Source organism: uncultured Pseudoteredinibacter sp. (assembly GCF_947500695.1).
GTDB lineage: Bacteria > Pseudomonadota > Gammaproteobacteria > Pseudomonadales > Cellvibrionaceae > Pseudoteredinibacter.
The window spans coordinates 230112-287782 of sequence record NZ_CANMSS010000004.1 but is presented as its reverse complement, the minus strand read 5'-3'; the positions used below and the strand labels follow the sequence as shown (position 1 = coordinate 287782).

General features: G+C 46.9%; 52 protein-coding genes and 3 tRNA genes (1 of these 55 only partly in view). 15 read left to right on the top strand and 40 right to left on the bottom strand.

What is annotated here, in order from left to right:
* Nucleotides 1-21: 21 nt before the first annotated feature.
* The 13 genes from Q1A08_RS10015 to Q1A08_RS09955 form a co-directional block, all read right to left on the bottom strand.
* The gene (locus tag Q1A08_RS10015; RefSeq protein WP_299772397.1) at nt 22-201 is read right to left on the bottom strand and encodes an AlpA family phage regulatory protein; all 180 of its coding nucleotides are present in this window, start codon (nt 199-201) and stop codon (nt 22-24) included.
* A 128-nt stretch (nt 202-329) separates the two neighbouring features.
* On the bottom strand, nt 330-1526 hold the full coding sequence (locus Q1A08_RS10010) for a tyrosine-type recombinase/integrase (protein WP_299772395.1): 1197 nt from the start codon (nt 1524-1526) through the stop codon (nt 330-332).
* 171 nt (nt 1527-1697) lie between these two features.
* Nucleotides 1698-1784 (bottom strand) — tRNA-Leu (locus tag Q1A08_RS10005).
* Nucleotides 1785-1887: 103 nt separating this feature from the next.
* Nucleotides 1888-1961, bottom strand: a tRNA-Cys gene (locus tag Q1A08_RS10000).
* A gap of 292 nt (nt 1962-2253) precedes the next feature.
* Entirely contained in the window at nt 2254-2823 is a 570-nt protein-coding gene (pgsA, locus tag Q1A08_RS09995) for a CDP-diacylglycerol--glycerol-3-phosphate 3-phosphatidyltransferase (protein WP_299772393.1), read from the bottom strand.
* 203 nt (nt 2824-3026) lie between these two features.
* Nucleotides 3027-4970 (bottom strand): excinuclease ABC subunit UvrC, encoded by a 1944-nt coding sequence (gene uvrC, locus Q1A08_RS09990; protein ID WP_299772391.1) that lies wholly within the window; start codon nt 4968-4970, stop codon nt 3027-3029.
* Between the two features lie 33 nt (nt 4971-5003).
* Nucleotides 5004-6083, bottom strand: coding sequence for a UDP-N-acetylmuramate dehydrogenase (gene murB, locus Q1A08_RS09985; protein ID WP_299772389.1), 1080 nt, complete (start codon nt 6081-6083; stop codon nt 5004-5006).
* A gap of 27 nt (nt 6084-6110) precedes the next feature.
* Nucleotides 6111-6644 carry a low molecular weight protein-tyrosine-phosphatase gene (locus Q1A08_RS09980; RefSeq protein ID WP_299772387.1) on the bottom strand — a complete coding sequence of 178 codons (534 nt, stop codon included), beginning with the start codon at nt 6642-6644 and terminating at the stop codon, nt 6111-6113.
* Nucleotides 6645-6682: 38 nt separating this feature from the next.
* Nucleotides 6683-7444: a 3-deoxy-manno-octulosonate cytidylyltransferase gene (kdsB, locus tag Q1A08_RS09975; protein ID WP_299772385.1), complete on the bottom strand. Its 762-nt coding sequence runs from the start codon at nt 7442-7444 to the stop codon at nt 6683-6685.
* Between the two features lie 57 nt (nt 7445-7501).
* A complete protein-coding gene (gene lpxK / locus Q1A08_RS09970; protein WP_299772383.1) occupies nt 7502-8566 on the bottom strand; it encodes a tetraacyldisaccharide 4'-kinase in 1065 nt (354 codons plus the stop codon).
* Nucleotides 8566-8985, bottom strand: coding sequence for a biopolymer transporter ExbD (locus Q1A08_RS09965; protein WP_299772381.1), 420 nt, complete (start codon nt 8983-8985; stop codon nt 8566-8568). The genes lpxK and Q1A08_RS09965 overlap by 1 nt, the downstream gene beginning before the upstream one ends.
* A complete protein-coding gene (locus Q1A08_RS09960; protein WP_299772379.1) occupies nt 8985-9614 on the bottom strand; it encodes a MotA/TolQ/ExbB proton channel family protein in 630 nt (209 codons plus the stop codon). Before Q1A08_RS09960 ends, Q1A08_RS09965 begins: the two co-directional genes overlap by 1 nt.
* Nucleotides 9615-10104: 490 nt before the next feature.
* Complete coding sequence (locus Q1A08_RS09955) at nt 10105-12696, bottom strand: DNA internalization-related competence protein ComEC/Rec2 (protein WP_299772378.1); 2592 nt, start codon at nt 12694-12696, stop codon at nt 10105-10107.
* Nucleotides 12697-12830: 134 nt separating this feature from the next.
* Here Q1A08_RS09955 and Q1A08_RS09950 point away from each other — a divergent pair, with 134 nt between their 5' ends.
* Both Q1A08_RS09950 and Q1A08_RS09945 read left to right on the top strand, forming a co-directional pair.
* Nucleotides 12831-13292, top strand: a complete 462-nt coding sequence (locus Q1A08_RS09950) for a flavodoxin family protein (RefSeq protein WP_299772376.1) — start codon at nt 12831-12833, stop codon at nt 13290-13292.
* Nucleotides 13293-14152: 860 nt separating this feature from the next.
* Nucleotides 14153-14464: a hypothetical protein gene (locus tag Q1A08_RS09945; RefSeq protein ID WP_299772375.1), complete on the top strand. Its 312-nt coding sequence runs from the start codon at nt 14153-14155 to the stop codon at nt 14462-14464.
* A 249-nt stretch (nt 14465-14713) separates the two neighbouring features.
* On the opposite strand, the gene Q1A08_RS09940 is transcribed toward Q1A08_RS09945, so the two are convergent.
* Entirely contained in the window at nt 14714-16024 is a 1311-nt protein-coding gene (locus Q1A08_RS09940) for an FAD-binding oxidoreductase (RefSeq protein WP_299772373.1), read from the bottom strand.
* A gap of 254 nt (nt 16025-16278) precedes the next feature.
* Here Q1A08_RS09940 and Q1A08_RS09935 point away from each other — a divergent pair, with 254 nt between their 5' ends.
* Entirely contained in the window at nt 16279-17616 is a 1338-nt protein-coding gene (locus Q1A08_RS09935) for a glutamine synthetase family protein (RefSeq protein WP_299772371.1), read from the top strand.
* A 116-nt stretch (nt 17617-17732) separates the two neighbouring features.
* On the top strand, nt 17733-18593 hold the full coding sequence (locus Q1A08_RS09930; protein WP_299772369.1) for a hypothetical protein: 861 nt from the start codon (nt 17733-17735) through the stop codon (nt 18591-18593).
* A 770-nt stretch (nt 18594-19363) separates the two neighbouring features.
* Here Q1A08_RS09930 and yajC read toward each other — a convergent pair.
* The 5 genes from yajC to Q1A08_RS09905 all read right to left on the bottom strand — a co-directional run bounded on the left by yajC (nt 19364) and on the right by Q1A08_RS09905 (nt 23968).
* The gene (yajC, locus tag Q1A08_RS09925) at nt 19364-19699 is read right to left on the bottom strand and encodes a preprotein translocase subunit YajC (protein WP_299772367.1); all 336 of its coding nucleotides are present in this window, start codon (nt 19697-19699) and stop codon (nt 19364-19366) included.
* A gap of 132 nt (nt 19700-19831) precedes the next feature.
* Entirely contained in the window at nt 19832-21043 is a 1212-nt protein-coding gene (locus tag Q1A08_RS09920) for an AraC family transcriptional regulator (protein WP_299772365.1), read from the bottom strand.
* 296 nt (nt 21044-21339) lie between these two features.
* A complete protein-coding gene (gene bcp / locus Q1A08_RS09915; RefSeq protein ID WP_299772363.1) occupies nt 21340-21810 on the bottom strand; it encodes a thioredoxin-dependent thiol peroxidase in 471 nt (156 codons plus the stop codon).
* 188 nt (nt 21811-21998) lie between these two features.
* Nucleotides 21999-22982 (bottom strand): malate dehydrogenase, encoded by a 984-nt coding sequence (locus Q1A08_RS09910; RefSeq protein WP_299772361.1) that lies wholly within the window; start codon nt 22980-22982, stop codon nt 21999-22001.
* Between the two features lie 359 nt (nt 22983-23341).
* A complete protein-coding gene (locus Q1A08_RS09905; RefSeq protein ID WP_299772359.1) occupies nt 23342-23968 on the bottom strand; it encodes a dUTP diphosphatase in 627 nt (208 codons plus the stop codon).
* Nucleotides 23969-24424: 456 nt separating this feature from the next.
* On the opposite strand from Q1A08_RS09905, the gene Q1A08_RS09900 reads away from it, so the two are divergent.
* Entirely contained in the window at nt 24425-24961 is a 537-nt protein-coding gene (locus Q1A08_RS09900) for a phosphatase PAP2 family protein (RefSeq protein WP_299772357.1), read from the top strand.
* A 12-nt stretch (nt 24962-24973) separates the two neighbouring features.
* Nucleotides 24974-26032 (top strand): MJ1255/VC2487 family glycosyltransferase, encoded by a 1059-nt coding sequence (locus Q1A08_RS09895; protein WP_299772356.1) that lies wholly within the window; start codon nt 24974-24976, stop codon nt 26030-26032.
* An 85-nt stretch (nt 26033-26117) separates the two neighbouring features.
* On the opposite strand, the gene Q1A08_RS09890 is transcribed toward Q1A08_RS09895, so the two are convergent.
* The 3 genes from Q1A08_RS09890 to Q1A08_RS09880 all read right to left on the bottom strand — a co-directional run bounded on the left by Q1A08_RS09890 (nt 26118) and on the right by Q1A08_RS09880 (nt 28576).
* Nucleotides 26118-26891, bottom strand: coding sequence for a TatD family hydrolase (locus Q1A08_RS09890; RefSeq protein ID WP_299772354.1), 774 nt, complete (start codon nt 26889-26891; stop codon nt 26118-26120).
* Nucleotides 26892-27029: 138 nt separating this feature from the next.
* Nucleotides 27030-27383, bottom strand: coding sequence for a PilZ domain-containing protein (locus Q1A08_RS09885; protein WP_299772352.1), 354 nt, complete (start codon nt 27381-27383; stop codon nt 27030-27032).
* A 185-nt stretch (nt 27384-27568) separates the two neighbouring features.
* Nucleotides 27569-28576 (bottom strand): DNA polymerase III subunit delta', encoded by a 1008-nt coding sequence (locus Q1A08_RS09880; RefSeq protein WP_299772350.1) that lies wholly within the window; start codon nt 28574-28576, stop codon nt 27569-27571.
* Nucleotides 28577-28809: 233 nt separating this feature from the next.
* Between Q1A08_RS09880 and Q1A08_RS09875 the strand changes: the two genes are divergently transcribed.
* The 3 genes from Q1A08_RS09875 to Q1A08_RS09865 all read left to right on the top strand — a co-directional run bounded on the left by Q1A08_RS09875 (nt 28810) and on the right by Q1A08_RS09865 (nt 31538).
* On the top strand, nt 28810-30075 hold the full coding sequence (locus Q1A08_RS09875) for an autotransporter outer membrane beta-barrel domain-containing protein (protein WP_299772348.1): 1266 nt from the start codon (nt 28810-28812) through the stop codon (nt 30073-30075).
* A 90-nt stretch (nt 30076-30165) separates the two neighbouring features.
* Nucleotides 30166-30840: an RluA family pseudouridine synthase gene (locus Q1A08_RS09870; protein ID WP_299772608.1), complete on the top strand. Its 675-nt coding sequence runs from the start codon at nt 30166-30168 to the stop codon at nt 30838-30840.
* Nucleotides 30841-30980: 140 nt separating this feature from the next.
* Nucleotides 30981-31538 (top strand): hypothetical protein, encoded by a 558-nt coding sequence (locus tag Q1A08_RS09865; RefSeq protein WP_299772346.1) that lies wholly within the window; start codon nt 30981-30983, stop codon nt 31536-31538.
* 23 nt (nt 31539-31561) lie between these two features.
* Here Q1A08_RS09865 and tmk read toward each other — a convergent pair whose 3' ends face one another.
* From tmk to Q1A08_RS09815, 10 genes are all read right to left on the bottom strand, one after another.
* On the bottom strand, nt 31562-32194 hold the full coding sequence (gene tmk / locus Q1A08_RS09860) for a dTMP kinase (RefSeq protein ID WP_299772344.1): 633 nt from the start codon (nt 32192-32194) through the stop codon (nt 31562-31564).
* 20 nt (nt 32195-32214) lie between these two features.
* Nucleotides 32215-33270: an endolytic transglycosylase MltG gene (mltG, locus tag Q1A08_RS09855; RefSeq protein WP_299772342.1), complete on the bottom strand. Its 1056-nt coding sequence runs from the start codon at nt 33268-33270 to the stop codon at nt 32215-32217.
* Between the two features lie 14 nt (nt 33271-33284).
* On the bottom strand, nt 33285-34166 hold the full coding sequence (gene pabC / locus Q1A08_RS09850; RefSeq protein ID WP_299772340.1) for an aminodeoxychorismate lyase: 882 nt from the start codon (nt 34164-34166) through the stop codon (nt 33285-33287).
* 17 nt (nt 34167-34183) lie between these two features.
* The gene (gene fabF, locus Q1A08_RS09845; RefSeq protein WP_299772338.1) at nt 34184-35422 is read right to left on the bottom strand and encodes a beta-ketoacyl-ACP synthase II; all 1239 of its coding nucleotides are present in this window, start codon (nt 35420-35422) and stop codon (nt 34184-34186) included.
* A 178-nt stretch (nt 35423-35600) separates the two neighbouring features.
* Nucleotides 35601-35837 carry an acyl carrier protein gene (gene acpP, locus Q1A08_RS09840; protein WP_166847095.1) on the bottom strand — a complete coding sequence of 79 codons (237 nt, stop codon included), beginning with the start codon at nt 35835-35837 and terminating at the stop codon, nt 35601-35603.
* A gap of 318 nt (nt 35838-36155) precedes the next feature.
* Nucleotides 36156-36899: a 3-oxoacyl-ACP reductase FabG gene (gene fabG, locus Q1A08_RS09835; protein WP_299772331.1), complete on the bottom strand. Its 744-nt coding sequence runs from the start codon at nt 36897-36899 to the stop codon at nt 36156-36158.
* A gap of 78 nt (nt 36900-36977) precedes the next feature.
* Complete coding sequence (gene fabD / locus Q1A08_RS09830; protein WP_299772329.1) at nt 36978-37910, bottom strand: ACP S-malonyltransferase; 933 nt, start codon at nt 37908-37910, stop codon at nt 36978-36980.
* 85 nt (nt 37911-37995) lie between these two features.
* Nucleotides 37996-39039: a phosphate acyltransferase PlsX gene (gene plsX / locus Q1A08_RS09825; protein WP_299772327.1), complete on the bottom strand. Its 1044-nt coding sequence runs from the start codon at nt 39037-39039 to the stop codon at nt 37996-37998.
* An 89-nt stretch (nt 39040-39128) separates the two neighbouring features.
* On the bottom strand, nt 39129-39311 hold the full coding sequence (gene rpmF / locus Q1A08_RS09820; protein WP_299772325.1) for a 50S ribosomal protein L32: 183 nt from the start codon (nt 39309-39311) through the stop codon (nt 39129-39131).
* 39 nt (nt 39312-39350) lie between these two features.
* Complete coding sequence (locus Q1A08_RS09815; RefSeq protein WP_299772323.1) at nt 39351-39905, bottom strand: YceD family protein; 555 nt, start codon at nt 39903-39905, stop codon at nt 39351-39353.
* A 154-nt stretch (nt 39906-40059) separates the two neighbouring features.
* Here Q1A08_RS09815 and Q1A08_RS09810 point away from each other — a divergent pair, with 154 nt between their 5' ends.
* A complete protein-coding gene (locus Q1A08_RS09810) occupies nt 40060-40647 on the top strand; it encodes a nucleoside triphosphate pyrophosphatase (RefSeq protein ID WP_299772321.1) in 588 nt (195 codons plus the stop codon).
* Between the two features lie 5 nt (nt 40648-40652).
* Here the strand turns inward: Q1A08_RS09810 and Q1A08_RS09805 are convergent, their stop codons facing one another.
* On the bottom strand, nt 40653-42767 hold the full coding sequence (locus Q1A08_RS09805) for a winged helix-turn-helix domain-containing protein (protein ID WP_299772319.1): 2115 nt from the start codon (nt 42765-42767) through the stop codon (nt 40653-40655).
* Nucleotides 42768-42930: 163 nt separating this feature from the next.
* On the opposite strand from Q1A08_RS09805, the gene Q1A08_RS09800 reads away from it, so the two are divergent.
* Nucleotides 42931-44076: an efflux RND transporter periplasmic adaptor subunit gene (locus Q1A08_RS09800; RefSeq protein WP_299772317.1), complete on the top strand. Its 1146-nt coding sequence runs from the start codon at nt 42931-42933 to the stop codon at nt 44074-44076.
* Nucleotides 44073-47219, top strand: coding sequence for an efflux RND transporter permease subunit (locus Q1A08_RS09795; RefSeq protein ID WP_299772315.1), 3147 nt, complete (start codon nt 44073-44075; stop codon nt 47217-47219). The genes Q1A08_RS09800 and Q1A08_RS09795 overlap by 4 nt, the downstream gene beginning before the upstream one ends.
* A 111-nt stretch (nt 47220-47330) precedes the next feature.
* On the opposite strand, the gene Q1A08_RS09790 is transcribed toward Q1A08_RS09795, so the two are convergent.
* The 3 genes from Q1A08_RS09790 to rluC all read right to left on the bottom strand — a co-directional run bounded on the left by Q1A08_RS09790 (nt 47331) and on the right by rluC (nt 49443).
* The gene (locus Q1A08_RS09790) at nt 47331-47657 is read right to left on the bottom strand and encodes a hypothetical protein (RefSeq protein WP_299772313.1); all 327 of its coding nucleotides are present in this window, start codon (nt 47655-47657) and stop codon (nt 47331-47333) included.
* Between the two features lie 78 nt (nt 47658-47735).
* Nucleotides 47736-48383 (bottom strand): HAD-IA family hydrolase, encoded by a 648-nt coding sequence (locus Q1A08_RS09785; protein ID WP_299772312.1) that lies wholly within the window; start codon nt 48381-48383, stop codon nt 47736-47738.
* A gap of 97 nt (nt 48384-48480) precedes the next feature.
* A complete protein-coding gene (gene rluC, locus Q1A08_RS09780) occupies nt 48481-49443 on the bottom strand; it encodes a 23S rRNA pseudouridine(955/2504/2580) synthase RluC (RefSeq protein ID WP_299772310.1) in 963 nt (320 codons plus the stop codon).
* 894 nt (nt 49444-50337) lie between these two features.
* Between rluC and rne the strand changes: the two genes are divergently transcribed.
* The 3 genes from rne (at nt 50338) to Q1A08_RS09765 (ending at nt 55032) form a co-directional block, all read left to right on the top strand.
* Nucleotides 50338-53403 (top strand): ribonuclease E, encoded by a 3066-nt coding sequence (gene rne / locus Q1A08_RS09775; RefSeq protein ID WP_299772308.1) that lies wholly within the window; start codon nt 50338-50340, stop codon nt 53401-53403.
* Between the two features lie 129 nt (nt 53404-53532).
* Nucleotides 53533-53620, top strand: a tRNA-Ser gene (locus Q1A08_RS09770).
* 164 nt (nt 53621-53784) lie between these two features.
* Nucleotides 53785-55032, top strand: coding sequence for an integrase domain-containing protein (locus Q1A08_RS09765; protein ID WP_299772306.1), 1248 nt, complete (start codon nt 53785-53787; stop codon nt 55030-55032).
* Here the strand turns inward: Q1A08_RS09765 and Q1A08_RS09760 are convergent, their stop codons facing one another.
* From Q1A08_RS09760 to Q1A08_RS09745, 4 genes are all read right to left on the bottom strand, one after another.
* Nucleotides 55033-56037 carry a tyrosine-type recombinase/integrase gene (locus tag Q1A08_RS09760; RefSeq protein ID WP_299772304.1) on the bottom strand — a complete coding sequence of 335 codons (1005 nt, stop codon included), beginning with the start codon at nt 56035-56037 and terminating at the stop codon, nt 55033-55035.
* A gap of 171 nt (nt 56038-56208) precedes the next feature.
* The gene (locus Q1A08_RS09755; protein ID WP_299772302.1) at nt 56209-56655 is read right to left on the bottom strand and encodes a helix-turn-helix domain-containing protein; all 447 of its coding nucleotides are present in this window, start codon (nt 56653-56655) and stop codon (nt 56209-56211) included.
* Nucleotides 56603-56803, bottom strand: a complete 201-nt coding sequence (locus Q1A08_RS09750) for an AlpA family transcriptional regulator (protein ID WP_299772300.1) — start codon at nt 56801-56803, stop codon at nt 56603-56605. The genes Q1A08_RS09755 and Q1A08_RS09750 overlap by 53 nt, the downstream gene beginning before the upstream one ends.
* A gap of 94 nt (nt 56804-56897) precedes the next feature.
* Nucleotides 56898-57671: the 3' portion of a hypothetical protein gene (locus tag Q1A08_RS09745; protein ID WP_299772298.1), read on the bottom strand. Its footprint extends 186 nt past the window's final position; 774 of the gene's 960 nt are visible here — the last part of the coding sequence; its start codon lies off the right edge, out of view; its stop codon occupies nt 56898-56900.

The window sequence follows — 57671 nt, the reverse complement described above, 5'->3', positions numbered from 1 at the left end:
GGATACTAAACAGCAATTCAGTTATTTAGAACGAGTATCGACCCACTTTGCAATATCACTCTGATACCAGCCTACCGAACGCCTCCCTGTCAAACTTACCTGCTTAGGGAACTTACCCTTAGAGATTTCAGCATATATTGTTGATCTAGATAGCCCAGTGATTTCTTTTACTTTATCTAATCTTAAGATTCGTTCAGACACACCCTAACTCCTATTGTGAATAGTGTACCCACACTACCAACACAAAATAAAAGAATCATTCTATAAAGTGCAAACAGCCAAGAAATTTAAACGTTGAGTTAGAAAGATACTTGCCATCTCTTACGAGCTCAGCTCAACCTAGCCTTATCCAAATAGTCCGACCACCACTGCATCATATCTACCCGTTCACTCAAATATCTTGCGTGATGTGTATACGCGGAGCGAACACTATTTGTTTCCTTATGGGCCAGCTGCCGTTCAATTGCATCAGGGTTAAAGCCAGATTCATTTAGAATGGAAGAAGCCGTAGCTCGAAAACCATGCGGTACAGCCTTACTTTTTCCAGGTGTCTCACCATCATATCCAAGCTTAAAAATAGCCCGACGCATAGTATTGTCAGACATTTCTCTTCGGCGATCCCTCTCAGAAGGAAAGAGCAAATCATACGCACCAGAAATGTTTTTTATGGACTGGATGATAACAATGGACTGCTCAGATAGCGGAACAATATGTTCATTTTTCATTTTCATTCTAGCCGACGGGATCCTCCACACTTTACTGTCGAGATCAAACTCATCCCACTTCGCCCCACGCAACTCACCAGAACGAACAAAAGTAGACACCAAAAGCTTTATTGCAAGTTGAGTTAATTGACGCCCCCTAACATCGTAGCTATCAAGGGCTTTTAGAAATCCCGGCAACTCATCTCTCGGCAGAGATGGCCGATGTTTGACCGTACGCTGTTTTACAATACCTTGCAGATCCCCAGCAGGATTACGCGTAGCTATTCCCTGCTGCACTGCAAATCTGCAGGTAGCGTTTACTGCTTGTTTTACTCTGTTAGCCACATCCAGCGCACCTCGAGATTCAACTTTTCTGATGGTAGCGATAACTTGTTGCGGTGTAATGTCATCTATTTTGTAACTACCTAAATCAGAAAACACATTATCTTCTAAACGTTTTAATACACGTTTCGCATGATTTTCAGTCCACAAGCCTTTTTGGTGCAACCACCATTGACGAGCAACATCTTCAAAACAATCTAATTGCCGTGAGAATTTCTCTTGACGTTTAACAGCGCTAGGATCTTTATGACCGTCAAGTAATAGCTTTGCTTCTTGACGTTTTTCTCGTGCAGATTTTAACGAGGTCCTAGGATAAACCCCTAAAGCCAAGGTTTTTCTTTTACCATGAAACCGATAGTCCAAACGCCAATACTTTTGCCCACCCTTTTTAACGAGTAAGTACATGCCCTCGCCATCAGCCAGCTTGTAATCTTTTTCCCGAGATCTTGCCTCCCGAACCTGAACATCGACCAATGGCATGACGGCACCTCTGTATTAATTGAACCGAGATACCGAAAAAAGTACCGACATTTTTTGCGGATGTCCAAGCATATCTTGGAATGAAAAAAGACTTTGAAATTACCTAAACTGTTGTTTTTTGGGGGATTGTTGGCGTTATCGGCTGTTAATGGAAGCCTTAAGATAGTCAAATGGTGCCCGGGGCCGGACTTGAACCGGCACGCTATTGCTAGCGGGAGATTTTAAGTCTCCTGTGTCTACCAATTCCACCACCCGGGCATCGAGAGGTATTTTTTATAGTAGGTATGGCGGCCCTACTTTGATCAGCTTGGCTGATCTTGCCTTGCGGCGCTTAAGCTGAAGGGTTCAACTTAAGGAAAAGTGGAGGCGCGATCCGGAATCGAACCGGAGTAAACGGAGTTGCAGTCCGTGACATAACCACTCTGACATCGCGCCATCAAGGGCGGCAATTCTAATGCATTCACTTAAAAATTCCTAGTACTTTCTAGGACTTAGCGAATATTGCCTTCCCTCTTGTCTAGGCCTTTTGGGGCTTTGATTTCAAGAGAGCGGCTATTCTATGGATTCGGGGCTCTGTGTCAAGTAATGGCTTCTTTTCTCACACCTTGAGCTATCACTTGACCAAGTTGCAAACAAGCTGAACGCTTATCGAACAACAAAACCCGCTTTGGCCAACCATTAGAGGATTTCACATTGGATAGAAAAATGGGGCCTTTTGGCCCCATTTTTATTCGTCTTTACTTCTATCCTGCCCCATTAGGGATGGCCAAGCCGCTTTTATATACAAAATCATCGAATACAAGGTTAAGCCGGCAGCGATATAAAGCAGCACATACCCTACATCTAATACCCAGTAGCGATCATCAACTGGGAAAGCCAGTAGAACTGTAATGGATGCCATTTGCGCAGCGGTTTTTACTTTACCAATAAAAGATACCGCCACATTTGAGCGTTCACCCAGCTCGGCCATCCATTCGCGTAATGCCGAAATAACAATTTCACGGCCAATAATAACGACTGCCGGAACGGTTAACCAAAGTGTGGCATGGGCTTGCACCAATAACACCAAGGCCGAGGCCACCATAAGCTTATCGGCTACCGGGTCTAGGAAGGCACCAAAGGCGGTTGATTGATTGTAACGGCGGGCGATATAACCATCTAGCCAATCAGTTACACCGGCCAATGCAAAAATAAAGGCGGCAACCGGGTAGCTCCAGCCGAAGGGCAGAAAAAACACCAGTACGATTACCGGTATTAAAATCACGCGCAATAATGTCAGTTGGTTCGCTAGAGTCATACTAATGCTGCTTGCAGTGCCTTTTTAATATATCTATTTAAGATGCTTTTCCTAACATCTTATTTGCGATTTTAGTGCAAAAAACAGACACTTAGGCCAAATAATTCGAGTTCTATAATAATGGGCGCCAGCCTACCCGATCTGGCTCGGCTTGGCCAGCCAAGCAAGGTAAAGCTTACTTGCTATGGCCAAAATGACCGGGGCTATTCAGCATGAAAATGGGCATAGATCTCGGCAGCAAGCTTCTTACTGATGCCCTCAACCTTAGCCATATCATCGGCGCTGGCGCCTTTAATTTGCGCTAGGCCACCAAAATGACGCAGTAGCTCGCGGCGGCGCTTGGCCCCTACACCTGGGATATCCTCTAGGCTGGAACTACGACGCTTTTTATCACGACGGGCCTTGTGACCTGTTACGGCAAAACGGTGGGCTTCATCGCGCACCTGCTGGATTAGGTGCAATTCTGGGGAGGTAGAATCTAACACCCATTCTTCACCTGTATCGGCCATATGCAGCACTTCAAAACCGGCTTTGCGGGTAGTGCCTTTGGCCACGCCGATCATGGTGACATCTTGCACACCCAGCTCGCCCAATACTGCCTTGGCTTGGCTAAGCTGGCCTTTACCACCATCTATCAAGAGAATGTCAGGCAGTACACCCTCGCCTGCTTGAATGCGGCTATAGCGCCGATTTAGGGCTTGTTCCATTGCGGCGTAATCATCACCGCCAGTAATGCCTTCGATATTAAAACGGCGGTAATCGGATTTGATGGCGCCTTCTGGGCCAAATACCACACAAGAAGCTACGGTAAGCTCACCGCTGCTGTGGCTAATATCAAAACACTCGATACGCTGTGGAATAGATTCCAAGCCCAAACGCTCTTGCAGTAGCTCGAAGCGCTGCTGCAAGTTTTGTTTGCGAGCCAATTGGGATTTTAAGTTTTGCTCAGCGGCGCTCATGGCCAGCTGCAACCAATTTTGACGCTCGCTGCGTACGTTGTGGCGCAAGGCAATGGTTTTACCTAAGGCTTCTTTTATGGCATCGCTTAGCAGTTCGGCATCGGCTAATGGATGGCTTAGGATGACATCACGAGGCACATCACGGCCTTTATTACCTAAATAATACTGCCCTACAAAATCATTTAACATGACCTCAGGGCCAGCGGCTAGGTTGTCTTTTGGGTAGTAACTTTTACTGCCCAAAATACGCCCCTGGCGAATATAAAGCAGATGGATACAGCAAGCATTGCGCTCCGTAGCAATGGCTATCACATCTACATTGGCATTGCCGGATTCTACTACCCGCTGACTTTGCAAGCTGCGCAAGGCGCTGATTTGATCACGATAGGTCGCGGCCTGTTCGAATTCTAGATTCATCGAGGCCTTTTCCATGCGATCGGCCAACTCCTCGAGAATCTCGTCGCTCTCGCCTTGTAAGAACATTTTGGTATGGCGAACTTCTTCGGCGTAATCTTCTTTATTGATGGCCTCTACACAAGGGCCATCGCAGCGTTTAATTTGGTATTGCAAACAAGGGCGCGAGCGGTTTTTAAAAACCGAATCTTCACATTGGCGCACCTTGAAGGTTTTTTGCAAAAAGCTCAGGCTTTCTTTTACCGCCATCACATTGGGGAAAGGCCCAAAATACTCTCCCTTTTTACGCTTGGCACCACGGTGCATAGCCACGCGAGGGTAGTCTTCATTGCTGGATAAAAACACATAGGGGTAAGATTTATCATCACGCAACAAAATATTAAAAGGCGGGCGCTGCGCCTTAATCAGATTTTGCTCCAGAATCAGCGCTTCAACTTCGGTATGGGTAACCGTAACATCTACCCGAGCGATACGAGCCACTAGCGCCATGGTTTTATTATTTAAGCCGCTAGAGCGAAAGTAGCTGGAAACTCGATTCTTTAAGTTCTTTGCCTTGCCCACGTATAAAATTTTACCGTCAGCATCATACATCTGGTAGATACCCGGGCGCTGCGTAAGCTGCTTTAAAAAGCTCTTGTGATCAAACTGGCAGCCGCCCTCTGGCGCTGGGGCGATACCGTCGGCGCTGGCGCGAGCTTCTACTTTGCGAGCCGTTATTTCTTCGGCACGCTGCTTAGAAAGCTCTTGTGGGGTTGGGCTGCGTTTATCACTCATGTTTCGTGTTTTAGTTCTTTAAGCTCTATTATTTTAGTTCTGGGCAAGCATGCCATTGGCCATAATGTGGCGAGGCTCAATTTCCAATGTTACTTGATAGAGCTGCCATATATCGTCTTGTATCTTTTTTGCCAAGGCCAGCACATCGCTTGCACTGCCCTGCTGAAAATTCACTAAAACAAGTGCTTGGCGATCATGCACCGCCACCTTTTCATCGCGATGTCCTTTCCAGCCCGCCTGGTCTATTAGCCAGCCCGCAGCGAGTTTATACTGCTCGCCATGTGGATAGGCGACCAAGTCGGCAAACTCTGCTTTTAATGCTTGATAGTGCTCGGCGCTAACGATGGGGTTTTTAAAAAAGCTGCCTACATTGGGTAATTCACTTGGATCAGGCAATTTTTCGCGGCGTAAATTACATACGGCTTGCAAGACATCTTCCGGGCGCGCTTGTTCTGGCTCCACCCCCAATGCCCTTAAGCTTTGTTGAATACCAGGGTATTGAATGTTTAAACTGGCGCTGCGCTTTAAGCGAAGTCGGATGCTAGTGATTATACGACGAGGCTCGCTTGGATTTTTAAATATGCTATCGCGATAAGCAAACTGGCATTGCTGATTGTTTAGCTCGTGGTTGCTTTTCCCGATATCATCACAATCAAAGCCATCTACCTCAACACAGCGCAAACTCTCTAGTACTTGGCAAAGCTCCACACCATAGGCTCCAATATTCTGGATCGGGGCAGCACCTGCGGCACCTGGTATTAAGGCGAGGTTTTCCAAGCCATACCAGCCTTGCTCTGTGCAATAGCAAACCAGATCATGCCAGTTTTCACCTGCCGCCACTTCGATTAAAACGCTTTCATTGTTTTCTTCTAGCAGCTCTATTCCCTGGCTTTGCATATGCAGCACTAAACCTGGAAAAGATTCAGATAAAATTAAATTGCTACCGCCGCCTAATACCAAAAGCGGTAAGTCATTGCCTTGCTGTTTATACCAAGCTAAAGCACTCACTAAATCGGCTTCGCTTTTTACAGCCCAATAGAATTTGGCACCAGCGTTTACGGCCAGGGTATTGAATGAACTAAGATCTTGGTTTTCTACTAAGCCTGTTGGCATATATTGGGTTCCTAAGCTAACCAAGCCTTATGCTTGTAGCCTGCTTTGAATATCGGTCAGTAATTCATCACTGGCCGCTTCAATCAAATCTAACACCAGCTCAAAGCCATCTTCGCCACCATAATAGGGATCGGGCACTTCGCTCATTGGCGTTGGGAAATCCGCTGGCAAGTAATCAAGCATAAGCTCTACACGTTCTTGAAACTCTGGCGGGCATAGGGCTTGTAAATCGTGCAGATTGTTTTTATCCATTGCCAGCACATAATCAAAGTGCTCAAAATCACTTTGTGCGACTTGGCGTGCGCGCAAGCTACTCATATCGTAGCCACGCTCGGCGGCGTGTTCGGAAGCACGCGGGTCGGCAGGGTTTCCAATATGCCAGCCGCCTGTGCCAGCCGAATCAATCTCTATTAACTTATCTAAACCTGCTGCTTTGGCTTTATGCTGAAACACTCCGTCAGCTGTCGGCGAACGACAGATATTACCAAGGCAAACAAACAGTACCTTTACCGGTGGGTGCAGCTTTCTTTCCAGTTTTCGTTTTGGCTGAGTTTTTGCCATGTTTTGCGCCCTATTTTGTTTTGCGTATTGATACGGTTTTATTGGCTATTAATAAAATCGATCACGCGCTGTAGATCTTCTGGGGTATCAACACCACCAGGAACTTCTGCGCAGGCCTCGGCTAGGTGAATTTTTTCGCCATGCCAAAGAACCCGTAATTGTTCTAAAGATTCTGTTGCTTCAATGGGTGCCATATCCCAGGTAACAAAACGATTTAGCAAGGCTACACGATAAGCGTAGATGCCTATATGGCGCTGAGGTACAAAACCTTCTGGTAAGGCATCTTGGTTTTTCGCAAAAGCATCACGGGGCCAAGGAATCGGCGCGCGACTAAAGGTCATCGCAATGCCCTGCTCGTCACTGAGCGCTTTTACAATATTGGGATTACAGAAATCTTCTACGCTGTGAATTGGCTCGCTCAAAGTGGCGACGCTCGCTTCTTTGGCGCGATCAAGATTATTGGCCACTTGATTGATTACTTCTGGTGGTATTAGTGGCTCATCACCTTGCACATTAACGACGATAGCATCTGGAGCCATACCGTATTTCTCTGCCACTTCTTGCAAGCGATCAGTGCCTGATTGATGATCGGTGCGTGTCATGATCACTTCACCACCAAAGGCTTTTACGGCGGCCTCGATACGCTCATCATCTGTCGCCACAATGACTTGTTTAGCATCGCTCAATCGAGCACGTTCAACCACCCACTGAATCATTGGCTTGCCAGCAATATCTGCCAGCGGTTTGGCCGGTAAGCGGCTAGAGGCATAACGGGCCGGGATAACAACAAAAAATTCCATAATGATGGGGCTCTTAATAAATTCGCTATTGGTTTTGGTGGTATGTTTCAGCTGTACTTAAACGCGCTGCAGTTGCCTTAGGCGAGAAAAGAAAGCCTGCCAAAAGTCTTCCGGTAATTGCGCTTGCACCTCAAGCTGCCACCAATCATTACAAGCGGCCTGCTGGGCCAATATTTGGCATTTTACCCCATCTTTGGCGGTCATTAGCAGTGGCTTGTTGAAGGCAAAACTTAGATTTTGCACGCTGTACTGTTGATGATCATCAAAAGGGTGTGCCTCGACCGTTAAGCCATAGCTACGCAAGCTGTCGAAAAAGCGCCCTGGATTACCAATACCTGCAATGGCTTGTATAGAACCGGTTTTGCCAGCAATCGCTTGCAGCTCTTGGGCATTGCATTGGCGCTGCTCGCCACTGTGTAGATTCCTTAGCCCCGTTGGCGCCAAAGCCATCTTATGGTTTTCGAGCGTCATGGTTTGTAAAGTGGGATGCAATGATTGACGTGGGCTTTCATTGATAATGCGAAAATCCACATCTTCTAGGCGCTCAGGGGGCTCGCGTAATGGGCCCGCTGGTAAGCACCAACCATTGCCCAGCCCCCGGCTACCATCAAGCACAGCCATTTCGATATGCCTAGCCAGGCGGTAATGCTGTAGGCCGTCATCGCTCAGCACGATATCGACATCGTGATTTTGCTGTAATTGCTGCAAGGCTTGGTTTCTATCAGCATCGATCACCAAAGGGCAATCGCATAGACTGGCAATCAATAGCGGCTCATCACCACAGTGCTCTACTGGGCTACTAGCCGTTACTTCATAGGGGTAAACCGGTGCTTTACTGCCATAGCCACGAGAAATCACGCCGGGCTTATAGCCCTGCTCTCGCAGCTTTTCCACCAAGGCAATAATCAAAGGTGTTTTGCCAGTGCCGCCTACGGCGATATTGCCAACTACTACGACGATGGGTTGATTGGAGTTTGGCTCGCGGCTGTCTTTAAGGCGCCGCTTTTTGGCGATATGGGTAAAGAGTTTCGATAAGGGGCGAAGCAGCTTTAATACGCCATCATCGCCACTGTCTTGATACCATGCCTCGCTAATGCGCTGGGCCAAACTGGCCTTCGCCATTAGGACTCTCCCGGCGCTTGGGTAGTAATGCTCAGGTTAACAAAGCCCAGCTGGCCAGCCACATCCATGGCGGTAACTACCGATTGATGGGGTGTTTTGGCATCAGCGGTAATGATTAATGCCTGCTGGCGGTTACCACCGGCAATTTCTTCTAGGGCAAGGCGCAAGGTGCTGGCTTTGCTGTTCACTAGGCCTTTGCCATTAATGCCATAGCGACCATCGGCGCCAATCACGACAATTAGCGGCTCTTGCACTTGCGGCTGCAATTCGCCGCTGGATTCTGGCAAGGTTACTGTTAAGTGAGTTTCTTTGGTAAAGGTGGTGGACACCATAAAGAAGATCAGCAGTAAGAACACCACATCAATCAGGGGCGTTAAGTTTACGCTGTCTTCATCGGTGCGCTGACGGCGAAACTTCATTAGCTGGCCTCGCGCACATCTACGCGGCGTTCGCTGTGCAGTGCATCAACCAGTTTTACGGCTTCTTGCTCCATGGTTACCACTAGGGTATCCACACGGCGAGTATAAAAACGGTGCAGCATCATGGCGGGGATTGCCACACATAGGCCGGCTGCGGTGGTAATCAGGGCTTCACTAATACCACCAGCTAGGGCTGCGGTGTTGCCACTGCCTTCAAGAACGATGGCGGTAAATACTTTGATCATGCCCAGTACGGTGCCCAATAGGCCCAGTAGCGGTGCAATAGAAGCAATGGTACCTAAGGCGCCAAGATAGCGTTCCATTTCGTGAACCACTTGGTTGGCTGCTTCGACGATGGAATCTTTCATCACATCGCGACCATGACGTGAGTTGCTTAGGCCGGCGGCTAGGATGCGGCCCAACTCAGAAGATTGTTTGAGCTCGCGCAGGCGCTGGCTATCGAGCTGGTTGTTTTTGATCCAGTTCCAGACTTGGCCAAGGGTGTTTTTGGGGGCTATCTTTTCGGGATTGAGGGTCCAGTAGCGTTCAACACTGATCGCAATTACGGCAATGGAGCACAATATTAATATTCCCATTACCCATCCACCGGCGATGACTATCTCTAGCACTTAGCTTTCCTCTTTGGTCTTGTTATGTTGCCCTGTTAGCTGTGTCAGCTCTTCCGTTACTTATGACAGAAAGCTGGCTTTTGCCGCTTTTTTGAGCGTTGATTGGTAATTTGGTTCAACGCGGCTTTTACTTGCGGTTTTCCGCTTCTAGCGGCTACTGGGCAGGCCCTTAAAAGGCGTCACTTTAGCACAGCTATGGTGGGGCTGTGAATGAATATGAGTGTTGCTAATTTCTCAATTTCAATGTTCCTAAACTAGACCGGTCAGCTAAGCCATAGCCGTGAAGGAGAGGTCCAGCCCGCGAGCGGCGGCCCTCCCGGCTACCCTCATTTCACAGCAAAGCCTCACAAAAAGACGTGAGTCTTTGCTGCTTAATCGGCGCTCGCTCTTTATTGCGGTCTAGGCCTCTCCTTCACGGCTATGGCTTAGCTGGCCTACTATGGAAAGTAGTAACCATTCGGTATGTAGAGCTTATGTCGATTTGATGAGTTCAATCATGCCAAAATCGCCGTCGCAGGTCTCGACTTCTGCTGATACTTTGCAATTGAATAAGACCGTTTTCATCCTGCCCATAAGATAAACTGATTGCACCATCTCTACCGGTGTCTAGCTGAATGCTATTGGGGTATCGTCGCAGTACTTTGGGGCTGGGGTGGCCGAAATGATTTTGCCAGCCACTGCTGCTTATGGTTACCGCTGGTTGCGTGCATTTTGCCCAGGCTTTGTGGGAGGAGCTGTGGCTGCCATGGTGTGGAAGCAATATGGCATTGAGCTGACAGATATTAGCTAGGTTCTGCTTTGCGGGTAATCCTTCTTGCTCTTGGCGGTTTAGCTCTTTGAGGATTTGTTTTTCTGCCCAACTTTCAATATCGCCAGGTAATAGTATTTTTAGATTTTGATGGCGCAAGAGCAATACGCAGGATCGATTATTGCGGCGTTTTGCTGCCGAGACTTTGTGCTTTTTTGTAGTGGGCCACAACCAGGTGAATTCTATTCCTTGCCAATGCCAACTCTTCCCTGCTTGGCAAGTTTTTACGGGTTTAGATATAAATTCAGACTGCTGTAATGTTTTTTGATAATTGGCCTCTGTCCAAACCTCTTCTAACTTGAACTGCTGTGCGATTGAGTTGAAACCGCCGGCGTGATCTAAATCGCCATGTGAAACGACTAGGTGATCTATAGCCTTAATGCCGCGATATCTTAGAAAAGGGGCAACAATACTCGCACCGGCATCGTACTCTTGGCTGAAACTTGGACCGGTATCGTAGAGTATTACTCGCGATTCTTTTTCTATTAATACCGCTAAGCCCTGCCCGACATCCAAGGTAGTAATTTTTAAGTTGCCATTATGCTTTTCATTTGAAATCGAGTACAAAATAATTAGTGGAATGAAAAACAATAGGCGGCCATGAAAGCCTTTTGGCAGCCAAAATAATAAGCCAGCTAGCAGCATTAGGATAAGCGTTGTGCTGCTGAAGGCTATGTCTGGCCACCAGAGTGTTTCAAGTTCGAAATCATACTTCGTTAGAATTTTGGATTTCCAATGTATGAGCTGCTGCAAATAAAACAGCAATATATCCATAGCCTTATCGGCCCACTGTAACGGCCAGTGCCAATCTAGACCTAGCAACCATTGAATACAGAACAGCATAAGTAAAGGCATTACCACAAAGCTTAACCACGGTATGGCTAGCAAATTGGCGGGCATAGATAGACTGCCCGAAGGGAGTTGCAAGCTAAACAAAACCGTTGTTAAGAAACTCATAATAATGAGCTGTGCGCGCAGCAACTGCCAGATGTAGTGTTTTAGCTTATCTATGAAACTTTGAGAAATTGTTGGCTTTGCTTTAGTCGCCGGCCCAAATTTATGACTACGCCCCCAATATCCATATACCAAAGCGGCAACAGCAGCAAAAGAAAGACAGCCCCCGGCTTGCTCTAGTGCCCACGGATCGAGAAGCAATAAAGCGATTAACGCAAAAGTTAGTACCTGCCACGAAGAAACCTGGCGAGCACTTAAGGCCGCTAGCAGATAAATCCATAACATGATTAGTGCTCGTTGGGTTGGCAGACTAAAATCCGCTAAATAGGCATAAGCCAGGGCGGTAAAGCCACTGCCCCACATGGCCAGTATTTGAGCTGCAGGCATTCTCTCGCTGATGAGTTGAGCCATGCGTCCTAATGCACTGAATAGTAAAAAGCCAATGCCCGCACTCAGGCCGATATGCAAACCCGATATCGCCAGTAGATGACCTGTGCCGGTTTGCTGGAGTAAAGTCCAATCTTCCTTATCTAAATCACTACGATCTCCCAGCAGCAAACCTTTTAAATAGGCACCGTGCTGTATGGTTTGATCATCGAGGTATTGAGCTAAACGCAGGCGTAAGCTGGAATAATTTCTAGACTCTATAGAGTGGAGTTTCTTAATATAGCCTTGCGCGACTATTCCCTGGCTTAGCATTCTGGCTTGATAGTCATTGGCGCCAAAATTGTGTACACCTCTGGGGTGCTTAAGTTTGAGCTCGGCTTTAATAATGGCACCGGCGAATAAGCCTAACTGTGATTGCAGTCGCTGAGGTGATTGCTGTTTATATTCAGAGTCTAGTTTTAAAGCCGTTGTATAGTAGAGGCTTAAATTAACCTTGTGTTGTTTTTGCTGCTGCCAAAATGAGTCATCTAAGGGCTGGCCATTTGCAAAGGCCAGTTGATTCAAGCGGGCCTGAAAACGATAGGATTTCTCTCCAATTTCTGGCTGACTGATTATTTTAAGCTCGGCGGCTAGGCTACGACCTTCTAGTAAAGCGGGCCATTGTTTTTGCATTTGAAAATCTGCACGAGCTAGCAGTAGACAAGCACCTAGAAGAAAGCAGGCTGTTAGGTTTAATAAGTAAGGGATACTTAAGTGATGGCTAAGCCAGTGTTTGTTTTTCTTCTGCCCTTTGGCTTGATCATCAGGCCAGTACCAGCTTGCTACAGATAACAGTAAAGCGAGTACCCCACCCCCATAGAGCATCATCCTTGGCGGCATTAAAGGTAGCTGGCCGGCAAGCACCATAGCAATCAAGAAAAGCAATGCCCGCACAAGGACTCCTCCTAAGGGTAAAGCACATTATTACCTTGGTGTGAATATAACCAAGCAGCCAAAAGCGTATGTTGAGGCATTTCCCATCAGACAAAAGCATTTCATAGGCTATAGAAGGGGTTTACAATGCTGTAATGAGCCAAGCTAAATTACTTATCGTCTATCACAGCCAAACCGGCAATACCGAGCAATTAGTCTTGGCCGCCGCACGTGGTGTGAGCAAAGAGGAAGGCTGCGAGTTGCGCGTTAAACGAGCTTTCGATGCTAACTTGGAAGATCTTTTATGGTGCGATGGCGTGTTATTCGGCAGCCCGGAAAACTTTGGTTATATGTGCGGCGCTATTAAAGATTTTTTTGATCGCACCTATTACCCTGCCGAGCCATATGAGTTAAACCGCCCTTATGGCTTACTGGTGTCTGCAGGAAATGATGGCAGCGGCGCCGTGCGGGAGATGGATAGAATCTTATGTGGTTACCCGATGAAAAAAGCACTGCCGGATTTGGTTGCTAAGGGTGAGATTTTAGATAGCCACTTAGAACAAGCAGAAGAGAATGGCGAGGCATTTGCGACTGGCTTGTGTATGGGAATTTTTTAGTTTCTACCGCCCTCAAATATCCCGACTTCGAAATGGGGTCAGATCCCATGATCCCATGGGATCTGACCCCGAGTTTCAGTACGATGCTTGTCATTCCCTGATACTTAGATCTAGCCACAGTTCAACGGCCCTACTTTGTAAGCGCTCGTTACGCGCACTTTGAACATGTGAATTTCAGCACCTTTTAAAGTGATGTGATACTTTCAAACAGCTCGGCTCCGATATAGGGGTCAGATCCCGCGGGATCCGACCCCGGGTTTCGGCACGATGTTTATAGCTCCTTGATATTTAGATCTAGCCATTAAGTGGCGATCCTACTTCGCAGCTTCTTACCCCTCACACTTTTCACCAGCATTCAGCACCTTTTAAAGTAATGCGATACTTTCAAACAGCTCGGCCCCGATGTAGGGGTCAGATCCCATGGGATCTGACCCCGGGTTTCGGCACGATGTTTATAGCTCCTTGATATTTAGATCTAGCCATTATGTGGCGATCCTACTTGGCAGCTTCTTGCCCCTCACACTTTTCACCAGCAAATTTCAGCACCTTTTAAAGTGATGTGATACTTTCAAACAGCTCGGCTCCGATATAGGGGTCAGATCCCGCGGGATCTGACCCCGGGTTTCGGCACGATGTTTATAGCTCCTTGATATTTAGATCTAGCCATTATGTGGCGATCCTACTTGGCAGCTTCTTGCCCCTCACACTTTTCACCAGCAAATTTCAGCACCTTTTAAAGTGATGTGATACTTTCAAACAGCTCGGCTCCGATATAGGGGTCAGATCCCGCGGGATCTGACCCCGGGTTTCGGCACGGTACTTGCGTATAGACCTTTAGTTTTTACTTTCTGGGGGTAGTTATGCGTTTTAATAAACATATGATCGATTTGCTGAGAGAAATTCGACGTCGTGTACCCAGCCATCAAAAACCGGCCATTAAATTGGCCAACCCTGAGCTTATTAGCGAACTATACGATGCCTTCGAACAAAGCCGAGACTCTATCTGTAAAGTACTTATACGTGAGTTTATTGAGCAAAACCGATCTTTAGACGACCCCCTTTACGATGTTAACGCAAGTGGAAAAATGGTTTTTGATCAGCTCCAGAAAACTAACAAAAATAAAGACGACCGCCCTAAACGTGTTTATCGTGGGCAAATCATAGAAGCTTAGCTTGAACCAGAACGTGGACTACCAGCACTAATTTGGGACATGTTGCTACAAATCTGTGCAGTTTTCTGTAAAGCCCAAATAAAAAGGCCAGGACCTGAAACCCTGGCCACTATCTAACTTGCCTTCGATTACAAATTGTTTATCAATCTACAAACAACTTTTCAGCCACTAAAGCAGGTAAACACAATATACGAGCACCCAAAAAGCCAGGGCTTTAAAGCACTGGCTTTCTTTTACATTCGCTCTCTATTACAGCTTATCCATCAAACTATAAAACAGCATACCGGCAACTAAGCCAGGCCAACGTAACATGGTGCCGCCAGGGAATGTTTGTGTCGGTACATTGGCCATTACATCGAAACGCTCGACCGTACCCGATACCGCCTCAGCAAGCAGCTTACCGCCCATAATCGCCGTTGGAACACCGTGGCCGGAATAACCCTGGGCAAATAAAATATTAGGCTGCAGGCGCCCAAAATGCGGCATACGATTTAAAGTAATCGCTAAGGTGCCACCCCAACCGTAATCAATTTTGGTATTTTCTAATTGCGGGTAGATACGCAACATATATTTGCGTACAAAGTTTTTAATGTCTGCAGGGAACTGGCTGCTGTAATTTTCACCACCACCAAAAATCAATCGATTATCGCCACTGAGTTTCCAATAGTTAATCACAAATAGAGTATCGGCAACCGCAGTATCGTCACGTATAAGTTCGCGCGCTAAATCATCGGATAAAGGCTCGGTCGCTAAAACAAAGTTATTGATGGGCATAATCTTGCCCGCCATTTTCGACTCCAGTTTACCTAGGTAGCCATTGCAGCCCATCACCATAAATTTAGCTTTCACCTGACCAATTTCGCAGCCATTGTCTTCACAGTGAATCGTTAGATTGTCTTGGCCTTGATAATGGCTTACTCGACTCTTTTCGAATATCTGTACGCCCGCTTCACGACAAGCACGCGCTAAACCCAATGCAAAATTTAGTGGATGTAAATGTAGAGAGCGCTCGTCAATCTGACCACCATGGAAACCTTTCGAGCCCACCATTTGAGATACTTCGTATTTATCGACATAGCGGCACTGCTCATAGCCATAATCTTCTCTTAACAAGGCAACGTCTTCTTGCATCCAGCCGGCATGTTTGGGCTTAGAAGCCACATGCAAGATACCCTGCTTTAGATCGCAATCAATATTGTGCTCGCGAACCAACTCAGCCACGGTATCTACCGCTTCTAGGCTGTATTGCCAAAGCTCTGCGGCACGCTCTTTTCCCACCATGGCCTCAAGTTCTTCTTGGTCTTTACGCTGGCCTACACCGCAGTGTCCGCCATTACGACCAGAAGCACCCCAGCCCACGCGCTCCGCCTCAAGCAACACTACTTTATAGCCCTTCTTTGCTAAATGAAGAGCGGCGCTAAGGCCGGTATAGCCACCACCCACCACACAGACATCAGCTTCTACCTCACCTTGAATTTGCGGGCTTTCTTGAGCGCCTATAGCGGTCGCCGAGTAGTACGATGGCTCATAGCCTATGGTTTTGGCGTCTTGCTGGGACATAGCGTTACCTACCTACATTACTAATTGCAGAGCTCTCGAGAACATTAAAGACCCTATCATACGGCCGCATTTGGCCAGCTGATCAATATTTATCCTGAAATCTCATTATTTTTTGAATAATTACTCAATATTTACTTGAATGATAATTCGGGTTTTTGCAATAATCAAGCTCAGCCCAACAGGGTGATGTGTGGCCAACTCGAAATATAGGCGGCTACACGCTATATTGCTAAAAATTCCAATAACGGTGATTTATGCCAGAGCTAAATGAATGGTTTACTCAACATAAGGTTGAGGATGTCGAGTGTTTAATCCCAGATATGACCGGTAATGCCCGGGGCAAACTGATTCCAGTGAAGAAGTTCTTCCAGGAGGAATCCCGCCTGCCAGAGAGTATTATGGTCCAGTGTATCGATGGTAGCTTTACCGAAGAACACGATGATTTACTGGGTAGCGGTATTGACGGGGATATGTTCCTCAAGCCCGATCTTGATACCGCTCGCTTAGTACCATGGTCCAACACGCCTAGCGCCCAAATCATTCATGACTGTTTTACCAAAGATGGCGAGCCTCACCCGCTAGCGCCACGAAATGTACTTAAGCGTATTATCAAGCTCTATGAAGACAAAGGCTGGCAGCCCGTTATAGCCCCAGAAGCCGAGTTTTATTTTGTAAAACAAAATAATGACCCAGGCGATAAAATTGAGCCCGCGACTGGACGCACCGGCCACGAAGGATTTGCCCGCCAGCCCTATTCTATTGATGCACTGAATGAGTTCGAACATATCATTGACGATATGTACGATTACTGTGAAGTGCTCAATTTAGATGTCGACACCCTAATTCACGAATCAGGCGCCGCGCAGTTTGAAATCAACTTCGAGCACGGTGATCCGCTAGATCTTGCTGATCAGGTGTTTATGTTTAAACGCGCTGTACGTGAAGTTGCCATTAAACACGGTATGTATGCCACCTTTATGGCGAAGCCGATGGAAGATGAACCCGGCAGCGCCATGCACATTCACCAGAGCTTTATCGACAAAAAAACTGGGCGTAATATTTTTATTGATGATAACGATAAGCCCAATGAGCGATTCCATCACTATATTGGCGGCTTAAGAAAGTATACGCCGTCATGCATTTCAATGTACGCGCCCAATGTAAACTCTTACCGTCGATTTACCCGTGATGTGGCCGCACCCGTGAATATGCTTTGGGGTATTGATAACCGTACTACCGGTATTCGTGTGCCCGATAGTTCTCCGAAAAATACTCGTGTTGAAAACCGCTTCCCTGGAATGGATGCCAACCCTTATCTTTCTATTGCGGCCAGTTTGGCTTGTGGTTACTTGGGCATGCAAAACAAAATCGACCCAGGTGAGCCTTTTGACGATGACGCCTATGAAGAGGGTATTGATGTCGCACGTAGCTTGGAAGAAGCCATTCGCTTATTACGTGACAGCCCTGAGATTGCTGAGGTGATGGGCCCTAACTTTATCGCCGCCTATAGTGCCGTTAAAGAAGTGGAGTATGAAAATTTTAACAAAGTCATCAGCTCTTGGGAGCGTGAATACCTATTATTAAATGTTTAAAGCGATAACTTTAAACTAAAGCCTTTATAAGGTAGCTCCCATAGAAAAATAGAAGTCCATGGAAATCTGCCGCGATCACGATCGCGGCAGCCATTAACAATAACAGCGAATGAACCATGACTGAGCGATTAAATTACATTTACTTAATTAAACACAAACCGCTTCTAGCCGGGCTTAGTGCATTCCAGTGGTTTAAATACACTATTTATGCCCTACTTACTTACAACCTCTATTTGTTTATTCTCGAAGACACCGGAGCCATTCCAGAGGCCTACCCTCAAGGTGTTAACTTAAACAATCTGATTGAAGTCTACTCTGCGAGTATTGATACCGCATCATGGGTTGTTTTATTGCTGATCTTTGAATTAGAAACCGCCATTCTTAGCGATGAACGCTTAAAAAGCTGGCAGGGGTATTTACTCAGCAGCGTAAAAGCTGTGTGTTATGGTTTTATCTGCTATGCCTTTTATGGCTATTTCAGTAAGTATCTTTCCGTTACTGATTTGATTCCAGCGGCACAGCAAAATGCATGCGCGCTAAGCGGCCAAGGTTGGTCTTTAATCCACTCTTTGAACGAGTACCCAGCAATTACTGCTGATAACTGCAATAGCCTTGAAGGCCCCCTACAACAGCTTAACAACACGCAGATTATTGGTGATAATCAGAGCATTACCTTGCTACATAACTTAGCCTTTGTTGATGTACTTAATGCTGGTGCCTGGATTGTTTTGGTCGCACTTTTGCAGCTCGAAGTTGTTTTGCAGCTGTATCAAAAACTGAGTGAAGGCTTTTTAAAGAGCAGTAAATACATCAAGCTTGCCCTCTACCTTGTTCTTTTAGGTGCGGCCGTATACTGGTGGATTGACGGCTCCTTCCTAGATTTTTGGGATGCCTTTTTATGGCTGGTCGCGTTTATATTTATTGATTTGAATATACTGGACTGGCATGAGGAGACTCAGGAGCAGGCTGCGGCTTAGAGTTGATGGGCTTTTTGGCTTCACGTTACTTCTGGGCAGCTTTAGCATCTCGGCTTCGAGAAGGAGGGGTCAGATCCCATGGGATCTGACCCCGGGTTACGGTGCGACGTTGATGCTTCCTCAATTTTTAAGCGAGACCATCCCACAATGAGGGTTGGCACTTCTACTACGCAATATCTTGTGAAGCTACACATCGCTTGCTGGCTCGAAACTTTAATTTTTTGGCTTCACATTACTTCTGGGTAGCTTTAGCAATTCGGCTTCGAGAAGGGGTCAGATCCCATGGGATCTGACCCCGGGTTTTGGCACGGTGTTGATGATCCCTCGTTTTTTAAGCGAGGCCATCCCACAATGAGTGTTGGCGTTTCTCTTGCTCAAAAAATTGTGGAGCTATATTTAGATTGTTGGCTTGAAGCTTTAGTTTTTGGGGCTTCAGCTTAGCTCTTGGTAGCTTTAGCAACTCGACTTCGAAATGGGGTCAGATCCCATGGGATCTGACCCCGGGTTTTGGCACGGTGTTGATGATCCCTCGATTTTTAAGCGAGGCCATACCACAATGGGTGTTGGCGTTTCTCTTGCGCAAAAAATTGTGGAGCTATATTTAGATTGTTGGCTTGAAGCTTTAGTTTTTGTGGCTTCAGCTTACTTCTGGGTAGCTTTAGCATCTCGGCTTCGAGAAGGGGTCAGATCCCGTGGGATCTGACCCCTGTTGGGCGGGCATAAAAAAGCCCCGTGGTGCGGGGCTTTTTTATGGCTTTAGAAACTCAAGCTTAAATCTGCTTGATGGTTCCTTTTGGCAACACAGCATGCAGGGCCACTTTTTGGAACTTAAGCTCCTGACCTTTACCGCAGTCCAATACCAAGTAGTTTTCATCAACCTGCACAACCTTACCTAACAGACCGGAATTCATCACCACTTCATCACCTTTATTAACTGATTCAGTAAGCTGCTGATGCTCTTTCTGGCGCTTGCGCTGTGGACGAATAATGAACAAGTACATGAAAATAAACAGACCGCCAAACATCAGCATGGTCACGATAGGGTCGCCACCTGGTGCAGCGGCAGCTTCAGACTGTGCCATGGCGGAAGGTATAAAAAAGCTCATTTAGCGTTCTCCAACGATTCGTTCGGAGGCGAACTCTAACCTGTTTAAGAGAAAGGGGCAATATGCCCGCCAGTATTGCGGGCACTGAAGATAAAACCGGCACAGCAAATTGCGCCTTACCGTGTTACTGAACTAAGCGTAATCGCGGAATAGCTTTCTGAAGGTGCTAGGGGACAGGCCCGTCCAGCGTTTAAACGCGTTAGTAAAGCTAGTGCGATCGGAAAAATCCAAAGACGATGAGATGCTGTCAATACTATCTTGACCGCGAATCAAGTACTCAATCGCAAAATGAAAACGCACTTGATCGCGAATATCAGCAAAACAGAGATCCTGCTGCTGTAATCGCCGTTGTAAAGTACGCTTTGATAGATTCAATGTTTCAGCGATATGGTCAATACCCAACGGTTGGGTACCAATTCGCTCTACTAAAATTTCAACGACGCGATTGGGGATACCATAAAGCTGAGGCAAAGCTGCTCGCTCCATGTATTCCCTTAAACCACTGACGCCATCCGTAGCAAAGTGCTCGAGGTCAAGGGATCCTCCAGCGGGTTGCACATTGCGAAGCTCGATCATACGGGCCACTCCTTCTGCCATGAGTTTTAATGTCTCGCGGTCCAGTTCACTGTGCTCTACTTCACAAGTCGAGGGCGAGAGAAACAATAAAACTCCGAAATCCTTCTCTCCAACTTTAACCGAAGCAGCGAAATACCTTTTCGCTTGGCCATTTTGGGCACCTGAACCGGTGTCCATCGTAACCTGTTCCGTGATTAAATTTCCAGCACTGATTTCACTATTTTGTAACTCCGACGCTACAATTTCTAACCATTTTTCGGTATTTTCAACGGTTTCGCACATTGCAGGCATGCCATCGCTTTGGGCCAGCGAACGAGGACGTGATGGATTGAGTACTTTATAGAATCCAGCTTGTTCCATGCTGAACATTTTACAGCCCGCTAATAAATAACTTTTCCATAAGTCATCTTGATTTAGGGCTGGATCAGTAAATTGGTGATGCAAAAAGCGTAGTCGGTCAGTAAACGATTGAAAATCGTAGCTTTCAATTTTGTTCAATAATCGCTCAGTTTGTTCTTGCGGGGACTCATTAAACCCACCCGTTGAAAAGGTCGGCTGTACGGCCAAAGACTGCGTGTTTTTATTGCTTTGAAAATCTGCCATTGGGTCCCGCTTATCAATTACTTCGACACCGGCACGCCGGCAATGGAATCTAATTGCGAATCTATGAGCGCCTCGCGCCACCGACACCCCCATCGGTGAAACACCCGTCAAAAAGCCGGTTTCTTTTTGCAAGGCCGTTACTGTGTTCTCTTGAATATTTCGCATGCTTTACAGCATAGTCGAATACTAGAAAACTGATACTCGACTATGATCTGTTGGCGCTTGGATAACTACCCTCCCCGACGCCAAGCAGTTGTTTTATATGCCAAAAATCCAATTTTGCTAAAAAAACCCAAAGTTTTTAAGGGCTTATGCGATAGCCATCCTACTGAAAGTCAAACTTTTGACTACTGTGTCAGCGTAAAACTCATTCTAAAGCAAATACAACACAATACTGACTATTCTAATAAAAGCTCATACTAATAGCCAAGTATAGATTCACGCGACAAACGTAAACTTGATTACAGCTCATCTAATGCGGCTAGTACATCTTCATGATGAGTCTTGGTTTTAAATTTATCGAGAATAACCTTTAGGCGGCCATCTTTGCCGATGATAAAGCTGGTGCGGATTAAGCCCATAAACTCTTTGCCCATGAACTTCTTTAAGCCCCAAACGCCGTATTTATCCGCTATAGCGTGGTCCTCATCGGACAATAAGTCGAAGTTTAGCTCATGCTTATCGATAAAACGCTGCAGCTTGGCTTCAGGGTCTGGGCTAACTCCCAATACAACACAATCGCGCGCTTTTAACTCAGCTGGAATATCACGCAAGGCACAAGCCTGGGTGGTACAGCCAGGTGTTAGGGCTTTAGGGTAGAAATACAGCAGTACATTGGCCTTGTCGCGAAAGTCTTTCAAACTTACCTTTTCACCCTTCTGATTAGTCAGGGTAAACGCTGGGGCCATGTTTCCGATCTTTGGGTGTGCCATACGAGGCTCCTCTCCTTTGGGCTATAATCATGCACTTGCCTGATCAACATTGTCATTATTGATCAAAGAAACTCAAGTGTTTATTGAATAAAAGTTTATTTCCAATACTGGAAGCTAAACCTAGGGCAATTCTTAGACATAAAAAAACGCGGCATTGCCGCGTTTTTTAACATTTACTAGCTGCGAACTTAGGCAGGTAGCAAATCTTTTACCGCGTCACGCTCTTCACGCAATTCGGTTTCAGTCGCTTGCATTTTGGTTTTGGAGAACTCGTTCAGCTCAATACCTTGAACGATAGTCCAGTCGCCATCTTTACAAGTGCATGGGTAACCGTAGATCAAACCTTCTTCGATTCCGTAAGAGCCATCAGAGTATACACCCATGGTCACGTAGTCACCCTCAGGAGTACCTAGAGCCCAGTCACGCATGTGGAAGATAGCCGCGTTTGCAGCAGAAGCTGCAGAAGAAGCGCCACGAGCTTCAATGATAGCTGCACCACGTTGCTGAACGGTTGGAATGAAGTCATTCTCGTACCAAGCTTGGTCGATCAAAGACATAGCGTCGGTGCCGTCAACAGTTGTGTTGTGAATGTCTGGGTACTGAGTCGCTGAGTGGTTACCCCAGATGATGACATTTTTAACGTCATTGATGCTCTTGTCAGTCTTAGCAGCCAACTGGCTCATAGCGCGGTTGTGGTCCAAACGCATCATCGCAGTAAACTGACGAGGATCGATGTCTGGAGCATTACGCTGAGCAATCAAAGCGTTGGTGTTTGCTGGGTTACCAACAACCAATACTTTAATGTCACGAGAAGCGTGATCGTTGATCGCTTTACCCTGTACAGAGAAGATCGCAGCGTTAGCTTCTAGTAGATCTTTACGCTCCATACCTGGACCACGAGGACGGGCACCTACTAATAAGGCGTAGTCAGCGTCTTTAAAGGCAACATTTGGATCGTCGGTGCAAACCATACCGGCCAACAGAGGGAAGGCACAATCGTCCAGTTCCATCGCTACACCTTTCAGTGCATTCAAGGCAGGGGTAATTTCCAGCATTTGTAGGATTACAGGCTGGTCTTTGCCCAACATTTCGCCAGCAGCGATACGGAACAAAAGAGAGTAGCTAATTTGACCGGCGGCTCCGGTTACAGCAACGCGTACAGGTGCTTTCACAGTATATCTCCGTGCAGTTTGGTAGGTGCTTAAGCCCCGCCCTGCGCCACCTTCAATAGGTACAGCGTCAGCGCCAGGCCAGAATTCTTTGCCGTACCGAGCGATTAGGCCCAGATAAAGCGCGGCAATTATAGTGATTTAACGGCGAAATTGCATCAATAAGAACGATTCTTGGTGCATTGATGCTTCTGCAAGTAAGCCAGATCAATTTTAATGATCAAAAAAGCGACAAGCCAAGCAGTCTGTCCGGTAAATACCTGAAGTGTACCCGGCCTAAGCGCCGGGCCAATTGGACTTTAGTCGCGCCCCTATCCCCCAAACTAGAGTAGGCGTAGGAGAGCAATACTCATTAGAGAACTTTAGCCTTGCTGGTAACGACTCTGCAACGCTTGGTATAGCTCATCAGCAAAACTCGCCGAGCTGCTATCAAGCTCTTGTACCAGTTCGACAAGGTGTTCGTTATCTTCACGGCCAGCCCATAGTTTGCGATAGCTGCCATCTTTGTAGCCGTTATCTTGTCTGAAAAAGTTTAAAACATTCTTGCCAACATAGCTGGTATATAGACCCTCGGTATCAAGCTCTACACCCGCTAATAAACTCATAAAGCCATCGATAGGAAAGCGCTTCTCAGCCAATACAATGGCGGTGAAGCTCTCCAAAGCAATCGGGAAATTCTCTGGCGCGGCACTGCTTTGCATTTGCTCCGTTAGATCAGCAGCCAATGCATCTTTATCGCTCTGGCTCATTAGCAACATGCTTAAACCAAAATGCCAAATATCAATAAGCTCTAGGCGTACCTGCTCGATATCAGGGCTCTGCTTTTTCCACCACTTCCAACCGTAATGATCCAACAACTCGCCACACTCGATCCAAATGGCGCGATACCATTCAAAGTTTTGCGCTCTCCAGTCTTGATGAACTTTGCTGTTCATATTGTCTTGGAGATCTAACATTATGCGTATTTGTTGCTGTAATTTCTGGCTCATGCCCTGCCCTTGCTGATTGGCTTTGTTAAGGTGCTGAAGTTTACCATAGCGATGAAGCAGACATAAGCGAACTGCAAGCCTACAAAAATGGAATGCTGTGACGAAGTTATGTAGCCCCCTCACCGAGGGGCGATATAACATGACGCCTAATTACCTAATTTATTTTGGCACCACTAGCAGCGTGTTATGGGTAGGGAGCATTCTGTGGGGCCATCTCCGACTTGGAGGAGGAGGTGAGCTAGCATGGATGCTGCCTTTTGCGTGCCCCACAGAATGCTCCCTAGCCATAACATGCGGTCGGATTCGCAGGCAGTTAGGCTTTACGCTTAAATGGCGTACTACAATAAGTCACCAACCCCACACCCAGCTGTTCAACTTTCATACAACTGTAATCTAAGCAACACCCAACTGAAATATTGGCTCCCTAGACTCAGCAAAAACTAGGAGAAGAAGAATATGGCCTCACCAATCAGTGCCGGACAACAAATTCTCGCCAATATCCATCAATTTGATGTGGCCGCCTTTTATTGGTGCTTACGTAGAAAGCATCGCCAGTTGTTTATTCAAGGCAGCTACTGGGTTTCTAAAAGCGCCGACGGCCCCTTGTATGCGCTGTTTGGTTTGCTACTGCTACTGCAAGGCAGCAATCAATTTTTCGTCTTACTCGCCGCCGGTTTTGTAGTAGAACGCGGCTTGTATTACATCTTGAAAAACTATTTTAAACGCAATCGCCCACCGGCAGCGCTGCCCAATTTTAAAAGTGAAGTACAGCCCTCTGATCAATTCAGCTTCCCCTCTGGACATACTTCGGCGGCTTTTTTAATGGCGGCCATGCTTTCAAGCTTCTATCCAGCACTCACTCCCCTGTTGTACATCTGGGCAGTTATGGTGGGCAGCTCTAGAGTCATGCTGGGCGTGCACTTCCCTACCGATATTGTTGCCGGCGCCACCTTGGGGCACGGCATTGCTTTTCTGATTTTGAGTTATTTATAGGTTTAACACTGCATGAAAATTCTTTACGGGGTGCAGGCCACTGGTAATGGTCACATTTCTCGCGCCCATGCTATGGCCAAACACCTTCCCCTCGAAAACACCCAATATGTATTTACCGGTCGCAAGCGCGAAGACTTTTTTGATATGGAAAAGTTTGGCGACTGGGAGTGTTTATCGGGTCTGTCATTTGCTTTTAAAAATGGCAAAATCAGTAACTTAGAAACCCTCAAGCGAAATCACTGGCTGCAGTTCTTTAAAGATGTTTTAGCCATGCGCAAACGGCTAAAAGATTATGATGTCGTGGTCAGTGATTTCGAGCCCGTATCAGCCTGGGCGGCAAAACTTGCCGGCAAGCCCTGTATTGGCATTGGCCATCAATATGCATTTGATCATGCCGTCCCTAAAGCGGGGAATGATTTTTTATCGCGAAAAATCATGCAGAACTTTGCACCCGTTAGCATAGGGCTAGGTTTACACTGGCACCATTTCGATCAAAATATTTTACCTCCGATTGTCGAGCTACATAAGGCTAAGCAAGTGCCTGCTGGTCAGAAACCTCTCATTTTAGTCTACCTAGGCTTTGAAGCTCAGGCTGATGTCGTAGAGTTATTGGCACCATTTAAGGATTTCCAATTTGCGATTTACGGCCCATTCGATGAGCCCTGCGAATTGGAACACTTGAATTTCAAAGCCGCTTCCCGCGAAGGTTTTCATCAGGATTTACACCATTGTGAAGGCGTTATTTGCAATGCGGGCTTTGAACTTGCTAGCGAGGCAATCACTCTAGGTAAGAAGTTATTGGTTAAACCACTACAAGGACAAACAGAGCAAGAATCTAATGCCAAGGCCCTGTATGAACTCGATCTGGGTATCGCCATGGATCAACTGCAAAGGCCAACAGTCGATGCCTGGTTACAATGGGAAAAAGACCAAAAGGTTCACTATCCTGATGTTGCTAAGCATATTGTCGAGTGGCTACAAAAAGGTCGCTGGGATAATTACCAAGCATTAAGCGAAAAGCTCTGGCAAAAAACGTCTGCGGTAGGAAATCGAAACTTTGTTACAAGCTAATAAAACAATTTTGATATATTAAGTAATACAAAAAAAGAGAGCCAAATTAGGCTCTCTTTTTTGGGTTGAATAAGTAAGACGAGCTTTAAGCCGATTTATAAAACAAGCGGTGAAAATTATCGGCGGTGGCTTGTACTAGCTCTTCGTAGCTCACGCCCTTTAATTCAGCAATAAACTCGGCCACCTCGCGTACATAGGCAGGCTGATTAGGTTTGCCGCGATAAGGCACCGGCGCAAGATAAGGCGAGTCGGTTTCAATTAATAAGCGTTCAAGCGGAATTTTCTTACACACATCCCTCAGCTCATCGGCATTACGAAAAGTCACAATCCCCGAGATGGAGATGTAATAGTTCATATCCAGAGCTTTCGAGGCCATGTCCCAGTTTTCGGTAAAGCAGTGCAAGACACCCGCTTTCTCTAAATCACCATGTTGTTTAATAAGATCCAAGGTATCTTGGCGAGCATCTCTTGTATGAACAATTACTGGCAAGCCACATTGGGCCGCCGCCTGTAAATGCATCACGAAACTTTCCTGCTGCAAGCTCTTTTGATCAGCACTGTAGTAATAATCCAAGCCAGTTTCACCAAGAGCAACTACTCTCTCGTGCTTCGACCAGGCAATAAGATCATCAATGCTGGCTAAACCTGTTTCAACATCTAAAGGGTGAACTCCAACCGAGGCATAGACCTGCTCGTATTTTTCAGCAATCGCCGTTACCGCTTCTCGGTTCTCTGTACTGATCCCCACACACAGCATTTTTTCAACACCGCGCTCCAAAGCGAAGTTAACAGCGCTATCTAAGGTTTCACCCTCTTTGTATTTCAAACGATCAAGGTGGCAATGGGAATCAATTAACACGGCAGAAATCTCTTTTTACTTATTGGGGCTACTATTTTATTAGGCCTAGGGTTTTACTAGGTTTAGTATTTTCTAGCCCTTAAAACGAACAACGGCCCAACCGGCAAACCGATTAGGCCGTAAAATACGGGTTTCAAATCACATGGTATGCGTTGGACGATCAGAGTCTACAGAGCCAGCCAAATAGGTCTCGATTTTGTTTAGCGCGACATTATCATGATCACTAAACTGCACACCAATACCAGCAGCACGATTACTCTGGGCGCCTTTCGGCGTAATCCACACAACCTTACCGGCCACAGGAATTTTTTCTGGCTCATCCATCAAGTTCAAAAGCATAAACACTTCATCACCTAACTGATATTGCTTACTGGTCGGGATAAAAAGGCCACCATGTTCAATAAAAGGCATATAAGCCGCATAGAGCACTGCTTTGTCTTTAATCGTAAGGGATAAAATACCGTTACGAGCGTTGCCACCCATACCCGCCATAACAATGTCCTTTTTATGTCCTTTTAATGCTCTTTGTATCGCTGCTGCTTTAAGAATCGTTTAGTTTGCAAGCGAAACGAGGTTCAGAGCACAATATTCGAAATCATTCACTAATATAGCAGTCTTCTATGGCCAAGGCCATTAAGCGTCCTCAAATTAGCCCCTAAATAAGACCGAAATAAGACCTAAATAGCGGGCCTCATAGGTTTACGAGAAGCCATCATAGCCTGCCAATCCATCGCAATTTCTTCCAACAACAGCTGCTGATTGGGGTTGGCTCCGCTAAGAATCTGGGCCTTAGATTGCAGTAATTTATCGTATAAACGAAAACGCAGTTTTACCCCAACTGTCTGCAATAGCTGTAACAGTTGAAGCTCGGACTCCATAAGCTGGCCGATGTCGCCTTGAACCTCCTGCCGGCTGGCCGATTGCAGCCAAGTCAGTAAGGCCTCAATTAACATTAGGGGCTCTGCATCCATCCAACGTGCCGCTGCCTGTAATGAGAACATTTGACCGGCGGCAATTTGATTGAGGTCATCAGCAAAACTTAGACGGGCTTCTAATCGTCCATCGTCCAACAGATCCCGTGCCGCTAAAGGCGCACCGGAGCACATATTTAATAAGGCCTCGGGCTTATGGTCACCACATAATGGGCTTAGCCAGCGACTGGCCTCTTCTAAAGCTGGGACCGCGAATGCCACGGCCTGACAACGGCTTCGAATAGTCGCCATGAGACGATTAGGGGCATCGCTAATCAATATAATTAAGGTTCGGGCACTGGGTTCTTCGAGGTTTTTAAGTAAGGCATTGGCTGCATTGATATTCATTGCTTCGGCCGGCGCTAATATGGCCACTTTATAACCACCTTGCTGGGAGGTTTGCCCAAGGAAATCATTCAGCTTTCTGACTTGATCGATCTTAATGGCCTTGCCCTGCTCTTCTGGGGAGACGCTTTGCAGATCTGGGTGAGTTCCGGCTTTGATAAGCTCACATGACTTACAGCTACCGCAGGCGGCATCATTTTGCGGCGAGGAGCATAGGACAAACTCTGCTAGGCAATTTGCCATATGCCGTTTGCCAACACCCGCGGTACCGTTAAATAGCAGGCCATGCGGAAGCTGTCCCTGGCGAAACCGAGAGAATAAAGAGCTCCAAGTTGCCTGTTGCCAAGGATAAGGAAGCGTTGCGGACACTCAAACCTCGTCTTTCTTTTAATTGATCAGATCTTTAATTATGCCAGATCGCATTTATCCCGACATCTTTTGCGAGGCTGCACATTAAAACTAACCATTATTGAGTACTGCAATAACCAAGAATTGCAGCTCATACACTAGATTGTGGCTATTAGCTGGTCAGTTCTAGGGATTTACCCAATGTCAGCCAAAGCTAATATGGCTCTATTTACCCTACGCCATGGAGTTCGATAATGATTAGCAAATTCACCAAGCCAGCCCACTGTGTTGCAAGTTTAGGGGCATGCTTAACATTTGCTTTGGCGAGCAGTAGCCAAGCAGGCCCAGCCAACTTTCAAGATTACTTTTTTAATGTCTGTGAGCAGCAGAACAGTGACAGCCAAGATCATGGCCAGCTCACCGGACTATGTTTTGTTGGGCCCGCCCAACCGGGAGATCTTTCGACGGACAGTGAGGCTTCACTAAATCCTAGCCAAATGCTCAGTAGCAATGACGCCGCCCTCAGCTTTGCACGTGCCAACGCACGTTTGCAGCAGGAGCGTAAACAAAACCCCAAAGGCGGCAGCAGTGGTAGTGAAACGCCAATTGGTCCGTTCAGCCTCTTAATCAATGTTCGTCAGATGCAAGAAGACTCTAAGCGTCAGGCGAGCTTTGGCACTGAGCGTGGTTACGATTCAGATGGCACCGCCTTTGAGTTAGGCCTAGATTATCGAGTTAATGATAGCTTGGTGATTGGTGCTATGTACGCCTATGAAGATACCGAGCTGGACTTCTTAGGTGAACTACCTGGTGTGAACTTTGCCCCAGTTGCCTCCGCAGGCCGCAAGGACAGCAAGCAGTCGGCTTTGAGCTTTTTCGCTACGGCTGATTTAAACAGCAACTGGTATCTGCAAGCTGGTGCCGGATTCAGTCGCAGCGATAATGATTTCAGTCGTAACTCCATCTTTCAAGAATCCACACGCACATTAACAGCGATAAACTCTCGAACCGCTGGCAGTGCCGATGGAGAAAGTCAGTGGTTTAGCTTAAACAGCGGCTACAATATTAATGCCGAACAGTGGTCATTTACGCCTTATGCCTCTCTGCTTTGGGCCAGCTCCGAAGTTGACGGTTTTAGCGAGCGCGACCTAAGCAATACGGGATTAAACATGAGCTTTTCCAAGATGGAGAGAGACTCCCGAATTGCCAATGTCGGCATAAATATTAGCGGGGTGTTTAATCAAGATTTTGGCGTGCTAATTCCACAACTGCGAGTGGAGTTTGAAAAAGAGTTTGACCGCGATCCGCAATCAATAAGCGCTCGTTTTGTGCAGGATAACAGCAATACCGTATACCAATTTGCCGGTGAGTCACCTGACGACAGCTATATCAATGCGGCACTAGGTTTGGTGGCTATTCTACCTAATGGCTGGATTCCATACTTTGAGTATCAATGGCAAGAAAGCAATAGTAGCTTTGATCGCTCACAGTGGGTTTTAGGTATTCGCAAAGAACTATAGTTTAGTCTCGGGCAGCCAGCGCCCGCTGGCTTGCCTTCCCCTCCCGAACTCCTTACTATGCCGCCCCTCTTGCCCTGTCGATAAAACAATATTTACAACAAGGCTAATCGTCAATTAAACACAGAAAGCCGCATGCTAGATATCGAGATTGTCTACCAAGACGAACATATGTTGGCCGTTAACAAGCCATCCGGCTTGCTGTCTGTGCCTGGGCGAGGCCCTGATAAGCAGGACTGCTTAATCAATCGCCTGCTACCCCATTACCCTAATGCTCGGATTGTCCACCGACTGGATATGGCAACATCTGGTCTTATTCTTATCCCGTTAAGTCATGAGGCTCAGGTTTCACTGGGCCTACAGTTTGAAAAGCGCAGCATGCATAAAAGCTATTGTGCGCTGGTAGATGGCAAACTGGAACACGATGAGCAACTTATAGATCTCCCGCTGATTTGTGATTGGCCAAACCGTCCGCTGCAAATTGTCGACCATGAGAATGGCAAGAGCGCACAAACCCAAGTTAAAGTGCTGTCATATGACCAAGACACTGACTGCAGCCGTCTAGAATTAAAACCCCTTACTGGCCGCTCTCATCAATTAAGAGTCCATATGCAAGCTATTGGTCACCCCATCTTAGGAGATGAATTCTACGCCCCTACTGAGATAAAACAAAAATCACCAAGGCTGTGTCTCCATGCGGAACATTTGCAGCTGCTGCACCCCGTCACAAAAACATCATTAAGCATAAATTGTCCTGCCAATTTTTGATTCATTTCATGGCGAGGAATTTGGTAAGGGGGTGTAATCGCGATTATGGCTTAAGGGCATAAAATAGCACTCAACAATTGCCCGAGTTTTTCCCAACTAAGCCATTTTTACTTGATTGAGCCCAACAATAAGGATTTGTAATGCTTAAGAATAAAACCTCGATACTGCTTTGCGCCCCACTTTTTTTAAGCCTCAACCTGGCTAGCCCAATGGCATTGTCTGAAGATACCGAAGAGTCTTGTAAAGCCGCTTATAATCTTCTGAAAGACGGTGATGTAAAAGCCGCACTGGAAGAAGCTCGCTGGTGCGTGGAAGGCCTAGAACAAATGCAACAAAAAGCCCAAAAAGAACTATTAGCGGCCAATATTGACGGCTGGAAACGTGAAAGCCTAAGCAGCAATAAAGCTCTAGGCATGACCGTTACTGAAGCTAGATACAGCAAAGGCTCTGAAAGCATAGAGCTTAATATTACCGGTGGTGGAAATAATTTTGCCGGCGCTGCATTTGCACAAATGGGGATGATGCAGGCGGGTAGTAGAGTTCGCCTAGGAGCCTATAAGGGCACGCTTATTTCTGGCGAAACCCTAATGATTCCACTGGGTGAAGGTCGCTTTATTACTTTGACACCTAGCTCCGCCAGCGATGAATCGCTCAAGAGCTTTGCCAAAGCCTTACCACTGAGTGAGCTGGCTAAATAGCGTGAGTTAAAGCTGTTATCGCCCTATGGCAATAACAGCTTTAACTGCTTGGCAATATCTTGTTGCACGGCCCCTAGCTCTTGCCCGGCATTGATGACAAAAAAGCGTTTAGGATCTTGCTCTGCTCGGCTCAGGTAGCAAGCACGCACTCGTTCGAAAAACTCAACCTTTTCGGATTCAAAGCGATCCGCTTCACTACGTTTACTGGCGCGTTCTAACCCCAGCTCAACATCAACATCAAGCACAAAAGTTGCATCTGGCTGTAGCTGCCCTTGAACCAGTGATTCGAGCTGCTCGATCTTTTGCATTGATAAGCCGCGACCACCGCCTTGATAAGCATAGGTGGCATCGGTGAAGCGATCACACAACACCCAAGCGCCTCGCATTAAGCTTGGTATAATAAGACTTTGTAAGTGCTGCGAACGAGCTGCAAACATCATCAGCAGCTCGGCGGTTTCATCAACCTTCTCTTCGCGTTTAGCCAGCAATAGCTCCCGTAACTCTTCAGCCAATGGCGTGCCACCTGGTTCACGAGTACAAACTACTTCTATCCCATGGGCCTCAAGGCTTTCGCGGATAAAATTCATGTTGCTGGTTTTACCGACGCCTTCTGTGCCTTCAACCGTAATAAATAAGCCCGGCTTCTTGCTGCTCATATTGATATCCTTAGTTACGCTTAGCTTTTGGGGGCCGAGCGATAATTAGATTTTCTGTTTTCAATTTGGTATTCGCGTACGGCGCGATTGTGCTCATCCAAAGTTGCGGAGAACTTGTGGCTACCATCACCCTTTGCAACAAAATATAGATAGTTGCTGTTATCCGGGTGCATCGCCGCGTAAATAGAGCGTTCTGCCACTAGGGCGATTGGAGTGGGCGGTAAACCTTTAATCACATAGGTATTGTACGGTGTCGCTTCACGCAAATCTTTGCGGCGAATATTACCCTTGTATCTATCTCCCATTCCATAGATAACGGTGGGATCGGTCTGCAAACGCATATTTTTTTGCAGGCGTCGAACAAAAACCCCTGAAATCGTTTCACGCTCACTGTCTTGCGCGGTTTCTTTTTCGATAATAGATGCCATTACCAAGGCTTCAGCGGGTGTTTTATAAGGTAATGCCTCGGCTCTATTTTGCCATTCGCGCTGTAAAATACTCTGAAGCTTTTTGTGGGCTCGCTTTAAAATAGCCACATCGCTTTCACCATTTTGATAACGGTAAGTATCGGGAAAGAAATAACCTTCAGGATGCTCTAGCTCGATGCCTAATTTTTGCTTCTGTTCGTCCCAAGTTAAGCCTTTCAGCTCGGCTTTAATATTCGCTTTGCTGTGAATATAGTCCAGTGCTTGCTGGTAGCGCCAACCTTCAAGCAAGGTAATGTGGTATTGAACAACATCATCGCTACGAAGTTTTGCCAATAAAGTGATGGAGTTCAGGCTTTCATCCAGCTGAAACTCACCGCGACGAATCCCTCCTTGCTTAGTAAGGCGAGCATACAGACGCAGCAAGCGTGCAGATGGAATAATCCCCTGCTTTTCAAGCTCACGGCTTACGCTTGCCAGACTGGCACCGGCAGGGACGGTATAAAGCAACTCTCCATCGGCCAACTGCAAATTGCGCTGCAGTTGTTGACTCGCCCAAAGATAGGCGCCCAACAATGCCGCCGACATAAGCGCCACGGCTGCCAAAAAGCCAATCAGGTAACGCCGCCAGGGGCCTAATGCATCCAACATACTTCTTGTTCCAATTATTCTGAGCTACGCGCTGGCAGTGTAAACCCTTCTCGATAAATCTGCGATAGTGATTCACTGGCCGTGACGTTTTCACCCTCCCCCTGCCACTTATGCAGACCTTGCAGTGGCCCAGAGGCTATCATCAAGGACTCTACCGCTTGAATGCCCTGTACAGAATTTGCCAAGCAAACGGCTTCAGATTGCAGCAATTGCTCGACTGTAAGCGGGGTTGAGGAAACCCTTAGTGCTGCACGCTCAAGTAAATAGGCGCGCACTACGCCTGCAACACCACTGAAACTCAAATCGGGAGTCAACCAGTGCCCATCTTGTTTATAAAATAGGTTGCTACTAATGGCCTCAATCACATGCTGCTCACTATCTAATAAGATCGCGTCATCACAGCTCGAGCTAAGTTTCTGGCGAGCCAGCACCTGCTCTAAGCGGTTACCATGTTTAAGCCCTGCCAATAATGGCTGCTTTGCTAAGTTGATCAGGCTGAGCTCTAGTTTTTTTGCAGCGACAGCTTGATCAAAGGGGACCGCCGAAAAGGCCAAGGCCACAAGATTCGCCTCTCCATCTGGATGAGCATAACCACGCAGACTTTCACCGCGAGACAACTGAAACTTAACAATCGCTTCGCGCTGGCCTTGTGCCTGCAATAACTGACATATGTATTGATATTCTGCCTGTAGCTTGGCGACATCAAAATGAAAAGCTAAACGTTCGCAGGCTTGTGAAAAGCGCTTAAGGTGTAAAGACCAGAATGGGCATCGATCAATATAGAAGCGGGCGGTTTCGAAAATAGAATCGCCAAATTGAAAGCCGCGATCAAACAAACTGATCTGTTGTTGATCGCGACCATTAACACGGCATATTAGCGCGGCCTGAGTCATCATAGCTCAGCTTATGCCATTTAAACTCGGCGGAATATGAGCGAGCCGTTAGTACCACCAAAACCAAAGGAGTTACTTAAGACCGCATCGATCTCTCGCTCCTGGGCAGTATGAGGTACAAGATTAATGTCACAGCCTTCATCTGGGTTGTCCAGATTAATGGTGGGTGGGGCAACCTGATCTCTAATCGCCAATACTGACAATATGGCCTCTACCGAACCAGCTGCACCTAACAAGTGACCAATCATAGACTTAGTCGAGCTCACTGCGACCTGATCTACATCATTACCCATCACGCTTTTAACGGCGATACATTCGGCGACATCGCCTGCCGGTGTCGAAGTACCATGAGCATTAATATAGTTAATGACAGAGGTTTCAATAGCGGCATCGTTGATGGCGTTCTGCATAGACAAAGCAGCACCAGCACCATCTTCTGGCGGTGAAGTCATATGATAAGCATCACCACTCATACCAAAGCCTACCAGCTCAGCGTAAATTTTTGCGCCACGTGCTTTAGCATGCTCATACTCTTCAAGCACCATTACACCGGCTCCCTCACCTAATACAAAACCATCGCGGTCTTTATCCCAAGGGCGACTAGCCGCTTGTGGATCGTCATTGCGAGTCGAAAGCGCACGTGCTGCGGCAAAACCACCCAAGCCAACTGGGCTAGTGGCCATTTCGGCGCCACCGGCGATCATGGCATCAGCTTCGCCATACTGAATTGAGCGGGCTGCCAAACCGATACAATGGGTACCAGTCGTACAAGCGGTTACGACGGCAAGGTTAGGGCCACGGAAACCATACCTGATAGATAGGTTGCCTGAAATCATGTTGATGATGGCACCTGGAACAAAGAATGGAGAAATTCGGCGAGGGCCGCGCTCAGCAATGGTTTTGGCACCATCTTCAATAGAACCGATACCACCGATTCCCGAGCCGATGGCCGCACCGATACGAGGTGCATTCTCATCAGTTATCTGCAGGCCAGAATCTTCCATAGCCTGAATACCAGCAACCATACCGTATTGAATAAAGGGGTCCATTTTGCGGGCGTCTTTGACAGGCATGTAGTCGCCCACCTCAAGATCTTTAACCGCCGCACTAAAGCGTGTAGTAAAAGCCGAGGCATCGAATTTCTCGATCATGCCTACACCGCTCTTACCGGCCAAAATATTCTGCCAGGTATCTGTCACCGTATTACCTACCGGTGAAACCATACCCAAACCCGTTACCACAACTCGTCTGCGGGACATATTGCCTCCGTCGGCGATGCTCAATCATCGCTTGTTATTGTCAAACACACTCTCACCAGTTCACTCTGGTACCGCTATTATATCGGGACAAAAAGTGATGGTGTATAAACAACAAAAGCCGCTCTATGAGTCATAGAACGGCTTTCTAGGCTAGGCCTCAAACAACGAATGACTCAAATTAAGCCAAGTTTTCGTTGATGTACTTGATGGCAAGCTCAACAGTAGTAATCTTTTCCGCTTCTTCGTCTGGAATTTCGGTCTCGAACTCTTCTTCCAGCGCCATAACCAGCTCTACGGTATCCAAAGAATCTGCACCCAGATCCTCAACAAAAGACGCCTCAGTTTTTACTTCTTCTTCTTTAACGCCCAGTTGCTCAGCAACGATTTTTTTTACGCGTTCTTCAATGCTGCTCATAACGTTTTTCAACTCCTAGTGGTCTACGTCGGTTTAGCCGCTCTCTATTACTTTAAAATTACTTTGAACTGCTTCTATGCAAGAGCGAACAAAATAACGGTTGTTCGGTCACGGCTCAAATATAAGCTCCGGCCAACACGAGCGCGCATTTTACATGGATTTACGCCGAGTTGTAACGGATCTTATTAAATTTTGTGAATTTTTAAAAAATGCTCTTAATTAACAACAGCTTAGACTTAAAAACCCTAACAATTGCAGCCGTCTAAAGCATTCTTTGGGCGTTATTTTACGCCAAAATGTGACGGCTGCACGGGGCATTTAGGCCATATACATGCCGCCATTTACCTGCAAGGTTTCACCGGTAATATAAGCACCCGCATCACCCGCTAAGAAACTTACCACACCGGCAATTTCTTCAGGCTTGCCCAAACGACCCAATGCAATCTGAGACAGCATCAGCTCTTTTTGGTTCTCATCCAGCACCTTGGTCATATCAGTATCGATAAAACCAGGGGCAACGGTGTTTACGGTAATACCGCGTGAGCCAATTTCTTTAGCCAAAGAGCGTGCAAATCCGGCAACACCTGCTTTAGATGCGGCATAGTTAGACTGACCCGCATTCCCCATAGAACCCACTACAGAGCTAACATTGATAATACGACCCCAGCGAGCCTTCATCATGCCACGCAGGCAGGCCTTGCTTAAGCGATAGATGGCGCTCAAGTTGGTATTGATCACATCAAACCACTCATCTTCACCCATGCGCATGAGCAAGTTATCTTTGGTAATACCAGCGTTATTGACCAAGATTTCGATTGCACCAAACTCATCATTAATGGCTTTTATCAAATCGCTAATGGAATCGGCTTCGGTAACATTCAGCACCATGCCCTTACCTTGAATCCCTTTTTCAGCCAAACGCGCGCTAATCTTTTCGGCGCCACCCTCGCTGGTTGCGGTTCCAATAACAACAGCACCTTGTGTACCTAAGTCATCAGCAATAGCCGCACCAATTCCACGGCTTGCACCTGTTACTAGGGTGATTTTTCCTGCAATACTCATAGTTGCTTCCTAAAAAGTTGCTTCCTATTTTGTTAGGCCTCGCAGCCAAAAGCTATGACTACAAGATTATCTATTCTTTTACGCGTTCAGCGCTTCTACATCAGCCGGAGTTTCCAAACCTTTGGCAGCGATACTCTTGTCGATACGCTTCACTAGACCCGCCAAAACCTTACCCGGACCACACTCCACCGCCTGCTCGATACCCGCGTCTTTCATAGCCTTCACACAATCAACCCATAAAACAGGGCTGTAAATCTGCTCGATCATTAGAGCTTTGATTTTGGCAGGATCCGTTTCAGACTGTGCGTGAACGTTATGCACAACTGGGGTAGCCGGTGCTTGGAACGATGTAGCTTCGATTTGTTCCGCCAAACGATCGGCAGCTGGCTTCATCAACTCGGTATGGAAAGGTGCACTCACTGGTAAGGGCATAGCGCGCTTAGCGCCCGCCTCTTTACACAATTCTATAGCCTTGTCGATTGCAGCTTTACTGCCCGCGATAACTACTTGGCCCGGAGAGTTAAAGTTTACCGCCGACGCAACGCCATTAGCAGAGGCGCTAGCACAGGCTTCTTTTATAGATTCATCATCCAAACCGATAATAGCTGCCATAGCGCCTTCACCCGCTGGGACGGCTTCCTGCATAAACTTGCCGCGCTGCTGCACCAAACGCACAGCATCTTTCAATACCAAGACTTCCGCACAAACTAAAGCTGACCATTCGCCCAAGCTATGACCTGCCATTAGAGCCGGACGAACTTCTTGATTAGCACAATAAACACGCCAGCAGGCAACGCTTGCCGTTAGCAATAAGGGCTGAGTGCGCTCGGTCATATTAATGGCTTCTTGCTCACCATTTTGCACCAAATCCCACAAGTCATAACCCAAAACCTCAGAGGCTTCAGCGAATGTTTCTTGTACTACAGGATATTCGGCGGCCAGATCTGCCAACATACCGATTTTTTGAGAACCTTGCCCTGGAAATACGAAGGCCAAATTGGATTGCACCATAACGCTACCTTTTAGCTAACTATTTATATTCTTTCTGTGTTACTTCTAAAACTGTTAACCCTGAAGCACAATTACTCAAGGCTAATTAAAATGGTTCTTGCTCAAATCGCCGACATATGCGCGGCGCAACTTCACTGTTAACCTGCTCGCAGGCTAACTCTAAAGCAGAGCGAAAGGCTAATTCATCAGCTCCGCCATGACTTTTAATCAGCGGCCCCTGTAAGCCCAAAAAACTGGCGCCATTATAACGATCAGGATCAAACTGACGCTGCCATTTGCGTAATAAAGGACGGGCAAATCGGCCAACTAGGCGACCATACCAACTGCTTGAAAAAGCTTCCCGCATTTCTGCGACCATCAGTTGAGCCACGCCTTCGCTGACTTTTAACGCCACATTACCCACAAAACCGTCGCAAACTACCACATCGGCTTCACCGCGATAAATCTGATCACCTTCGATGTAGCCGATAAAATTAAGCGCTTCATTGGCCTGCAAGCTGCTAGCTGCCAATCGAATCTGTTCATTTCCCTTGATATCTTCCGAGCCAATATTCAGCAGAGCCACGCGCGGGCGCTCCACCCCAGCTACAGACTCCATAAATACTGAGCCCATCAGAGCGTTGTGAATCAGGTGCTCACTATCGCATTTTACACTGGCACCCAGGTCCAGCATTAAGCAATCGGCTTTGGCAGTAGGGATAGATTTGGCGATCGCAGGTCGATCTACACCTGCAAAGGTTTTTAATAAATGCCGTCCCATCGCCATCAAAGCACCGGTATTACCAGCGCTAATCGCCGCATCAGCCTTTGCCGTGCGCACTGCGTCAACAGCCAGCCACATTGAGGAGTTTTGCTTATGTCGCAAGGCCTGCCCAGGACGGTCTTCCATGGTCACCACTTCATCAGTGTGACAAAAGTACATTCTTGAGCCATTGGACAACTCATGCACACAGGGGCTTTGGGAAATATCGAGGGGGATGGGAGCTAGCTCGGCTAATATATCGAACGGACCATACAGCTGGCATTCCAGAGTACGATGATTAGCCAAGGAGTAAGCGGCGTTTAACGCAACGCGGGGACCTAAGTCCCCGCCCATAGCGTCAACCGCTAATCGAATTGAATCAGTCAATCTATTCAGCGCCTAATAATGAGGATGTTAAACATCCTAGTGACTGGCGTCAGAATATCAACGACTAGCGCTAAGCGCGTCGAAGAATATTAGTCTTCGGAGCCAGTATCGATCACTTTACGGCCACGGTAGAAACCGTCGGCAGTGATGTGGTGACGGTGGTGCTTCTCGCCGCTGGTTGGATCAACAGATAGAGTTGGACCATTTAGGGCATCGTGAGAGCGACGCATACCGCGACGTGAACGAGTCTTTTTACTTTTTTGAACAGCCATGATAGCTCCTTAACTATTTACTGGAACTGGGGCGCCTCGTTATTTCGGCGAGCCCTTAAGTTGCTCCAGAACTTGAAACGGGTTATTTCGCCGCTCGGCTTCTGCTTCCGCTGTTTCATCAGAAGCATCATTATCTCCTGCGGAGTAATGAGCCAAGTCGACACATTGATGATCGTGATAGACCGCCATGGGTATACACAGCAAGATCTCTTCTTCGATCACCTCGTATAAATCGGATGCTCCTTCCGGGGCAATCCAAGCATCTATGCTTTTAGGTAGATTTTTCGCCTGGTCTTCATCCCAGACAACCCCCAAAGCTAAGCTGCCTTCAATATGTTGATCACAGGGCTCCATGCAACGTTCGCAAGTTAGCTGCAATTTAGCACTTACCTGGCCACGCAATAAGCGATGGCGCTGATCGTCCACCTCAAAGTGTAGCTCAACCTCGATGTCAGCATTGTCGCCTACGGCGATTTGCGCTAATCGATCCAGAGCCTCGAGGGGTATATTTCCTTGTAAATCAATGCCTTGCTGGGCAAATTTACGTGGATCTACTTGCCTCGGTAAAATCTTTGAGGAGGGGGCATTCAACATAAGCGCGCCATAATAGGGATGCAGGGCCCTTCTGTCAAAGGAAAAATCACTCCAAACCCCTGATTTTATGGGCATTGGGCGATTTATTTCGATTTACTGCAGCACCCTTTATAAGATTCGTTAGAATAGCGCTTTTTAACCTTAGGAATTTACCATGCCCAAGCTTGTTTTAGCCTCTAGCTCACCCTACCGAGCGCAGTTATTGGAGAAGCTTGGCATAGCTTTCACTCAAGCAAGCCCAGATATTGATGAGGCACCTCTCCCACAGGAAAGTCCTGCCGAGCTAGTAGAGCGCCTGGCCATTGAGAAAGCCAAAGTACTAGCTAACAACCACCCCCAAAGCCTGATCATTGGCTCAGATCAAGTAGCCCATTTTCAGGGAGAGATTATCGGCAAGCCTGGAGACTTTGAAAACGCCACTAAACAGCTCAGTAAATTCAGCGGCCATTGCGTGGAATTTATCACCGGCTTATGCCTCTTAAATAGCACAAGCGAGCAATACCAATGCGATATCGTTAGTTTTAAGGTTCACTTTCGCCAACTAAGCCTTCAGCAAATCAGCAATTACCTTAAAAAAGAAGAACCCTTCAATTGTGCGGGCAGCTTTAAGTCCGAAGGCTTGGGCATATCACTTTTCTCACGCCTTGAGGGGGACGACCCAAACAGTCTCATTGGCCTACCTCTGATTCGACTGATCGATATGCTGAGCCAAGAAGGCATGGATCCACTTCACATGGAGTAAAGCCCCTAAGGGCTGGGCCACTGTACCCTCAATAGATCACTATCTGCGGTTTGGAAGCGGGTTTTCAATAGGCGATCGCCATCGGGGTGTAAATGAAACTCCCAGTAGTCGGTGCTTTTGGAAAGTAGCTGCCTGCGCTTTTGCTTAGTCTTTAAATCGTACTGTACCAAATAACTGCGACCATAAACCGGTTCGCTAAAGTACACATAATCACCCTGTACTTGCCATGTGCTACCACTGAGGTAGGTGAAGCCATGGATAAAGTGTCGTTCCTCCAGCTCGTCGCGATAGTGGAGCTTCAGCTCTTGATCGATCAGAAATTCTCGACCATCTTCTAGCTGCCTTAGATAACTGAGGCCCGCTTCCTGATAGCGAGTTTCTTCAGTAGCAATATCGTAACTGTACAGGTCACTACTATCGCCATTTATGCGCGCATAAAAGACCTTTTTAGAGTCTCTGCTCCAAGAAGGCGGCCCTACTTTTTCCAGCTCGCTACTGATGTACCTGAACTCTAAACTTTCTAAATCGAGAATAAACAAACGATCTTCTAATCGACCCAGCAGCCATCGCTGATCTGGGCTTTGCACCATTTCGCGAACCACTTCACGAGGGCTAAAGTTCAATATGCGCTCAGCGCTACCCGCAAGCCTATGTCGTATGATTGCCGCTGTTTTTTCATCTTTTTGTGTGTAGAAAATGGACTTTCCGTCGCGGCTATACATCGGGTGAAATTCGGCTTTCTCGGATTCGAGCAGCAACATCACCTTTGTAACAGGCTCGATAAATGGATTAGGGACTTCTTTAACATCGGTATAATTCATACTGTGCTGGCGCATGAAAAAGCAGCGTGGGCCACAATCATAAAAAGCGTCATTTATTCCTGGCAAGGTCCCAGCCTGAGACCAGATTCTGTCGCTCGCGATACTGTAATAACTCAGCTCACCCTTAAAACTACCAATAACTAAATCGGCCTTACTACCATCACCTGATTCAATGGCGCTGGGCTTCGACAACCATACAACCTTATTCCCAAAGAAATTAAGATTCCGCTCTACTACGAGACTGTTATTTTGCAAATCCATAATCGTCATGGCGTAACGACGACCGACGATGTTTTTAAGGATGGCTAAATAACGCCCATCTAGAGATTCTTGCGCATAAAATGCCCCATAGCCTTGTTTCGCTGAATAGGTAATCTGCTCAACCTCAGCAGTCTCAATACGATAGCGAAAGATTTCCCAAGGCTCTGAGTGGCTTGCTTCATGTAAAAAATAAATCGCTGAACCGTTGGCCGACCAGCTGATTAAGCGGCGGGCATTATCCCCTAACGCTGCAAGCTTAGGGTTTACTAATCCACGATCAGCGTCATAGTCTGCGATATAGATAGTCGACGGCCCAGCCAAGTTCGACTTGTAGTTATAGGCTATTTTTTCGCCATCCGGAGAAAAAATGCCATGATAAAAACTGCCTTCGCTATGACTTATCTTGGTAGCAAAATCTTTTCTTAGATCTTTTACATAAAGATGACTGCTCTCACCATCCTGACTCTGAGACGAAAACAAAAGTCGCTGGCTTGCGGCATGAAAACTACCATCAAGCTCTGAACCAGATAAAGATGTAAGCCGCTCAACTGCCGGAGCTGAAGCAAGCGTTGAATTGTCCGAAGGCTCTTGTTTGAAAAACTCTGAACTCAAGGTCATCAAGACAGCTAGAAAAAGCAACAGAACAATAGCGTACGCAGGCTTACGATTTAGCAGCCCATCGTCTGAACGGGGTTTTATGGTACGAACAGGGGCAACTAAAACATAGCCTTGTAAAGGTTTGGTTTTGATGTAAATAGGATTTTTAGCATCATCTCCTAAGGCTAAACGTAGCTTTTTAACCGCCCTTCGCAAAGAGTCATCTGAAACCACACGCCCTTGCCACACATGCTCAAGCAACTCTTCACGCGAGGCTAGCTCCCCGGGCTTCTGGGCCAAGTACAGCAAAAAATCACATAGTAAAGGCTCTAATTTATGCAGCTTATCATCACGCTCTAGCTCGCAGCGACTGGGATTAAAGCTCCAGTCAGCAATTTCTATGATCTCAACATCTTGCTTTAAGGCTTCAGAATTTTCCATTAATTCAATAACTTACAGTTATGACTATTTGTGACTAGCTATTTTACACCACGGTTACAGAAGATCCTAAAAACTCATTAGCCTCCCCCCCATAGACCTGCTTTAGTCAGCCTTCCCGCCATATATGGCGATCGTAAAAGATATCGGCAACAGGACACGACGAATGAAGCAGCAACGGTTGAATCACAGCCTCAAACCTAAAAAACAAGTGAGCAAAGTGTTGGCCTTATTTATATTAGGGACATGCACAGCAGGCAATTTGCTAAACGCCCAAGTCCTTGAGAGGCCCAAGGTTAAAACCGCCAAAGTAGAAACATGGCAAGCAAGCCTGAATAAAACCCTCTATTGCGTAGTCGATACCCCTCAGCTCTTTCAGGGTAATAGTCACAGTAACTCAGAGCTAATAAACATATTACCGGTTGGAACACAGTTAAAAGCTGGCGACGTGGTGGCCACACAAGATGATTTTTACTTGAGCCAAGAGCTTAAACAATTAGCAATAGATGAACGACTGGCCCAAGCTGAATTGGACCACGCCCGAAACGAGCAGCAGCGATTAACTGTTTTGGACCGCAAGGAGATGATCAGCAAGGCGCAACTCAGCGAAGCTACACTTAAACAAACCCGCGCAAAGCTGGAACTCGATAGCCTAAAGAACAAAAAACGAACACTAAAACGAAGAATAGAGAGGTTAACGCACCGCGCGCCATTTAGCGCCCAATTGTTAAGGGTCGATGCCGAACCAGGCCAGCATCTAAACCCAGGCCAAAGCCTATTCCAATTGCTACCACTCAATCAAAAACGATTAGAGTGCAAACTACCTTTAGATATTGCCAAAGAGCTGAACCTTATTGACCAGAACCACTTGGATACCCGACTAGAGTTCTCACTGAGCTCTGAATCTAGCAATGCTCTAGCGTCAGACACAAACAGGAATCATCACTTACTCTTACGAGAACTTAGCCAAACTGCGGACAGAAATACACAGAACTTACAAATATACCTAGAGCTACACAAGCAGCACCCCAACTTGTTAATTGGCCAGCGAGTTAAGGTAAATGTTCAACAACAACACACTGACATCAGCCGAGTGCCCTATGACGCTATCACGCTGTCGGGTAATAGCTATGAGCTATGGCAACTGAAGCCCGATAACACCGTCACTAAGATTTACCCTCATATCGTATCGACCAGCAAGGACTATTTTATTGTTCGATCACCCCTACGAGCTGGGGATAAAGTCATCACCAGAGGTCAACAAGGGCTAAAGGAAAAGCAACAGGTCAGTGAGTTAGGAGAACAATCATGAGCCATCAGAAACGAGCCAGCCTAATATTAAGCTGCACCCTACTCATTGTTGCCGGCGGTATTTTCGCAGGCTTTAGCCTACCAAACAGTTTATTACCGGACCTTGCTCGACCACAAATAGAACTATTTAGCCGCTGGCCCGGAAAAACAGCCGCACAGATAGAACAAAGCTTGGTTGCGCCACTAGAGCAACAATTAAACGGCATTGCACAAATGAGCGAGATGCGCTCCGACATCAGAGCAGGTGCGGCCACCACCACCTTGACGTTTCAATCGGCTGCGGATATGAACCAAGCCTATATAAATGTACTGTCCGCATCCAGCCAAGTTCCAAGTTGGCCAAGCCAAGTTGCCAAGCCAGTTATTCGAGACTTCAGCAATGGCGCTGGCGCTACGCTGGCGAGTTTTTTTGTCTATCACAGGAACAAGTCACATAGCGACCCGGATGCTCTAATCGATGCCTATAAACAATATATTGAGCCTGCTTTTGCTTCGATAAAAGGCGTTTCAGGCGCGGTAGTTGGCACTCCCGTTGAACGGCGGATTAATATTGAGCTAGATCGACAGCGCCTCTCACAATATTCATTAGAACAGCGTGACATTATCGAAAAGCTCCGCGGGTTTAACGATCAGTCTGGCGGCAAGCTACAATTCGGGGCACGCGAGTACGACCTTCAATTTAAAGGCCAGATTTCATTTGCACAATTAAGCCAGGTGCCAATCTCGGCAAACGAGCAACACATAATACGCCTTGGAGATATTGCCACCATTCAAACCGAGCTGAGCTCACCTTGGGATTACTTTGCTCGCGAAGGAAAACGTTCACTCTATTTCTTCGTCCAGCCAGGCGATGGCATAAATGCGATCGAAACCATCACAGATATCAAGCAAACGATGGCCGAACTCAACAGTGGCCCATTAAAATCTAGGGGCATCGAAATTGCCATTAGTCGTGATGACTCACTTGCCATTTCAAATGCACTGCGGCTGGTCTATGGTAGTTTAATTATTGGGGTAATACTGGCTTGCGCTGTCCTTTACTACTTTTTGAAAGATCATATATCGGTTGGCTTAACATTTTTAAGCATCCCAGTTTGCTTGTCGATAGTCGCCCTGCTGATGTCCATTGCTGGCTACAGCTTGAATGTAATATCACTAGCCGGCATTGCGCTCTCGATCGGCTTAATCCTGGATGCCGCCATTATTGTTATCGAAGCTTTAAATCGAGCACGCCATAAAAACAAACATTCAATAACGCCCAGCAATACCACGAGCATCGCAAACACCATGCGAGGCCTAAGAGCGGCCTTATTCTCATCGACGCTATCCAGCATTATTGTTTTTTTGCCAATGTTATTTATGAGCTCAGTCGAGGGGCGACTATTTCAAGATTTGGCCTTTACTATATCTGCCGCCTTAGCCGCCTCTGCAATCTTCGCCTTATGGGTACTACCTGTTCTGTATCAACGTTTTATGCCCGCTGCGGCATCAAAAGCCTTGTCTGAGAAACATGAGGCGACCCCCAACGAAAACCATGCGCTGACACAGGCTATAAATCGGCAGCAAACAAGAAAAACAATAGGCGCAATTACTTTAAAACAAAGGCTCGCAAGCTTGCTTACACTGCCGGCATACAACCGAACCCTCGCAGTCGTCTTAATCACATTAGCCATACCTATAGCTATTGCCGTCATCATAGGTATTCGCCCGCCTATCGATGTTCTTCCTGATCCAAAACAAAACACTGTGTCGAGCTTCATACGCTTTAATGAGCCACTATCGAAAGACACCGTACGAGAGGAATATGCCAAGCTGATATCCGATAGAATCGAGCATGAATTACAGCAAGGCAAAGATCTAGGCATTCGAACTTATGGAATATTTTGTTTCCCTAGTCGCTGCCAGCTGTATTTCCATACCAATGGCGAACAAGACTTTAGCGCACTGAAAAATTGGCTAGAAAACAAAATCACCTACGGCTTAATTGGTGCAAATGTATTTACCGTACATGGCAGTCTATTACGCTTTGCGCTTCCCAATAACCGTAGCACCTCACTGGACATCAAAGGCGCCGATTTGCCACAGTTACAAAAAGCTGGACTAGGACTTCTTCAACACTTGAAGGCTAAGCACCCCAAGGCAAGAATTGAGGAAGCTACACCTTTGACAAATAGATCAACCCAAGTGGAGTTTACTGCCAAGCGGGAGCAGCTTATCCATTTAGGATTGAGCCCTGACGAGCTCAATCAACGGCTATTGGCACTAAGCAGCGGTATATATCTGGGCGATTTTTATGTTGAGTCTTCTACTCTACCTCTTTATTTAAAATCCAAACAAGCCGCTTACTTGGAAAAGCTACTGGACACAGAGATCTATATCAATAATCACGGGCTAATTCCACTGCGACAGTTGAGCAGCGTCAAAATCAAATCTGTGCCCGACTCGATCTTCCGAACAAACGGTGAAGTTGCTAGCTCTATTAGTGTAACTCCGCCAGACGATGCTCCAATGGGTGAATTTATCGAGCAGTTAAAAGTCGATACTACGGAATACATGGAGACTAAACACCCCCAGCTGCACCTAAACTATCGAGGCAGCGCCGATCAACTGGGTATTTTTCTACAGGAATTTAACACAATATTCTTGATCGCTATTGCCCTCTTAGCCGTACTAATGCAGTTAACGCTAGGATCTTGGAAACTCGCCTTAGCCGTTTTATTGTCAATGCCACTTGCCACATTGGGCGGTATGTTGAACCTAAAATTGCTGGGTCTATTTGTCCCACAGAATCTGGATATCATTACCATGATCGGCTTTGTGATTTTAATGGGCCTAGTTATCAACAATGCAATTTTACTGGTCAGCCAGTATCAGCAAGGCACATTTCAAGGTCAAACACAGAGGGAGGCTATATTGCGTGCAGTATTAACACGTAAACGGGCTATTTATTTGAGCGCCAGCACCAGTATTCTTGGCATGCTTCCACTCATGATCAATCCCGCCAGCAGTGCAGAAATTTATCGAGGTCTGGCTGCAGTAATATGTGGGGGAATGTTGTTTAGCGCAGTATTTGGCATCAGTTTTATGAGTGCACTGTTATCGTTGCCGTTTTTTAATAATACAAAACAGCAATCCAACTCATAATAAATCATAGGATCGTATCGAACTTAAGGCGGCAGGCGTAAACAGCGCTTGCTCTTCTCACACCCAGAGAAAGAATAGGAAGAGCGACACGCGCGAACCACCGCCTAGGAACTACAAGCCCACATAACAAGCCACTTCAAAGATATCCGGCCTACCTTCTTCATGACCAAAATAACAAACCTCTTCCCACTCACCACTGTTATCATCAAGCTGGCTTATCGCAAATTCTAGCTTGTACTGCTTGGCCATTTTGTATAGGAAGTTTAAAGGTAGTTTTAATTGCTCGGCTTTTTTAACTTGCACCTGCAAAGCCGAAGACTGCTCGTCGAGCACGGCAGAGAAATGTTCATGATCCTTTACCCAAACTTCCAGCTGCTCATCCAGATCGGATTTATGCTCTAGTAGCTCTTCATCATGACAGCTTATTAGTAGTTGCATGGAAATACTCTGTGAATTCTATGTTTAAGGCGGCAAGGCCACAGGAAAGGCTAACAGACTAATTAGAAAGCAGCCGCTCTAAGAGTTAGCCTGCAACACCCACTCAATAACCTCGTCAAAATGATCAGCGATTAAATCAGGCTTGTGTTGATGTAAAACATCCACCTCATGCACACCATAGCTCACTCCAATTCGGGGCATGTCTATAGCCTCGGCCATTGCCAAATCAAAGCTGGTGTCCCCAACCATTACCGCTTGTTCCGCTGGGCGACCAAACTCGCCTAACAACTCTTCCAACATCAAAGGATGAGGCTTAGAACGAGTTTCATCGGCACAGCGACTGCCATGGAAGTAATCTTCCATTTCTAAGCGAGCTAAAACGCGATCTAAGCCTCGGCGACTTTTGCCGGTGGCAACGGCTAAAGTGAAACCATCACTTTTAAGCTTTTCTAAGCCATCAATAACCCCTTCAAACAAAGGCGCCGGTATTTGATCGGCTTTGATATAGTGCGTGGAATACATCTCACGCATGGTATCCCATTGGGACTGACTACCTTCAGGGTACAAAGTGCTAATAGCTTCGGGCAAACCCAAGCCAATGATTTTCTGTACTTCTGAGCCTGGCAATTCTGGCAGCTTGGCATCATCTGCTGCTAGCTGCATGCAACTCACAATTTTATCGGCCGAATTACTGAGCGTCCCATCCCAATCGAAAATACACAGCATTTAAAGGGTTCCTGTTTATGTGCTCAGCTAAATAGGTCTATCTTTGCGCCAAAGCTATGAACAACTTTGGTCATTGATTCACTTGCGCGAATAATAACTATAACGGCAGCTCTTTGAGCTTTGCCAATGGCTCGGCTAAATCTGGCCACAACGGAGCCTCAACAAGCCTCGGTTGCTCTTCATCAGGCAAGGTAAAGCGCAATGCGGCAGCATGCAGAAATAATCTCTTAAAGCCTAACTTACGCATCTGCTGATTGAGCTCATCGTCACCGTACTTTTCATCCCCCAATAAAGAATGCCCTTGAGATTGAGCATGTACTCTGATCTGGTGAGTCCGCCCGGTTACTGGTTTAGCTTGTACCAAACTAAAACCGTCGAAGCGACGCAGAACTTTAAACTCTGTTCTACTGGCTTTACCTTCAGGGGATACCTTAACGATGCGATTGCCACCTGGCGCCTCTATCCGTAATAACGGAGCATCTACATGCTGCTTACGTTTTGACCACTGCCCAATTACCAATGCCTGGTAGTATTTCTGAATATTACGACGCTGGCGCAGCTCTTCCTGGAGATAACGCAGCATACTGCGCTTGCGCGCAATTAATATGCAGCCTGAGGTGTCTCGGTCTAGGCGATGAACCAACTCTAAATAGCGGTCATTGGGGCGTAGTTGTCTTAGTGATTCAATTAAGCCTAGGTTTACGCCACTACCGCCGTGAACCGCTAGGCCGGCCGGTTTGTTGATCACCAACAAACCGGGCAGTTCCAGCAAAATAGAGTTTTCAAGCAAGCGCCCCATTGACTGACTCACCGCGGCTTGCGGAGCCTGCTCTTTTACCGTCACAGGCGGAATACGAACTACATCTCGAGCCGCTAACTTATACTCAGGCTTGATGCGTTTCTTATTAACCCGCACTTCACCCTTTCGCAGCAAACGATATAAACGCGAGCGAGGGACACCTTTAAGGCGTGCCGCCAAAAAGTTATCTACGCGCTGGCCCGCCTGATCGGCATCAACTTCAAGTAACACTACCTTGCGGCCAATATCAGCGGAATCCACTCTACCTTCCTTTATATGCGTAAATTTAGGCATTTGGACGACAATTCGCCCCTGCAACCAAAAAGCGGGCCATCTTATCAGATTACAAGGCCTTGTGCCCAAGGCACTTATATTTGCAGGCCTTGATGCGAGCCGCTATACTCGCCAAGCAGTTTGGGCTGGTTTTCGGACAAGTCAGGCGCGCCTGTTGGTGGAAGTGCTACCTTTAATAAGTGAGGAGCCTAAAATCCACAACAGCCTATGAAAGACGAAGTATGGGCTGTACTGAAGATGATAGTTACCCCCGAGCGGGTATAACAGGCATAGATTGGCGCCAGATCCTCCCAGAAAATACCGCCAAACAGGCTCTCAAATATGAGCCACGCAGTTAGCCAATGGCGACTGCAAATGATTCAACAGTGACAACTGCAAAAGCAGATTGTCTTAAGGCCTATCCCCGAGTTATAGCTGCGGCTAGCTCCAGCGGATAGATAATGAAGTAACAGCGCGTGGCGCTGAGTAGATCTGTTGACGAAGTTTTATACGCTGATGACTGCATTAACAAAGCAGGCAACATAAGAAGCCAAGCAAGCCAATAAACAAAGAACGGCTTGTTCTTGATAAACAGTATGATTGCTACTTTATTAGGCATCAGCGCAGAAGTTTAGATATTGCACAAGTTGCAGCACCACCTTTGAGGTGGGCAGCGGTTAATTAATACCGTCATAGCTAAAGGGGCTCACACTGCCAAGACAGGCACCGTCCCTAACAGGCATAGGCTTGCTATGAGCTGCTACCAAAGCACTGAACTTTGTAATTAGTGCGTGTATCACAGGGCCAATGGGCCTTTTGATTCCCCTTGCACAACCTCGTCCATAGTTCTACCAATGCCCGTGCCGCAATGGTAGGAACACCATGAAGAGAATGTTAATCAACGCTACACAGCCAGAAGAGCTGCGCGTAGCACTAGTAGACGGCCAGTGGCTGTACGACCTCGACATCGAAAATCGCACCCGCGAGCAAAAGAAAGCCAACATCTACAAGGGTAAAATTACCCGCATCGAGCCAAGCCTAGAAGCGGCTTTTGTAGATTACGGTGCTGAGCGCCACGGCTTCCTTCCCCTCAAAGAAATCTCCCGCGAATATTTCCTCAAACAGCCTAAAGACATCGAAGGCCGCATCAAAATTAAAGATGTTGTCAAAGAAGGCATGGAAGTTATCGTTCAGATTGAAAAGGAAGAACGAGGCAACAAAGGCGCGGCCCTAACAACCTTTGTTAGCTTGGCTGGTCGTTACTTAGTATTGATGCCAAATAACCCTCGTGCAGGCGGTATCTCTCGCCGCATTGATGGTGACGATCGCAGCGAACTGCGCGAAGCACTGTCTTCTATCGAAGTGCCACAAGGAATGGGCATTATTGTCCGTACCGCCGGTGTTGGCCGCAGCTCAGAAGAACTGCAGTGGGATTTAGACAATCTATTAAATCTATGGAGCAAGCTTAAAACTGAAGCGGACAATGAAACCGCCCCAGCCTTCTTGTTCCAAGAAAGTAATGTCATCATTCGCGCTATTCGTGACTATCTACGCCCTGATATTGGCGAAGTTGTGGTCGATAACCGCGAAGCCTATGATTTGGTACAGGTGTTTATTTCGCACTTTATGCCGAATTACCACAGCAAAATTAAATACTACGAAGACGATATCCCACTATTCAATCGTTACCAGATTGAAAGCCAGATCGAGACCGCCTTTGAGCGTGAAGTTAAGCTGCCCTCCGGTGGCTCAATCGTTATCGATGTGACCGAGGCTTTGATTTCTATTGATATCAACTCCTCGCGCGCCACCAAAGGCGGCGATATCGAAGAAACAGCCTTGCAAACCAACCTAGAAGCAGCCGATGAAATTGCTCGTCAGCTGCGCCTACGTGATATGGGCGGCCTAGTGGTTATCGACTTTATCGATATGCAACCAGCTCGCAATCAACGCGAAGTAGAAAATCGCATGCGTGAAGCGCTAAATATGGACCGAGCTAGAGTCCAAGTTGGCCGCATTTCGCGCTTTGGCCTATTGGAAATGTCGCGCCAGCGACTACGCCCATCTCTTGGAGAGACAACGTCTAAGGTCTGCCCTCGCTGTAGTGGCCAAGGTACCATTCGTGGCACCAAGTCTTTAGCGCTATCCATTCTTCGCCTAGTAGAAGAAGAAGCCAAGAAAGAACGTAGTGCTGAAATTCGTACTATTGCCCCTGTAGCTGTAGCGACATACCTTTTAAATGAAAAACGCTCCACTATCTCTGCTATCGAACAACGTAATGAGACCCGCGTTGTTATCGTCCCTGATGCCGAAATGGTAACCCCTCACTTTGACGTACAACGCCTACGTGACGATGAAGCTGTAACAATCGAAACCAGCTACAAAATCACCACGGGTAACGAAGAAGTATCCGAGGACACCAAGCCAGCTGAAAAAGCTGCGCCGGTTAATAAACCAGCGGTACAGTTTGTTGCGCCAAGCCAACCCGCTCCAAAGGCTGAGGAAAAGAAAGAGCCTGGCCTAATCAGTAAGCTATTTAGTGCCATCGCTGGCCTATTTAGCAGCGATGAAGAAGACAAGAAGAAGTCTAAGAACAACAAGCGCAAAGGTCGCGGCAACCAGAATAACCGCAACCGCAACAATCGCAATAACCGCAACCGTAACGGCCAAGGTAAAAACCGCGACGACAACCGCAACAATCGTGACGATAGCCGCGGTAATAAAAGCGAAAACAATCGCGATAACCGCAATAAAAATCGCGACAAGAACAAGCGCAACCAAGATCGCCCTGAGTCGGAGAATAATGATCGCCAGCAGGAGCGCAATAACGAAGGGCGTGGCAACCGTCGCAACCGTCGCGGTCGCAACAATGATCGCAATAACGATCGTAACGAGCGCAATAACGACAACAAAGCCGTAAACGAGCCTAGCAAGCAAGACAAAGACGAGAATAGCAATGACGAGAACCGTCCAGCTAAGCGTCCTAGCAATCGTCGTGGCCGCCCGCAACAGCGCCGCCGCGGCAAAGGTGAAAACCGCAATGCTGATGCCAATAAAGAGCAAGCGAATCAAAACGCTGATGCGCCGGAAACTAACAAGAACGAAGCTAAGGCAGAAACTGTAAAAGCTGAAGCCAAAAAGCCACAAGCGCCCAAGCCTGAGGCTACTGACAACAGTAATACACAGGCACCTGCTGCTGTAGCTGCAACCGCTTTGGCCGCCGCGACGGCTGTTGCGGCACTGGCCGAAGATGAGCCTAAAGCCAAGCAAGAAGCCGAAGCCCCGGCTGTATCTGCTGCACCTGCTGCCGAACAATTAGCAGTACCTAGTGAAGCCGAGGAGCAAGTGAATGCCGATCTAGAGCAACAACTTGCTGCCGCTATCGACGCCAAAGTGCGTGCCGATGAAGAGGTTAAAGCTAAGCAGCAACCTGTTGAAGAAGCTTTAGGTGAAAAACTTGCCCAAGCGGAAGAAGTGAAGGAAGAAACGAAGCAAGAGCTTAGCGAAAGTCCTGCCGAAGAGTCAGCCACTGAAAGCGAGGAGCCTTCTGAGCAAGCAGCCCCTGAAGCAGCAGTTGCAACTGAGGCCAGCGAAGGTACTTCAGAAGCCACAAGCGAAACTCAAGGCGAGCTTAATTTCGACGCCAATGAAGCTGCTGCAGAAAACGCCGCCCCAGAGGCAAATGATGCTGTAGCCGAAGTAGCTGAGGCAGCTCCGCAAGAAGTTGCTGCTAGCACCGAGGAAAGTGGTTCTGCTGTACGTGAATACACACGCCCAAGCAACGATCCACGCCTAAACCCGCAACCCGTGTCGGTTAATGTGCAATCGGTTCAAGCCAAAGCCTATCTTGGCCAGGCCTTAGACACCAAGCAGGCATCACCGGTAAATCACGACCCACGCCCATTAGCGCGCGCGGCGAATGATCCTCGCGGACCGAAAGCCAGTTAAAATTTAATCATATTGATTAAAAAGCCTCTAAAGGCCATTGTTCTTTAAGAACAATGGCCTTTTTTCTATAAAAAATAATGGTTTAGCATCTTGTACTTGGATTCGCCCTATGTATAATAGCGGCCTTCCGGTGGGGTGGCTGAGTGGTCGAAAGCGGCGGTCTTGAAAACCGTTGAGTGTAATAGCTCCCAGGGTTCGAATCCCTGCCCCACCGCCATTATTATGTTTTAGGTAAACCCTAAAAATTCAAAAGGCTGCAATCTGAAAGGGTTTGCGGCCTTTTTAATGTCTTTTAAAAACCGATTAGCAACCAGTACATCTAGCCTTTGTAGTAACACTCATAGTAACATCGAACAGAAGCCCTATTTTTGGTGTTACTACATGCCCCGAAAAACAGTCCCGCTCTCCTCTACTCAAGTTAAACAAGCCAAAGTCAAAGAGAAGGAATACAATCTTGTCGACGGTGGCGGTCTAGCCCTCCGCATTAAACCTAATGGCTCAAAGCTTTGGATATTTAACTACTACCGCCCCATAACCAAGAAGCGAGCCAACTTGGGCTTTGGTACCTACCCTGAAGTATCACTTGCTGATGCCCGTCGTAAGCGCGAAGAGAATCGTCAACTACTAGCTCAAGGTATCGATCCCAAGCAACACCGCGAAGAGCAACAACGCCAGATATTGGAAGAAAATAGTCAGACACTTCAGCGGGTGCTTGAACGGTGGTTCGAGGTTAAGAAAACCAGCATCACAGCTCACTACGCTGAAGATATTATTCGCTCATTGAGAAATCATATTCTCCCCAAGCTGGGACAATGGCCGTTGCATAAGCTCACAGCACCTCTCGTGATCGATACACTCAAACCACTGGCAAATACCGGCAAGCTGGAGGCTGTTAAGCGTGTCACCCAGCGTCTTAATGAAGTGATGGTGTATGCCGTTAATACTGGCATCGTCCACCACAACCCCTTAGCAGGTATTCGTCATGCCTTTGAAACGCCCAAAGTAACTAATAACCCAACTCTCAAGCCAGAAGAGCTGCCTGAGTTGATGCAAGCACTCTACAAAGCCAATATTCGCCTTGTTACCCGTTACCTAATTGCATGGCAGCTACACACCATGACTCGCCCCGGCGAAGCGGCTGGTGCCCGTTGGGATGAAATAGACAGTGAGCAGGGTGTATGGCTCATACCACCAGAACGTATGAAAAAGCGGCGAGAACATATCATCCCTCTATCACCACAAGCCTTGGATTTACTAAAAGCAATGAAGCCTATCAGCGGTAAAGGTGAATACATTTTCCCTAGCGACATTCACCCAAGAAAGCATGCCAATAACTCCACGGCCAATGTAGCCCTAAAGCGAATGGGCTTCAAAGGTCGTTTAACTGCACACGGTATGCGAGCACTAGCCAGCACCACTCTGAATGAACAAGGCTTTGATTCAGATCTGGTAGAAGCAGCCCTTGCCCATGTCGATAAAAATGCAGTTCGGGGCGCTTACAATCGCGCTCAATACCTAAAGCGCCGCAGCGTGATGATGAATTGGTGGAGTGAACGTATAGAGCAAGCCGCAAAAGGTAATTTAACTCATAATGGCCAGAAGGCACTCAAGCTAGTAAATGGTCTTTGATTAATTACTTTGTGCACTCACTGCCTCTACCAGCGCTTTGGCAAGTTCCATCGCATCTTGAGAGCCTTGTTTTATTCTAGGCTCGTTAAATTGATTAAAAATATCTGCCTGACGTCCATCTTGCACATGTCCATAGCTGTAGAAGGTAGTTAATACTCCTTCATGACCTAGATTCTGGCTCCACGCTTTAAATTCTTCCGCTGAATGACAAAGGTTTTCACCCAAAGCGGCCAAAGTATTTCTGAAGCTATGAGGGTTGAAATGGGGAAGCCCTGCCCGCTCAAAAGCAGCTCTAAATATTTTACGGATGGCAGAGGCATTACTCCAAGGTTCACGGCTTAACCCAGCGATCTCAAAATTATAATCTTTACCTTGTTTCATGGCTGTTTTAGGGAATAACGGATCACTGGGCCCAAATAGACAATCATTAGCAAGATAATTTACCCATTCAGAAACAATACCCCGAACCTCGTCACCCACAGGGAAGAAATAAGTAGTGAATGTTTTGCTGAATTTAGTATTCACCTCCCTAGCATCTTGATATAGCGCACCTGCTTGAACATCCACGTGCTTTAAACACAAGGAAGCGATTGCGCTATCCCTAGCCCCGGTCAATAGGGTAAATGCAATCAATGCCCTATCGCGTTTTTCAATGACGTTTCCACTAGGCATAATTTTTAGAACATGCTTGATCTGTTCAAGGCTGGCTACCGGCTTTTCACGCTTGGCTTTAGCGGTGCGGGACTCCTTTTCGGACAGATTGAAATACTCTGCATCTGAATATTTGATGCGCGACTTGTAGCCTGCTTCCTGTGACAGCCATTGGATAAACGCTTTCAGGTGACGGCATGCGCCATTGATTGTCGCCAGACTCAGTTTTTCGTCCGTTTGGTGGTGGGTTTGCCTACTAAGGCATTTTTTAAAGCTGATAGCCTGCTCAAAATGGAAGGCTTTAAAGTCCTTGTACTTATTGAATGATTCAAACCTTGAGATAGCCTTCGCCACGGCATCAATCGTGGCTTCATTTTGCCCCTTAGCCTGCTTTAAAAAGGTCAGGTACTTGCGCTTAATACGCTCATTGTTGACATTGTATTTTGTCATAGTCTTATCCCACTATTTAAAGTCACTGTTTTAGAGAGGATTATTGCAATCACTTATATGCTCTAAACCTGTCGGCTATGAAAGATCGAAAAGTGCCGCATACTTTCCCAAATTACGGTGAGCAATAAACTTATTAACAAGGCATTCGCAACGGCTACAAAAGCCGGTTAAACGCCCTTTGGTGTTGGACACAGGCAGATACTCCACAGAGTTTACAGCAGGTTTTGTAGGGTTTTTACAGCGCATACAGTAGAGCTCATCAGGTTTGCACTTCTGCTTATTACTGACCCTGCGTTGTTGTAAATAAGCTTTAGCCTCTACCCCTAAAATCAGAAATGGCCGCTGATCTTTCAGACAGGGCAAACCGGCCTTGACCCACCCAGCAACGGTATTTTTATGAACCCCAAATACAGCCGCCAACTCCTCAAAAGTATAGCTACGGTTGATCTTTACCAGATTTGGATTGTAATTAGCCATGATCGTTAGCGCGGCTCTCTTCAATACGGGCAACAATCCATGCATTGATGTCGTCTTCCAGCCAGCCAACAGAGCGGCCACCCAGAGAGATAGGGGTGGGAAATTCCTTATTAGAAATACGCAGGTAGATAGAGCTACGAGATAGGCCAGTGCGTTGTTTAACTTCCGGTAGCCTTAGAATATTGTGCTGCATGATAAAACCTCTTAATAGCAAATAGGAACCACTAAGAGATTAAAGGAAGACATGGTGACAAAAACCTATTTCGGTTTTCGTCATCCCGAATTAGTTAATTTTGCCTAGCTGAAACAGCTTCCTCTAATTGGCTAAGAATCTTACGAATGGTGTCATCAGAAAGAGGGGCACCTAGGTTTTCCGTCATGGCAACAAGCGAAGTGGTTACTCCTCGAAGTGTCGGATCGATATCAGCGTTCTTGCATAAAGCTGCGATCAGCACGAGCAGTGAATTTCGCTCCTTTGAGTTCATGGGTTTTGGGGGTTCAGAAGGGACGCCTAATGATTGAATAAAGCGAGCAACCTCGTGCGTGCGAAGAACATAGGTATAATCATGCTCACCTAGGCCACCCGAGGGGTAAAAATGGTTATCCCGAGGAGAATCCAATCGTGACTTCAAATATTGCTCTCGCGTAGAATTAAACTTTTCTCGAAGCGCTCTAATTTTCTCATCGCTCAACTTAGAAGTGGCGATAAAGCTCTCTAATCCTTCTTGCTGGGCCTTAGAGCCTTCTTGATACTCATTGTTATCGTAATCCGTTTTCAGCTGGCAAATAATATCGCCCTGTTGCACAAAGGTTCCATCAATACCGACCAAAGTGACAGCTATGCCAGAGGTCAATTGTTGGTACTCATGCTCTACATCCAACCTTTCAGCTCCAATCATGGGTAAATCCCACACACCGGAGATAGATATAACCGAGCTTTCTAGTGCCACCCAGTTATCATCCGAAACATATAGCTCATGTTTACTAGGAATCTCATAGGGCTCGTCCAGCTTTTCACCTGTTAGAATATTAATTTCGATTGTTTCAAATTCAATATCTTT

Excerpts from the sequence above, each read along its gene's own strand:
- Q1A08_RS09930 (WP_299772369.1), top strand. The coding sequence starts at position 17,733 with ATGACTGAGCGATTAAATTACATTTACTTAATTAAACACAAACCGCTT.
- Q1A08_RS09785 (WP_299772312.1), bottom strand. The coding sequence starts at position 48,383 with ATGCTGTGTATTTTCGATTGGGATGGGACGCTCAGTAATTCGGCCGAT.
- uvrC (WP_299772391.1), bottom strand. The coding sequence starts at position 4,970 with ATGAGTGATAAACGCAGCCCAACCCCACAAGAGCTTTCTAAGCAGCGT.
- Q1A08_RS09810 (WP_299772321.1), top strand. The coding sequence starts at position 40,060 with ATGCCCAAGCTTGTTTTAGCCTCTAGCTCACCCTACCGAGCGCAGTTA.
- Q1A08_RS09795 (WP_299772315.1), top strand. The coding sequence starts at position 44,073 with ATGAGCCATCAGAAACGAGCCAGCCTAATATTAAGCTGCACCCTACTC.
- Q1A08_RS10010 (WP_299772395.1), bottom strand. The coding sequence starts at position 1,526 with ATGCCATTGGTCGATGTTCAGGTTCGGGAGGCAAGATCTCGGGAAAAA.
- Q1A08_RS09750 (WP_299772300.1), bottom strand. The coding sequence starts at position 56,803 with ATGCAGCACAATATTCTAAGGCTACCGGAAGTTAAACAACGCACTGGC.
- fabG (WP_299772331.1), bottom strand. The coding sequence starts at position 36,899 with ATGAGTATTGCAGGAAAAATCACCCTAGTAACAGGTGCAAGCCGTGGA.
- Q1A08_RS09805 (WP_299772319.1), bottom strand. The coding sequence starts at position 42,767 with ATGGAAAATTCTGAAGCCTTAAAGCAAGATGTTGAGATCATAGAAATT.
- Q1A08_RS09950 (WP_299772376.1), top strand. The coding sequence starts at position 12,831 with ATGAGCCAAGCTAAATTACTTATCGTCTATCACAGCCAAACCGGCAAT.
- Q1A08_RS09905 (WP_299772359.1), bottom strand. The coding sequence starts at position 23,968 with ATGAGCCAGAAATTACAGCAACAAATACGCATAATGTTAGATCTCCAA.
- pgsA (WP_299772393.1), bottom strand. The coding sequence starts at position 2,823 with ATGACTCTAGCGAACCAACTGACATTATTGCGCGTGATTTTAATACCG.
- Q1A08_RS09790 (WP_299772313.1), bottom strand. The coding sequence starts at position 47,657 with ATGCAACTACTAATAAGCTGTCATGATGAAGAGCTACTAGAGCATAAA.
- Q1A08_RS09755 (WP_299772302.1), bottom strand. The coding sequence starts at position 56,655 with ATGCATGGATTGTTGCCCGTATTGAAGAGAGCCGCGCTAACGATCATG.
- Q1A08_RS09885 (WP_299772352.1), bottom strand. The coding sequence starts at position 27,383 with ATGGCGGGTATGGGTGGCAACGCTCGTAACGGTATTTTATCCCTTACG.
- Q1A08_RS09765 (WP_299772306.1), top strand. The coding sequence starts at position 53,785 with ATGCCCCGAAAAACAGTCCCGCTCTCCTCTACTCAAGTTAAACAAGCC.
- Q1A08_RS09920 (WP_299772365.1), bottom strand. The coding sequence starts at position 21,043 with ATGCGAAATATTCAAGAGAACACAGTAACGGCCTTGCAAAAAGAAACC.
- Q1A08_RS09980 (WP_299772387.1), bottom strand. The coding sequence starts at position 6,644 with ATGGCAAAAACTCAGCCAAAACGAAAACTGGAAAGAAAGCTGCACCCA.
- Q1A08_RS09895 (WP_299772356.1), top strand. The coding sequence starts at position 24,974 with ATGAAAATTCTTTACGGGGTGCAGGCCACTGGTAATGGTCACATTTCT.
- Q1A08_RS09940 (WP_299772373.1), bottom strand. The coding sequence starts at position 16,024 with ATGTCCCAGCAAGACGCCAAAACCATAGGCTATGAGCCATCGTACTAC.
- Q1A08_RS09800 (WP_299772317.1), top strand. The coding sequence starts at position 42,931 with ATGAAGCAGCAACGGTTGAATCACAGCCTCAAACCTAAAAAACAAGTG.
- Q1A08_RS09965 (WP_299772381.1), bottom strand. The coding sequence starts at position 8,985 with ATGAAGTTTCGCCGTCAGCGCACCGATGAAGACAGCGTAAACTTAACG.
- Q1A08_RS09945 (WP_299772375.1), top strand. The coding sequence starts at position 14,153 with ATGCGTTTTAATAAACATATGATCGATTTGCTGAGAGAAATTCGACGT.
- bcp (WP_299772363.1), bottom strand. The coding sequence starts at position 21,810 with ATGGCACACCCAAAGATCGGAAACATGGCCCCAGCGTTTACCCTGACT.
- Q1A08_RS09865 (WP_299772346.1), top strand. The coding sequence starts at position 30,981 with ATGCTTAAGAATAAAACCTCGATACTGCTTTGCGCCCCACTTTTTTTA.
- rpmF (WP_299772325.1), bottom strand. The coding sequence starts at position 39,311 with ATGGCTGTTCAAAAAAGTAAAAAGACTCGTTCACGTCGCGGTATGCGT.
- fabD (WP_299772329.1), bottom strand. The coding sequence starts at position 37,910 with ATGGTGCAATCCAATTTGGCCTTCGTATTTCCAGGGCAAGGTTCTCAA.
- rne (WP_299772308.1), top strand. The coding sequence starts at position 50,338 with ATGAAGAGAATGTTAATCAACGCTACACAGCCAGAAGAGCTGCGCGTA.
- tmk (WP_299772344.1), bottom strand. The coding sequence starts at position 32,194 with ATGAGCAGCAAGAAGCCGGGCTTATTTATTACGGTTGAAGGCACAGAA.
- yajC (WP_299772367.1), bottom strand. The coding sequence starts at position 19,699 with ATGAGCTTTTTTATACCTTCCGCCATGGCACAGTCTGAAGCTGCCGCT.
- kdsB (WP_299772385.1), bottom strand. The coding sequence starts at position 7,444 with ATGGAATTTTTTGTTGTTATCCCGGCCCGTTATGCCTCTAGCCGCTTA.
- Q1A08_RS09815 (WP_299772323.1), bottom strand. The coding sequence starts at position 39,905 with ATGTTGAATGCCCCCTCCTCAAAGATTTTACCGAGGCAAGTAGATCCA.
- murB (WP_299772389.1), bottom strand. The coding sequence starts at position 6,083 with ATGCCAACAGGCTTAGTAGAAAACCAAGATCTTAGTTCATTCAATACC.
- lpxK (WP_299772383.1), bottom strand. The coding sequence starts at position 8,566 with ATGGCGAAGGCCAGTTTGGCCCAGCGCATTAGCGAGGCATGGTATCAA.
- pabC (WP_299772340.1), bottom strand. The coding sequence starts at position 34,166 with ATGATGACTCAGGCCGCGCTAATATGCCGTGTTAATGGTCGCGATCAA.
- mltG (WP_299772342.1), bottom strand. The coding sequence starts at position 33,270 with ATGTTGGATGCATTAGGCCCCTGGCGGCGTTACCTGATTGGCTTTTTG.
- acpP (WP_166847095.1), bottom strand. The coding sequence starts at position 35,837 with ATGAGCAGCATTGAAGAACGCGTAAAAAAAATCGTTGCTGAGCAACTG.
- Q1A08_RS09875 (WP_299772348.1), top strand. The coding sequence starts at position 28,810 with ATGATTAGCAAATTCACCAAGCCAGCCCACTGTGTTGCAAGTTTAGGG.
- fabF (WP_299772338.1), bottom strand. The coding sequence starts at position 35,422 with ATGTCCCGCAGACGAGTTGTGGTAACGGGTTTGGGTATGGTTTCACCG.
- Q1A08_RS09900 (WP_299772357.1), top strand. The coding sequence starts at position 24,425 with ATGGCCTCACCAATCAGTGCCGGACAACAAATTCTCGCCAATATCCAT.
- Q1A08_RS09935 (WP_299772371.1), top strand. The coding sequence starts at position 16,279 with ATGCCAGAGCTAAATGAATGGTTTACTCAACATAAGGTTGAGGATGTC.